This is a genomic window from Bradyrhizobium acaciae (genome assembly GCF_020889785.1).
In the GTDB taxonomy this organism is placed as follows: domain Bacteria; phylum Pseudomonadota; class Alphaproteobacteria; order Rhizobiales; family Xanthobacteraceae; genus Bradyrhizobium; species Bradyrhizobium acaciae.
In genome coordinates this window covers 1-57,671 of record NZ_JACMYK010000029.1, presented here as the reverse complement: position 1 = coordinate 57,671, position 57,671 = coordinate 1, and the positions used below count along the sequence as shown (strand labels likewise).

The 57,671-nt window shown below is 64.2% G+C and carries 48 protein-coding genes (1 of these 48 running past the window's edge); 28 read left to right on the top strand and 20 right to left on the bottom strand.

The annotated features are described in order from the left end of the window. Positions 1-1,974, bottom strand: the 5' portion of a protein-coding gene (locus H8A92_RS14770; protein WP_229196494.1) for an MASE1 domain-containing protein. It extends 630 nt beyond the left edge of the window; the window shows 1,974 of its 2,604 coding nt (coding positions 1-1,974); it begins with the start codon at positions 1,972-1,974; the stop codon falls past the left edge of the window. A 418-nt stretch (positions 1,975-2,392) separates the two neighbouring features. Here H8A92_RS14770 and H8A92_RS14765 point away from each other — a divergent pair, with 418 nt between their 5' ends. The 6 genes from H8A92_RS14765 (at position 2,393) to H8A92_RS14740 (ending at position 8,410) form a co-directional block, all read left to right on the top strand. Next, on the top strand, positions 2,393-2,542 hold the full coding sequence (locus tag H8A92_RS14765; RefSeq protein ID WP_229182934.1) for a hypothetical protein: 150 nt from the start codon (positions 2,393-2,395) through the stop codon (positions 2,540-2,542). A gap of 700 nt (positions 2,543-3,242) precedes the next feature. After that, a complete protein-coding gene (locus tag H8A92_RS14760) occupies positions 3,243-4,193 on the top strand; it encodes a PDR/VanB family oxidoreductase (RefSeq protein WP_229196493.1) in 951 nt (316 codons plus the stop codon). 18 nt (positions 4,194-4,211) lie between these two features. After that, positions 4,212-5,564, top strand: a complete 1,353-nt coding sequence (locus H8A92_RS14755) for an aromatic ring-hydroxylating dioxygenase subunit alpha (RefSeq protein ID WP_229196492.1) — start codon at positions 4,212-4,214, stop codon at positions 5,562-5,564. Continuing rightward, positions 5,561-6,037 (top strand): aromatic-ring-hydroxylating dioxygenase subunit beta, encoded by a 477-nt coding sequence (locus H8A92_RS14750; RefSeq protein WP_229196491.1) that lies wholly within the window; start codon positions 5,561-5,563, stop codon positions 6,035-6,037. The genes H8A92_RS14755 and H8A92_RS14750 overlap by 4 nt, the downstream gene beginning before the upstream one ends. A 7-nt stretch (positions 6,038-6,044) precedes the next feature. Beyond that, positions 6,045-7,661 (top strand): ATP-dependent acyl-CoA ligase, encoded by a 1,617-nt coding sequence (locus H8A92_RS14745; protein ID WP_229196490.1) that lies wholly within the window; start codon positions 6,045-6,047, stop codon positions 7,659-7,661. A 20-nt stretch (positions 7,662-7,681) separates the two neighbouring features. After that, complete coding sequence (locus tag H8A92_RS14740) at positions 7,682-8,410, top strand: SDR family NAD(P)-dependent oxidoreductase (protein ID WP_229196489.1); 729 nt, start codon at positions 7,682-7,684, stop codon at positions 8,408-8,410. A gap of 12 nt (positions 8,411-8,422) precedes the next feature. Here H8A92_RS14740 and H8A92_RS14735 read toward each other — a convergent pair whose 3' ends face one another. The 4 genes from H8A92_RS14735 to H8A92_RS14720 are packed head-to-tail and all read right to left on the bottom strand — an operon-like array spanning position 8,423 to position 13,134. Further along, positions 8,423-8,905, bottom strand: a complete 483-nt coding sequence (locus H8A92_RS14735) for a MarR family winged helix-turn-helix transcriptional regulator (RefSeq protein ID WP_163155009.1) — start codon at positions 8,903-8,905, stop codon at positions 8,423-8,425. Next, the gene (locus H8A92_RS14730; protein ID WP_163155011.1) at positions 8,905-9,402 is read right to left on the bottom strand and encodes a MarR family winged helix-turn-helix transcriptional regulator; all 498 of its coding nucleotides are present in this window, start codon (positions 9,400-9,402) and stop codon (positions 8,905-8,907) included. Before H8A92_RS14730 ends, H8A92_RS14735 begins: the two co-directional genes overlap by 1 nt. Then, positions 9,399-10,964, bottom strand: a complete 1,566-nt coding sequence (locus tag H8A92_RS14725) for an indolepyruvate oxidoreductase subunit beta family protein (RefSeq protein WP_229196488.1) — start codon at positions 10,962-10,964, stop codon at positions 9,399-9,401. The genes H8A92_RS14730 and H8A92_RS14725 overlap by 4 nt, the downstream gene beginning before the upstream one ends. Before the next feature lie 10 nt (positions 10,965-10,974). Then, the gene (locus tag H8A92_RS14720) at positions 10,975-13,134 is read right to left on the bottom strand and encodes a thiamine pyrophosphate-dependent enzyme (RefSeq protein ID WP_229196487.1); all 2,160 of its coding nucleotides are present in this window, start codon (positions 13,132-13,134) and stop codon (positions 10,975-10,977) included. A 92-nt stretch (positions 13,135-13,226) separates the two neighbouring features. On the opposite strand from H8A92_RS14720, the gene H8A92_RS14715 reads away from it, so the two are divergent. The 5 genes from H8A92_RS14715 (at position 13,227) to H8A92_RS14695 (ending at position 17,679) form a co-directional block, all read left to right on the top strand. Further along, positions 13,227-14,246, top strand: coding sequence for a carbon-nitrogen hydrolase family protein (locus H8A92_RS14715; protein WP_229196486.1), 1,020 nt, complete (start codon positions 13,227-13,229; stop codon positions 14,244-14,246). Between the two features lie 229 nt (positions 14,247-14,475). Next, entirely contained in the window at positions 14,476-15,582 is a 1,107-nt protein-coding gene (locus H8A92_RS14710) for a cupin domain-containing protein (protein WP_229196485.1), read from the top strand. Between the two features lie 44 nt (positions 15,583-15,626). Further along, positions 15,627-16,535 (top strand): fumarylacetoacetate hydrolase family protein, encoded by a 909-nt coding sequence (locus tag H8A92_RS14705; protein WP_229196484.1) that lies wholly within the window; start codon positions 15,627-15,629, stop codon positions 16,533-16,535. Then, positions 16,535-16,966 carry an acyl-CoA thioesterase gene (locus H8A92_RS14700; protein WP_163155023.1) on the top strand — a complete coding sequence of 144 codons (432 nt, stop codon included), beginning with the start codon at positions 16,535-16,537 and terminating at the stop codon, positions 16,964-16,966. The genes H8A92_RS14705 and H8A92_RS14700 overlap by 1 nt, the downstream gene beginning before the upstream one ends. Then, positions 16,963-17,679: a hypothetical protein gene (locus H8A92_RS14695; RefSeq protein ID WP_229196483.1), complete on the top strand. Its 717-nt coding sequence runs from the start codon at positions 16,963-16,965 to the stop codon at positions 17,677-17,679. Before H8A92_RS14700 ends, H8A92_RS14695 begins: the two co-directional genes overlap by 4 nt. Positions 17,680-17,870: 191 nt before the next feature. On the opposite strand, the gene H8A92_RS14690 is transcribed toward H8A92_RS14695, so the two are convergent. The 4 genes from H8A92_RS14690 to H8A92_RS14675 are packed head-to-tail and all read right to left on the bottom strand — an operon-like array spanning position 17,871 to position 22,584. Then, on the bottom strand, positions 17,871-18,584 hold the full coding sequence (locus H8A92_RS14690; protein WP_229196482.1) for an ABC transporter ATP-binding protein: 714 nt from the start codon (positions 18,582-18,584) through the stop codon (positions 17,871-17,873). Continuing rightward, complete coding sequence (locus tag H8A92_RS14685; protein ID WP_229196481.1) at positions 18,581-20,350, bottom strand: branched-chain amino acid ABC transporter ATP-binding protein/permease; 1,770 nt, start codon at positions 20,348-20,350, stop codon at positions 18,581-18,583. Before H8A92_RS14685 ends, H8A92_RS14690 begins: the two co-directional genes overlap by 4 nt. After that, positions 20,347-21,390, bottom strand: coding sequence for a branched-chain amino acid ABC transporter permease (locus H8A92_RS14680; protein ID WP_229196480.1), 1,044 nt, complete (start codon positions 21,388-21,390; stop codon positions 20,347-20,349). The genes H8A92_RS14685 and H8A92_RS14680 overlap by 4 nt, the downstream gene beginning before the upstream one ends. A 42-nt stretch (positions 21,391-21,432) precedes the next feature. Beyond that, positions 21,433-22,584 carry an ABC transporter substrate-binding protein gene (locus H8A92_RS14675; protein ID WP_229196479.1) on the bottom strand — a complete coding sequence of 384 codons (1,152 nt, stop codon included), beginning with the start codon at positions 22,582-22,584 and terminating at the stop codon, positions 21,433-21,435. Positions 22,585-23,208: 624 nt separating this feature from the next. On the opposite strand from H8A92_RS14675, the gene H8A92_RS14670 reads away from it, so the two are divergent. The 6 genes from H8A92_RS14670 to H8A92_RS40655 all read left to right on the top strand — a co-directional run bounded on the left by H8A92_RS14670 (position 23,209) and on the right by H8A92_RS40655 (position 29,069). Continuing rightward, positions 23,209-23,988 carry an aspartate/glutamate racemase family protein gene (locus H8A92_RS14670; protein WP_229196478.1) on the top strand — a complete coding sequence of 260 codons (780 nt, stop codon included), beginning with the start codon at positions 23,209-23,211 and terminating at the stop codon, positions 23,986-23,988. 130 nt (positions 23,989-24,118) lie between these two features. Next, the gene (locus tag H8A92_RS14665) at positions 24,119-25,297 is read left to right on the top strand and encodes a thiolase family protein (protein WP_229196477.1); all 1,179 of its coding nucleotides are present in this window, start codon (positions 24,119-24,121) and stop codon (positions 25,295-25,297) included. After that, entirely contained in the window at positions 25,294-26,535 is a 1,242-nt protein-coding gene (locus H8A92_RS14660; RefSeq protein ID WP_229196476.1) for an SDR family NAD(P)-dependent oxidoreductase, read from the top strand. The genes H8A92_RS14665 and H8A92_RS14660 overlap by 4 nt, the downstream gene beginning before the upstream one ends. Before the next feature lie 34 nt (positions 26,536-26,569). Beyond that, entirely contained in the window at positions 26,570-27,352 is a 783-nt protein-coding gene (locus H8A92_RS14655; RefSeq protein WP_229196475.1) for a cyclase family protein, read from the top strand. A 57-nt stretch (positions 27,353-27,409) separates the two neighbouring features. Beyond that, positions 27,410-28,567, top strand: a complete 1,158-nt coding sequence (locus H8A92_RS14650; RefSeq protein WP_229196474.1) for an ABC transporter substrate-binding protein — start codon at positions 27,410-27,412, stop codon at positions 28,565-28,567. A 67-nt stretch (positions 28,568-28,634) separates the two neighbouring features. Beyond that, positions 28,635-29,069, top strand: coding sequence for an AMP-binding enzyme (locus H8A92_RS40655; protein ID WP_229196473.1), 435 nt, complete (start codon positions 28,635-28,637; stop codon positions 29,067-29,069). A gap of 12 nt (positions 29,070-29,081) precedes the next feature. On the opposite strand, the gene H8A92_RS14640 is transcribed toward H8A92_RS40655, so the two are convergent. Next, positions 29,082-29,588, bottom strand: coding sequence for a MarR family winged helix-turn-helix transcriptional regulator (locus H8A92_RS14640; RefSeq protein ID WP_229196472.1), 507 nt, complete (start codon positions 29,586-29,588; stop codon positions 29,082-29,084). 488 nt (positions 29,589-30,076) lie between these two features. On the opposite strand from H8A92_RS14640, the gene H8A92_RS14635 reads away from it, so the two are divergent. The 3 genes from H8A92_RS14635 to H8A92_RS14625 all read left to right on the top strand — a co-directional run bounded on the left by H8A92_RS14635 (position 30,077) and on the right by H8A92_RS14625 (position 34,337). Continuing rightward, positions 30,077-31,648: a polysaccharide biosynthesis/export family protein gene (locus H8A92_RS14635; protein ID WP_229196471.1), complete on the top strand. Its 1,572-nt coding sequence runs from the start codon at positions 30,077-30,079 to the stop codon at positions 31,646-31,648. A gap of 155 nt (positions 31,649-31,803) precedes the next feature. Further along, entirely contained in the window at positions 31,804-33,072 is a 1,269-nt protein-coding gene (locus tag H8A92_RS14630) for a GNAT family N-acetyltransferase (protein WP_229196470.1), read from the top strand. Positions 33,073-33,131: 59 nt separating this feature from the next. After that, the gene (locus H8A92_RS14625; protein ID WP_229196469.1) at positions 33,132-34,337 is read left to right on the top strand and encodes a carboxylate--amine ligase; all 1,206 of its coding nucleotides are present in this window, start codon (positions 33,132-33,134) and stop codon (positions 34,335-34,337) included. A 39-nt stretch (positions 34,338-34,376) separates the two neighbouring features. Here the strand turns inward: H8A92_RS14625 and H8A92_RS14620 are convergent, their stop codons facing one another. The 9 genes from H8A92_RS14620 to H8A92_RS14580 form a co-directional block, all read right to left on the bottom strand. Further along, positions 34,377-35,711: a polysaccharide biosynthesis protein gene (locus H8A92_RS14620; RefSeq protein WP_229196468.1), complete on the bottom strand. Its 1,335-nt coding sequence runs from the start codon at positions 35,709-35,711 to the stop codon at positions 34,377-34,379. After that, positions 35,702-36,970: a glycosyltransferase family 4 protein gene (locus H8A92_RS14615; RefSeq protein ID WP_229196467.1), complete on the bottom strand. Its 1,269-nt coding sequence runs from the start codon at positions 36,968-36,970 to the stop codon at positions 35,702-35,704. Before H8A92_RS14615 ends, H8A92_RS14620 begins: the two co-directional genes overlap by 10 nt. Before the next feature lie 24 nt (positions 36,971-36,994). Next, the gene (locus H8A92_RS14610) at positions 36,995-37,696 is read right to left on the bottom strand and encodes a DUF1616 domain-containing protein (protein ID WP_229196466.1); all 702 of its coding nucleotides are present in this window, start codon (positions 37,694-37,696) and stop codon (positions 36,995-36,997) included. 43 nt (positions 37,697-37,739) lie between these two features. Then, a complete protein-coding gene (locus tag H8A92_RS14605; RefSeq protein WP_229196465.1) occupies positions 37,740-38,588 on the bottom strand; it encodes a hypothetical protein in 849 nt (282 codons plus the stop codon). Beyond that, positions 38,585-39,709 (bottom strand): hypothetical protein, encoded by a 1,125-nt coding sequence (locus tag H8A92_RS14600; RefSeq protein WP_229196464.1) that lies wholly within the window; start codon positions 39,707-39,709, stop codon positions 38,585-38,587. The genes H8A92_RS14605 and H8A92_RS14600 overlap by 4 nt, the downstream gene beginning before the upstream one ends. Beyond that, complete coding sequence (locus tag H8A92_RS14595; protein ID WP_229196463.1) at positions 39,706-40,860, bottom strand: glycosyltransferase family 4 protein; 1,155 nt, start codon at positions 40,858-40,860, stop codon at positions 39,706-39,708. Before H8A92_RS14595 ends, H8A92_RS14600 begins: the two co-directional genes overlap by 4 nt. 47 nt (positions 40,861-40,907) lie before the next feature. After that, positions 40,908-41,651, bottom strand: coding sequence for a glycosyltransferase family 2 protein (locus H8A92_RS14590; RefSeq protein WP_229196462.1), 744 nt, complete (start codon positions 41,649-41,651; stop codon positions 40,908-40,910). 44 nt (positions 41,652-41,695) lie between these two features. Further along, complete coding sequence (locus H8A92_RS14585; protein ID WP_229196461.1) at positions 41,696-42,931, bottom strand: SidA/IucD/PvdA family monooxygenase; 1,236 nt, start codon at positions 42,929-42,931, stop codon at positions 41,696-41,698. Between the two features lie 261 nt (positions 42,932-43,192). Continuing rightward, positions 43,193-44,608: a glucosamine inositolphosphorylceramide transferase family protein gene (locus tag H8A92_RS14580; protein ID WP_229196460.1), complete on the bottom strand. Its 1,416-nt coding sequence runs from the start codon at positions 44,606-44,608 to the stop codon at positions 43,193-43,195. Between the two features lie 486 nt (positions 44,609-45,094). Between H8A92_RS14580 and H8A92_RS14575 the strand changes: the two genes are divergently transcribed. Further along, entirely contained in the window at positions 45,095-45,622 is a 528-nt protein-coding gene (locus H8A92_RS14575; RefSeq protein ID WP_229196459.1) for a GNAT family N-acetyltransferase, read from the top strand. Next, on the top strand, positions 45,619-46,095 hold the full coding sequence (locus H8A92_RS14570; protein ID WP_229196458.1) for a GNAT family N-acetyltransferase: 477 nt from the start codon (positions 45,619-45,621) through the stop codon (positions 46,093-46,095). Before H8A92_RS14575 ends, H8A92_RS14570 begins: the two co-directional genes overlap by 4 nt. A 51-nt stretch (positions 46,096-46,146) precedes the next feature. Here H8A92_RS14570 and H8A92_RS14565 read toward each other — a convergent pair whose 3' ends face one another. Then, positions 46,147-47,358, bottom strand: a complete 1,212-nt coding sequence (locus H8A92_RS14565; protein WP_229196457.1) for an FAD-dependent oxidoreductase — start codon at positions 47,356-47,358, stop codon at positions 46,147-46,149. 171 nt (positions 47,359-47,529) lie between these two features. Here H8A92_RS14565 and H8A92_RS14560 point away from each other — a divergent pair, with 171 nt between their 5' ends. The 6 genes from H8A92_RS14560 (at position 47,530) to H8A92_RS14535 (ending at position 57,643) form a co-directional block, all read left to right on the top strand. Further along, positions 47,530-48,786: a glycoside hydrolase 5 family protein gene (locus H8A92_RS14560; protein WP_233285453.1), complete on the top strand. Its 1,257-nt coding sequence runs from the start codon at positions 47,530-47,532 to the stop codon at positions 48,784-48,786. Then, positions 48,783-49,787, top strand: a complete 1,005-nt coding sequence (locus H8A92_RS14555; RefSeq protein ID WP_229196455.1) for a glycosyltransferase family 2 protein — start codon at positions 48,783-48,785, stop codon at positions 49,785-49,787. Before H8A92_RS14560 ends, H8A92_RS14555 begins: the two co-directional genes overlap by 4 nt. A 53-nt stretch (positions 49,788-49,840) precedes the next feature. Beyond that, positions 49,841-50,851, top strand: coding sequence for a UDP-glucose 4-epimerase GalE (gene galE, locus H8A92_RS14550; protein WP_229196499.1), 1,011 nt, complete (start codon positions 49,841-49,843; stop codon positions 50,849-50,851). Positions 50,852-51,257: 406 nt separating this feature from the next. Beyond that, positions 51,258-53,399 (top strand): family 16 glycosylhydrolase, encoded by a 2,142-nt coding sequence (locus H8A92_RS14545; protein WP_229196454.1) that lies wholly within the window; start codon positions 51,258-51,260, stop codon positions 53,397-53,399. Between the two features lie 157 nt (positions 53,400-53,556). Beyond that, positions 53,557-56,229 carry a type I secretion system permease/ATPase gene (locus H8A92_RS14540; protein WP_229196453.1) on the top strand — a complete coding sequence of 891 codons (2,673 nt, stop codon included), beginning with the start codon at positions 53,557-53,559 and terminating at the stop codon, positions 56,227-56,229. Further along, the gene (locus tag H8A92_RS14535; RefSeq protein ID WP_229196452.1) at positions 56,216-57,643 is read left to right on the top strand and encodes an HlyD family type I secretion periplasmic adaptor subunit; all 1,428 of its coding nucleotides are present in this window, start codon (positions 56,216-56,218) and stop codon (positions 57,641-57,643) included. The genes H8A92_RS14540 and H8A92_RS14535 overlap by 14 nt, the downstream gene beginning before the upstream one ends. Positions 57,644-57,671: the final 28 nt, after the last annotated feature.

The window sequence follows — 57,671 nt, the reverse complement described above, 5'->3', positions numbered from 1 at the left end:
GAACATCTTGGACAGAAGATGTGGCGGAATACCCGTGCCGGTATCGCCAAGCGCTATCGCAAAGAAGGCCTGTGCACGGCGATCGCCGCCGGTTTCCTGATTCGCGGTCACCGCATGGACGGACAAGGTGAACGTGCCGCCGCTCGGCATCGCATCGCGCGCATTGACGGCGATGTTGACGATCGCAAGTTCCAGCTCGGCGAGGTCCACCTTGACCGACGCGACACCCTCACCGACGTTCTCGTTGTACACGATGTTCCCGCGCAGTGAGCTCTCGATCATGGTCCGCATGTTCTTGATGGACGCATTCAGATCGACGACCGTCGGGCTGAGATGCTGATGACGAGAGAAGGTCAGCAATTGGCGTGTGAGGCTCTCGCCGCGTTTAGCCGCGGTCTGGATGGCTTCGATTGCCTTGGGCAATTTTGGATCGAGCAGGCGCGTGAAGATCTGGGCACTGCCTCCGATGATCATCAACAGATTGTTGAAGTCGTGTGCAATGCCGCCTGTCAGCTTGCCGATTGCCTCCATTTTCTGCGACATCGCGAGCTGTTCGCGCGCCTGAACCAGCTTCTCCTCCGCGTCGCGTCGCTCGGTTGCGTCCCGCAGAATACTGATGAAGCCGATCAGATTTCCTGCGTCGTCATGGCTCGATGAGACCGAGCCCGTGATGAAGAACGGCGTACCGTTCTTTCTGATGCGCCAACCCTCGACGTCGTACCTGCCTCTTTCGATTGCAGTCTCCAGCGCGTGTGCTGGTGAACCCGCGCGTCGCTCATCCGGCCGGTACAATATTCCAAAATGCTTGCCGATGATTTCTTCCGAGGTGTAGCCGATGATTTTTTGAGCGGTACTATTCCAGCTCGTAACGTGTCCTTCTCGATCAAGCGCAAAAATTGCATAATCGACGACGCCTTCGATAAGGGTCTGGAAGTGCCGCCTGATACTGTCGAGCGCCAAGGATTTCCGTTCAAGTTGACCGTTCAGTTGGTCCTGAACAGAAAGTAGATGGACTTCCGTGCTCTGGTGCGTCGCAATTGCCGCTGCCAGGGCAAGAGGAGGTGCCGATACGATGATCGAAAGCACGAACAAGGATAACAGTGCGCCATTCGGATCCAGTTTCGGAAATGGATCATTCCCCACCGAGAAGCCCCACACGGCCATTCCGACAAAAATGAACGCAGCCGTCGACACTGTGCATCGATCGCCGCGCAGGCCGGCCCAGATCAAGGGTAGTAGAACCAGAAAGCCCAGAAGGCTCCGATGCGGCAGCAACACGTCGAGGTCAGTGCTGACGAGGTCGGTACCGATGAGCGGGCTGTATGCAACGATCCCGATGATCGCAGCGAGAGCGGGGACAGCGATCGATTCCAGCAGCTTCCATGTGGAAGGAATGCGTAAGGGCATCGCCGCCCAGAGCACGATGAGCGGAGCGATCACCAGCGCCGCGGCAGCGTCCGCAAGCCACCAGGTCACCCCGGCGACGATGGACTCGGCAATGCTCGATTCGTTGGCGAGCGCGAAGCCGGCCAGGGCGATGGTTGAACTGATGATCGTGGTCGGCGCAAAGGAAATGACCGCAAATTTTGCGACGCCGGAAGGCGTGGCAAACGTCTCGCGACTGTTCGACCAGCGGTCGATCAGCTGTGTCCCGGCAAATGCAGCAAGGAGGCTGCCGATCCCGGCGGCGCCAAACTCCAGGAACGATCGGTCGGCCATGAGGTAGGGAGAGACGGCTCCCACCAGGATCGCCGGCCAGATCCGGTAACCGCGCAGCAGGACCAGCGCGAGCGCAAGCCCGGTTGGCGGCCATAGCGTCGTCCCGGTCGGATTTATCGCCGGAAGCAATCGCGCGGATTCAGCAAGGCCGCCACAAATCGCGGCAACTATCAAGATTTCGGCCGAGTAGGTCGCAATGCTCCGAGCGTCGCCAAGAGCGAAAATCCCGGCCTTGTCGAACCTTGCCCTTTCCATCCCAAGCCTTTGCAGTGGGCATCTCAAGAATACGGTGGCGACCTGTCCCCTGATCCAGTGTCACCAAAAGCGGCGAATCGCATTGTCATGACGTCGATGGTTCCCGCCAAGCACTCAACGCAGTTTTGACCAAAGCATGGCCGCACGATGGTGAGGAGAGGGGACCAGGCAAACTTCGGAACGAGAGGCTATCGGGCAGGACCATTGACCTAATAGCAGGGCGCACCAAGACCCGAAACGGGGCACGGCAGCATCCGGATACAAATTGGGTACGATCCCGCTGCGTGTCGATGGGGCACCAGCCGTCATTTTTCCTGTTGGCGCAGGAGGGAGCGCGCTGCAATGGCGAGCGACATCCGTATTGAACTCGGCCGAAGGTAGCGGCGACCAAACTGTCGGTAGACTGGAGGACCACGACATGCCCGACTGGATTCTCGCGCCGATTTGTGTGGCCGCACTGGGCGGCTTTATCTGGTTCGCGTTTCGACAGGGGTTCAAGGTCAAGCCCGACAAGGACAATCGCGACCATCCGACTTTACCCCTTGGGCCGGACGGGTCTTGGCGCTAACGGCGGTGCCGGACGACAGGCGCTGCCGGCGCCACGCCGCGTGGCCCATGGTCGTGGTGAGATCGTCATGGTGAACTCGTGATGGAGCCGAGGGTGCCCCAAGGAGGGGCCTCGATGGCGTCCTTTGCGGTCGGTGGTGCTACACCCTTTGGGGTATGCCAATCGTCACGTGAACTTTCTGCCTCGACGTGTAGACGTAATTGCTACCGGGATTTTGCATTTCCTTCCTGGGGCTAGAGCCGACGCCGTCCGCGTGCATTTCAAGCGGGCGGTGTTGTGCTGATGTGAACCACCGCCCCGTCGCAGCGTCCCGCTCCCGCGTGCGGAGGCGGCCCATGAAGCGAATACCCACGAGCGAAGCGATCATCACCGTCGTCCTGTTGGTGATGTTCGCGCTCGTGATCTGGTTTGGCGCCATGCCCTGAGTCGCCATGCCCTGAGCCCCGGGGCGCCCGGCGCCGGCCGACCGGTGATCAAACGAGCTCGCGCGGCGCGCTGGACACGCTGCATTTCGTATCCCGTTCGGCCTCACAATCATGCAGGTCACGCGCCATGGTGGCGGTCGCAGGCCACCGACCTTTCGGCATCGACCGGTCCCATGAGCCTTGACGCACCCGCTTCCTGCCGCCACGTCGGCGATTGACAGGGAATTATTACATGTATAAAAATATGCAAATTCATATAATATGAGATGCCCGAAATGGACGCGCATCCGCTTAAGCTCAAGGTGCAGTCGGTCGTTGCGGAGACGTCGGTCGTTCGCAGCGTCGTGTTCGACGTGGAGGGCGGCGCCGTGCCACAATGGCAAGCGGGCGCGCATATTCGCGTGCTGCTGCCGAACGGGGGAGACCGGCCGTACTCCCTGATGGCGTTGCCGGACCTGCCCGACGGCACGGTGGCGTTGGGGGTGCTGCGCGAGGAGGCGTCGACCGGTGGCTCGCAGTTCATCCACGCGCTTCAGGTCGGCGACGTCGTGAGGGCGACCACGCCGGTCAACAATTTCGGTCTTCATGAGGGCACAGCGCCCGCGCTGCTGTTTGCCGGCGGCATCGGCGTCACGCCGATCCTGTCGATGGCCGCGGAGCTGAAGGCGCAGGGAATTCCCTATCGCCTGCACTATGCCGGGCGAATGCCGGGGCTGCTGGGATTCCTGCCGCAGTTGCAGGCGATCTGTTCGGAGGGCCTCGCGGTTCACTACGACAGCGATGAGTCTCGCCTCGATATCGCGGCAGCGCTCTCTGATGCGCCTGCGGATGCGCACGTCTATGTCTGCGGCCCGGCCGGCATGATCGACGCGGTGAAATCAGCGGCGCTCGCCAAGGGCATTCCGGCAGAGCGCATCCATTTCGAGCTGTTCAAGGCGGAGCAGCCCAGTTCCCCCAACCAGCCGTTCGAGGTCGAGCTCAAGTCGACCGGGCAGGTCATCACGGTCGCGACCGATCAGAGCATCATTCAGGCGCTGGAAGCGGCGGGCCTCGACGTGCTCTACGATTGCCAGCGCGGCGATTGCGGCATCTGCCAGTGCGGGGTGATCGCAGGCCTGCCCGATCATCGTGACGTCATTCTCAGCGACGACGAGAAGGCATCCAACAAGGTCATGCAGATCTGCGTGTCGCGTGCGAAGTCGGAACGGCTGGTGTTGGATCTCTGAGAGGAGGCAAGAGGCGCCATGGCGAAATACGGAAAGAATCCCCGTGCGATCGCGGGGCTCGTGCGCGACGCCGAAGTGCATCGCGACGTCTATGTCGATCCCGAGGTTTTCGAGCTCGAGATGGAGCATCTGTTTCCCAACAGCTGGATTTATGTCGGCCATGCCAGCCAGCTGTCGAAGCCAGGCGATTTCATCACCGCCAATATCGGCCGGCAGCCGGTCATGGCGAGCCGCCATAGCGACGGCTCGATCCACGTCTTCTACAACCGCTGTCCGCACAAGGGCGTCAAGATCGCCTCCGAGCCGTGCGGCAACACCGGAAAGTTCTTCCGCTGTCCCTATCATGCCTGGTCGTTCAAGACCGACGGCTCGCTGCTCGCGATCCCGCTGAAGAAGGGCTACGAGGGCACCGGATTTACGGACACGCAGGCGAGCGACGGGCTGTCGAAGATCAAGAATGTCGTCATCTACCGCGATTTCATCTTCGCGCGGCTGAGCGAGAACGGTGTCGCCTTCGAGGATTATTTCGGTGAAAGCCTCTCGACCATCGACAACATGGCCGACCGCTCGCCGGAGGGGAAGCTCGCCGTCGAGGCCGTGCCGATCCGCTACATGCACACCTGCAATTGGAAGATGCTGGTCGAGAACCAGACCGACACCTGCCATCCCATGGTCGCGCATGAGAGCTCGGCCGGCACCGCCATCAAGGTCTGGCAGCGCGAGCAGGGCAATTCCACCGAGACGCCGATGGCAGTGCAACTCTATGGGCCGTTCATGAGCCCGTACGAGTTCTACGAACAGAGCGGCATCCGGATCTGGCCCAACGGCCATGGCCATACCGGCGTCGCCAACTCCATCCATTCGAACTATTCGGACGTCGAGGGCTATCTCGGCCAGATGGTTGCCGCCTATGGCGAGAAACGGGCGCACGAGATCCTGGGAGAGGTCCGGCACAACACCGTCTATTTCCCGAACATCATGGTCAAGGGCGCGGTGCAGATCCTGCGCAATTTCATCCCGATCGCCGTCGACCGGACGCTGGTGGAGAGCTGGGTCTATCGCCTGGTCGGCGCGCCCGACAAGCTCTACGAGCGGGCGCTGATGTACAACCGCTTCATCAACGCACCGACCTCGATCGTCGGGCACGACGATCTCGAAATGTATGAACGGGCCCAGGAAGGGTTGAAGACCAACGGCAATCAGTGGGTCAATCTGCGCCGGCTCTACGAGAGCGGCGAGGAGGCGGACGTCACCGCCGTCATCAACGGCACGTCGGAGCGCCAGATGCGGAACCAGTTTCATGCCTGGGCCAAATTCATGACCATGGACATGAAGCAGGACGTGGACCAGCCCGTCGAGGCCGCCGAATGATCAGCGAAAACACCATCACCGATTTCATCTATCGGGAAGCCGAGCTGCTCGACACGATGCAGTGGCAGGCCTGGCTCGACCTGTTTCATCCGGAGGCGCGCTACTGGATGCCGCTGGAATGGCAACAGCAGGATCCGGTGCTGCAGCCGTCACTGATGTATGAAGACCTGTTGCTGATGAAGGTGCGCGTCGAGCGCCTGACCGGCGAACGCACCTTCAGCCAGAAGCCGAAGAGCCGCTGCCATCATCTGCTGCAGGCGCCGCGGATCGTTGCCTGCGATCCGGCGGCCGGCGTCTTCAAGGCGCGGACGTCCTACATCTACACCGAGACCCGCGGCGACACGCTGGAGCGCTTTTCGGGATGGGCGTCGCACGATCTCGTCCAGGTCGGCGACGACCTCAAGATCATGCTCAAGCGCATCGATCTCGTGAACTTCGACGCCCCCTTCGGCAATATCCAGCTCTTCATGTGAGTGCGCCTTGACCGTTGCGACCACTGTCCATGCCCGCTTCCGCGACATCGCCCTTAGCCGGGGGGGCGCCGGCTTTCTCAACGTGCTGCCCGAGACGGCCGAGATCTACGGCATCGCGGCCGGCGAGATCTCGTATCGTGCCATGCTCGAGCGGGTGGAGTGCTGGCGCACGGCGTTTGCCGGACGCGGCTATGGCGAAGGCCATCGGGTCGGGCTCCTGCTCGAGAACAGGCCGCGCTTCGTCGAGCTGTGGTTCGCGCTGAATGCGCTCGGCGTCTCCGTGGTGCCGATCAACCCCGATCTGCGGGTCAGCGAGCTCGAATACATCATCGCGCATTCCGAGATGAATGCGGCGTTCGTGCTCGCCAAACGCCGCGACGAGGTCGAGACCGCGGCGCGCCAGGCCGGCCGGCTGATTCCGGTGGTGACCGAGGGCGACGACGTTCCGGCCCCGCTCGGCGGCGCGCGGCCGGCGAACGCGGGCGACGGGGCGACTGAGTGCGCGCTGCTCTATACGTCGGGGACGACGGGCCAGCCCAAGGGCTGCGTGCTCACCAACACCTATTTCCTGCATTCCGGAGACTGGTATCGCGACGTCGGCGGCTTGATCGATCTCAAGAACGAAGGCGAGCGCATGATCACGCCGCTGCCGCTATTTCACATGAACGCAATGGCGGTGTCGCTGATGGCGATGCTGTCGGTCGGCGGCAGCCTGACCATGCTCGATCGCTTCCATCCGCGCAGCTGGTGGCAATCGGTGCGCGACAGCCGCGCGACCTGCCTGCATTATCTCGGCGTGATGCCCTCGATGCTGATGAGCGCGCCGCCGTCGGACGACGATCGCGCGCACAATGTGAAGTTCGGCTTCGGCGCCGGCGTCGACAAGCTGCTGCACGCTCCGTTCGAGGCGCGCTTCGGCTTTCCGCTGCTCGAGGCCTGGGCGATGACCGAGACCGGGAGCGGCGGCGTGATCGCCGCCAATGTCGAGCCGCGCAAGGTCGGCACCAGCTGTTTCGGCCGTCCGGCGCCCGAGGTCGAGGTTCGGATCGTCGACGACGGCGGCAACGATGCATTGGTGGGGACGCCGGGCGAGCTGCTGGTGCGGCGGGCGGGGGCCGATCCCCGCTACGGCTTCTTCAGGGAGTACCTGAAGAATCCGGAAGCCACCGCCGAGGCCTGGAAGGACGGCTGGCTCCATACCGGGGACATCGTATCGCGCGATGGCGATGGCGACCTGCATTTCGTCGATCGCAAGAAGAACGTGATCCGCCGCTCCGGCGAGAACATCGCCGCGGTCGAGGTCGAATCCGTGCTCAACCGCCATCCTGCGATCCGGCAGGCCGCGGTGGCGGCAACACCGGATCAGGTACGCGGCGACGAGGTCGCGGCCGTGATCATCGCGGAGCAGCCGGGGGCGGATCGTGCGCTCGCCGAGGATATCGTGCGCTGGAGCCTGGAGCAGATGGCCTACTACAAGGCGCCGGGCTGGATCTGTTTCGTCGAGAAACTCCCGCTGACCGCGACCGAGAAGATCCAGCGCGCCGGACTGAAGGAGTTCGTCGCGAAGCTGATGCGCGAGGGCGCATTCTTCGATTGTCGCGACCTCAAGCGGCGGCAGGAGTGACAATTGGCATGGAGCCGATCATGAGCCAAGCCCGCACCACACTCATCACCGGCGGCAATTCCGGGATCGGCGAGGCGCTGGCGAAGAAGCTCGTTGGCGAAGGACAGCGGGTGGTCTCGGTCGGGCTGGAGAAGCCCGTGTGGACCCACGACCTGCTCACCGCGTATCGCGCGGACCTGACAAGCATGGCGGAGACACGGGCAATCGCCGAGGAGATCTGCCGCGATCATGCCATCGATAGCCTCGTGCACAATGCCGGCATCATCCTGCCGAACCTCTTGGCCGACGCGAAGCCGGAAGACATCCTGACACTGGCGCAGCTGCACCTGGGCGCCCCCATGCTGCTGACCCAGGCGGCGATGGAAGGGATGCGGTCGCGGCGGTTCGGGCGGATCGTGTTCGTGAGCTCGCGCGCCGCGATGGGCGCGGCCACGCGCTCGGCCTATTCCGCGACCAAGGCCGGCGTGCACGGCATGGCGCGGACATGGGCGCTGGAGCTGGCGTCGAGCGGGATCACGGTGAACGTGGTCGCGCCGGGTCCGATCCTGACCGACAATTTCTGGGGCATCGTCCCGAAGGGCTCCGAGCAGCAGGAGCGGATGGCACGCAACGTTCCGGTCGGGCGGCTCGGTACCCGCGAGGACGTGGCGCACGCGATCAGCTTCTTCCTCGACGAGCGCTCGGACTTCGTGACCGGCCAGGTGCTCTATGTCTGCGGCGGCACCAGCCTTGCCGGCCTCAGTCCCTGATCCCGGATCAGATCAGATCTGGTTCTGGCGGATGTTCTCGACCATCCTGGCCAGCACACGGGCGCAGACCTCGATCTCGTCGGGATCGATACCCACGGTCAGCCGGTCGTAGTTCGCCTCCATGATCGGCCAGATCTTGCGCAGCAGCGCCTCGCCGTCCGGCGTCAATCCGACGACGCGGCGACGCTGGTCCTCCTCCGCGATCTCGCGCTTGACGAGGCCCGCCGTCACCATCGACTCCACCATGCGGCTCGCGGTCGACTGCTCGGTAACGGCCAGAACGGCGATCTCGTTGACGGTCAGGGTCTTGTAGATGAACAGCACCGACAGCGTCCGGAATACGACGTTGTTGATGTTGTGCTCGCTGAGATCGCGGTTCTGATCCAGGTTCCAGCGATTGGCGAGCCGGTTGAACAGATAGGGAATGTAGCTTTGCAACTGGTCCCGCGTCCGCGGTGGACCGGATTTCCATCTGCTCCTGGATTCTTTGGCCATTACTTCTTGCGACCCTGCTGCTTGCTTTCGCTGCCGAGTTTCGAGGAGAGGGACCGCAGCACCGAAAGCGCCGTCTCCAGCTCCCGGGCGGGGATGCTTTCGAGCCGTTCGCTCAAGTGCTTCTTATGCACGTCGGCGGCCTTCCTGAACAGGGCCTCGCCCTTTGGCGTCAGCCGGACGATGAACGAGCGGCGGTCCTCGCTCGACATCTCCTTGCTGATGAGATCATCAGCCAGCAGGCGCTGCACCAGGCCCGAGACGTTGCCGCCGGACACTTTCAGGTTCTGCGACAACTGCCCGAGCGCGAGGCCGTCCCGGTAGCGATCGAGCTGCGCCAGCACGTCGAACTTGGCCAGCGACAGTCCGAACTCCGAGCTCAGCATGGAATTCAGCGACGCGAACAGCTCGCCATGCAGCGACAGCAGCTGCAGCCAAAGCCGGGTCTCGATCTGCCCGAAGACGGGAGCAATGTTCTCCTTGAGCGCCGATGACGTCATGCGAAGCTCTTGATGGTCTGGATCACGCCGTCGAGCTCCTTGCCGGCGCTGTCCTTCAGCGCGGCTTCCCGCAGGCGGCGCGCCCAGTCGGCGGCATCGTCGCGCGGCGCGACCAGCTTGATCGCGGCCAGCGTCTTGTCGAATTTCGACAGGCCGCGGCTGTGCGTATCGGAATAGCCTTTGACGAGGCGCCGGCATTGCAGGATCTCGACGCCCAACTGATAGTTCGTTCGGACTGCCTCCGTCGCGGACTTGACCCATTCGTCCCGGTGCGCGGTCTCGATGGCATGGCGCAGAGAGCGGCGGCGTAGGCCCCGCAGTCCGCCGACGACATAGAGCGCGAGGAACCAGGGCAGCGCGTAGGTCCGCACCCTTCGTCCTTTGTTGACGCGACGGTCGAGCCAGCCGAGCAGGCCGGGCTTGGCGCCGAGCCAGCGGGCAAATCCCGCCGGCAGCATGCCCATGACCTCCTCCATGCGCGGATGCATGAACTCGGTGGTCTGGAGCACCTGGCCCTCGGACAAGTCGAGCTCGCCTTCGATCCGCGCGCGGCGGCCGGATCGGGTCTTGAGGTCGGCAACGCGGATGACGTCGTCATAGGTCATGGCGTTGGCGAGATATTTTGCGGCGGCCTCGGTGAAGGCAAAATTCCGCTCGGCGCCGCCGGCGCTGCGATCGGCGGCGTGGAGCCTGCCGAGGATGTCGAGATATTCGCCGCCATAGGCGACGTCCTGGAAATCGACCACTTTCTTCAGCCCGGCGCGGCCGATGGCTTGGACGGCCTCGGGCAATTCCTGCGTCAGCCGGGCGGCGAGGCCGGCAAGGCGGGGATCCAGAGCCGCCGGAGCGGGGGGCGTCTTGGCAGTCTCCGATTGCGCGGGGGCCGTCGGCTCCGGAGATTTCGACTGCACCCGGTCAAACGCGGCTTCGAACGCGCGAATGCTGGCCTGCGCGCCCTTGTCGCCGGCGCGGATGACGTCGAGATAGCTGTCGCGGCTGAAGCTCAGCACGCCGGCGCCCGCGAGAGCGCCGAACATCGCGGCCGAGATCACGCTGCCGTTGGCGATCGCGAGCGCGTTCATGTCGAAGATGATCTCGGTCTTGGCGGCGATCCCGATGGCGCCGGTCACAGCGCCCTTGTCGGCGATGCCGTTGCCCGGCGCGATCTTCTCGCCGATGGCAAAGGTCCGGTGGTTGGATGCGATCAGCGTGGTGCGGTCCGGCGTCACCAGGCCGCGCAGGATCGAGCGCCCGGCTTCCATGAACTCCGCTGCCATCACCACGTCGACATCGCCGGGCGTCGGCATCAGCGACAGGATCGGCTTGCGGCCGTCGAGCGGCGGCATCGCCTCGATATAGTAGATCGTGGCGCCGGTGCGCTGGGCGACGCCGGGCACCGAGGTCGATTGCGCGACCCAGCCGTGGTTCTCGGCGAGCTGGACGATCCAGTCGGTCAGGACGCCGCCGCCCTGGCCACCCATCGCGACGATCGCGATCGAGATCGGCCGCTCGGTCGCGTCACCCGCGGCGGGGAGGGCGAGCTTCACCGTTTCGTCTCTCATGCCAAAGCTCTCATGCCAAAGCCTCGAGCGCCGGACGCCGGCGATCGCGCCGCCGCTGCAGCCAGCCGATCACGGCCATCGCAACCTTTGATTTGAACTTGTCCCAGCCGGTCGGATTGTGAATGACGTCGGCGCGATAGAACGAGGGGCACAGCACCGCCGCTTCCGCGACTTCGCCGCAATTGCCGCAGCCGACGCAGGAATTGTCGATGGCCGCAACGGGATCGTCGCGCAGGGGGTCGTCGAGCTGCTTGACCGAAAGCGACGGGCAGCCGGAGAGGCGGATGCAGGCGTGGTCGCCGGTGCAGACATCCTCGTCGACGCCAAAACGTTCCTTGACGGTGCGAACGCCGTCCTTGATCGCCTTGCTGATCTGCGGCTTCACGCGGCGCTGCTTGTTCAGCATGCATTCGGAGGAGGCGACGATGACCTTCGGGCCCTGCTCCTTGGTGGTCAAAGCCTCCTTCAGCGTGTCGCGCATCCGGCCGACATCGTAGGTGCGGTCGATCTGCCGGACCCATTGCCCGCCGATGCCCTTCACGGCCTGCACGATCGAGTTGTTGGTGTTGCGCCGCTTGCTTACCGCGCGCGACGACAGGATGTCCTGACCGCCGGTGGCCGAGGTGTAGTAATTGTCGACGATGACGAAGACGCCGTCATGCTTGTTGAAGACGGCGTTGCCGATGCCGCTGGTCAGCCCGTTGTGCCAGAAGCCGCCGTCACCCATCACGGCGATCGAGCGCTTGTCGGCCTTGACGTTGAAGGCCGAGGTCGAGGCCGGGCCGAGGCCAAAGCCCATCGTCGTGGCGCCGATGTTGAACGGCGGCAGGATCGAGAACAAATGACAGCCGATGTCGGCGGAGACGTGGTGCTCGCCGAGCTCGCTCTCGACCAGCTTCATCGCGGCGAAGATCGGCCGCTCCGGGCAGCCGGTGCAAAGCCCGGGCGGACGCGCCGGCACGACCTGCTTCAGCTTCTCGACCTCGGGGTGGCTCAGCACGGCGGTTGCGTCCGGCGCCGGCGGCCGGTTGCCGAGCTGCCGCGGATCGGTCTTTTCGAGGAATTCGCGCACGCCGCCGAGCAGCACCTGCGCGGTGTAGTCGCCACCCATCGGCAGCACGTCCTTGCCGTGGACCCGCGCCTGGATATCCCGGCGGCGCAGCACCGTGTTGATCGCCTGTTCCAGATATTCCGGCTGGCCTTCCTCGACGATGAGGACCGCGTCCTTGTCGAGACAGAACTCCGCGACCTCGGTGTCGATCACGGGGTAGGTGACGTTCATGACGTAGAGCGGGATCTGGGTGTTGCCGTAGGCATCCGACAGCCCGAGATATTGCAGCGCGCGGATGACGTTGTTGTACATCCCGCCCTGCATGATGATGCCGACCTTGCCCTGCTTCGGCCCCATCCATTCATTCAGCCGGTTGTCCCGGACGAAGTTGATGGCCGCGGGCATCCGCGTCCTGATCTTCTCCTGCTCATGCTCGTAGGCCGCCGGCGGCAGCACGATGCGGCCGACGTCGCGCTTCGGATTGTTCAGGGCGTCCTTGATGGTGTGGGCCGGCTTGAGATTGTCCTTGCAGGCAAAGCTTCCGTGCATGTGGCAGGCACGGACCCGCACCTCCAGCATCACAGGCGTGTTCGAGACCTCCGAGAGCTCAAAACCCTTCTCGATCAGATTGACGATGCATTCATGGTCGGGGCGCGGATCGAGCAGCCAGATCTGCGATTTCATCGCAAAGGCGTGGGTGCGTTCCTGCATGATCGAGGAGCCTTCGCCGTAATCCTCGCCGACGATGATCATGGTGCCGCCGGTGACGCCACCGGAGGCGAGATTGGCCAGCGCGTCGGAGGCGACATTGGTGCCGACGGTCGACTTCCACGCGACCGCGCCACGCAGGGGATACATCACGGAGGCCGACAGCATTGCTGCTGCCGCCGCTTCATTGGCGGAGCTCTGGAACACGACGCCGAGATCGTCGAGCACGTCCTTGGCGTCAGCCAGCACGTCCATCAAATGCGAGATCGGCGAACCCTGATAGCCGCCGACATAGGCGACGCCGGATTGCAGCAGGGCCTTGGTGATGGCGAGGATGCCTTCGCCGCGGAAAGTGTCGCCGTCGCCGAGCCGGAGATCCTCGACCTCGCGAGCAAAAGACCGTTCAGCCATTGCACCCTCCAGAAATATGCTATAGCATACGTTTACATGTAAAGTAAGTCAACGCTGCGCCACGAGTATGAGCCGGCGACAGGGTAGGGCCAATGCTGAAGCTGCCGCGCTTTAGAGCCGCCGCCGTCCAGGCTTCTCCCGTCTATCTCAATGCGAGCGCGACCGCCGACAAGGCCGCCTCACTGGTGCATGAAGCCGCGGCGAACGGCGCGCGACTGGTCGCATTCCCTGAAGTGTTCGTGCCCGGCTATCCCTATTGGAACTGGATCACCGATCCCGTCACCGGAAGCGTCTGGTTCGAGAAGCTCGTCAAATCTTCGGTTCTGGTGCCCGGTCCCGAGATCGACATCGTCCGCAAGGCCGCGCGCGATAGCGGGTGCTACGTCGTGCTCGGCGTCAACGAGCGCAGCCCGGTGTCGCTCGGCGCGCTCTACAACACGCTGGTCTTCATCGGCCCGGACGGAACGCTGCTCGGCAAGCACCGCAAGCTGGTGCCGACCTGGGCCGAGAAGCTGACCTGGACCGGCGGTGACGGCTCGAGCCTGCGCGTCTACGAGACCGAGATCGGGCGCCTCGGCGGGCTCGCCTGCGGCGAGAACACCAACACGCTGGCGCGCTTTGCATTGTTGGGGCAGGGCGAGCTGGTTCACGTTGCGAGCTACATCTCGCTGCCCGTCGCGCCGCCGGACTACGACATGGCGGAGGCGATCAAGCTGCGCGCCATTGCCCATTCCTTCGAAGGAAAGATCTTCACGATCGTTTCCTGCTCGACCGTGTCGGAGGAGATCATTGCGGCGATGCAGACCGTCGTTCCCGATGCGCGGGCGCGCTTGCAGCGCAAGTCGAGCGCATTCTCCGGGGTGATCGGGCCGGACGGCCGTCTCGTCGGCGAGCCGCTGATCGACGATGAAGGCATCGTCTATGCCGACATCGACCTCGAGCGCTGCATCCAGCCGAAGCAGATGCATGACATCGTCGGGCATTATAACCGGTTCGACATCTTCGATCTGCGGGTCAATCGCCGTCCGCAGGCGCCGCTCGACCTTGCAGACGGCGAACGTCTGGCCGCGGAGCAAGCGAGCTTCGTCTCAGTCCCAGGCAGGACGGAATGATGGACGTGGATCCAACGACCGCTCCTCGCCGTCGTCCTGGCGAAAGCCAGGACCCATTACCCCGAATGGTCATCGTCGGGCGATCCGGGGCCACGACCCCTCTCGCAGTGAATGTGGTGGTTATGGGTCCTGGCTTTCGCCAGGACGACAGCGGTGAGTGTGGCGGCAGGACTGCATGAGACAGGACGTCATGAACCAGGACGACACGAAGTAAGACTTGGAGGACAGGATGAGCGAAAACGTCATCGGCCGGGCCAATGTCGAGGATACTCCGGAGCTCAAGGCCTATTACAAGGATCTCGAGCAATTCGAGGCCGGCGCGCTGTGGACGGTCGCCAACAAGATCGAGCCGTGGCAGCCGCAGTCGGCGTCAATCCCCGTGCTCTGGCGCTACAGCGATCTGCGGGAGCACGTGCTGCGCTCGGTGGAGCTGGTCTCGCCGGAGAAGGCGGGACGGCGGGTGATCTACCTCAACAATCCCGGTCGCCGCGACGTGTCGGCCGCGGTCGGCTGGCTCTATTCAGGCTTGCAGGTGATGCACCCGGGCGAAGTGGCCTCCGCCCACGCGCACTCGGCCTCGGCCCTGCGCTTCATCATGGAAGGGGCGGGCGCCTACACCATCGTCGATGGTCACAAGATGACGCTCGGCGCGCGGGATTTCGTGCTGACGCCGAACGGCACCTGGCACGAGCATGGCGTCGAGGCCAACGGCTCGGTCTGCATCTGGCAGGACGGGCTCGATATTCCGCTGGTCAATGCGCTGGAGGCCAATTTCTTCGTCGTGCACCCGAATATCCAGCAGGAGGAGTCGGGCTATCCCGTCGACGACATGACCAAGACCTGGGACAATCCCGGCCTTCGGCCGGCGGGCTCGCGATGGTCGAACGGCTATTCGCCGATGTTCAAATATGAGTGGGAGCCGACTTACGAGTCGCTCGGGAAATACGCCGCCGCGACCGACGGATCGCCCTTTGACGGCATCCTCATGAACTACGTCAATCCGATCACCGGCGGGCATGTGATGCAGACGATCGGCGCCAGCATGCAGATGCTGCGGCCGGGCGAGAAGACCAGGTCGCACCGGCACACCGGAAGCTTCGTCTATCAGGTTGCCAAGGGGCGCGGCTATTCCGTGATCGGTGGCAAGCGGTTCGAGTGGCAGGAGCGCGACATCTTCTGCGTTCCGTCCTGGGCCTGGCATGAGCACGGCAACGCCTCCGAAAGCGAGGACGCCTGCCTGTTCTGCTTCAATGATCTCCCCGTCATCGAAGGGCTCGGCCTCTACCGGGAAGAGGCTTACGGCGACAATGCCGGCCATCAGCCGGTCGCGGCCTGACATTTCCCCACAGCTTTCAACCCGAACAACCGGATCGAGCTTTCATGCGTCTTGTCACCTACACTTTGGGCCCGAGCGGTGCCCGCCTTGGACTTGTCGTCGACGGATTGGTTGTCGATGTCGAGCGGCTCGGTGCGTCACGCGGTCTGGTCTGGCCGGCCGACATGCTGTCGTTCATCGATCATGGTGTCACGCTGCTGCCGGCGTTGAAAGATTGCCTCGACGGTGCCAGCGGGCGCCTGCCGGCCGGCGCTGCCGTTCCGATCGAGGACGTCAGGCTGCAGGCACCGATCCCGCGCCCGCGCAAGAACATCTTCGGCATCGGGCTGAACTATCGCGCGCATGTGGCGGAGTCCGCCAAGAGCCTGGACACCGACAAGGATCTGCCGAAGCAGCCGGTCGTATTCTCGAAGCCGCCGACCGCGGTGATCGGCCCGGGCGCGGCGATCCAGCACAATGCCGGCGTGACCCAGCAGCTCGACTGGGAGGTCGAGCTCGCCGTCATCGTCGGCAAGACCGCGACCCGCATCCCGGCCACGAAGGCGATGGATCACGTCTTCGGCTATTCTGTCATGATCGATATTTCCGCGCGCGACAATCGCCGCGCCGGACAGTGGATCTTCTCCAAGGGCATGGACACCTACGCGCCGTTCGGTCCCTGCATCGTGACTGCAGACGAGATTCCCGATCCGCATGATCTCCGGCTCTGGCTGACCAAGAACGGCGTCATGAAGCAGGACTCCAACACCCGATACATGATCTTCGATATTCCAACCCTGATCGCCGACATTTCGTCGGGCATGACGCTCGAACCGGGCGACATCATCGCGACCGGAACGCCCGAAGGCGTCGGCGCCGGCATGAGCCCGCAGGAATGGCTGTGGCCCGGCGACGTGGTCGAGGCCGGCGTCGATGGCGTCGGCGTCATCCGGCACCCCGTCGTTGCGATCTGATGACGTCGTTCTCGTTCGATCGCGAGCTGAGGTTCGGCGACTGCGATCCGTCGGGCATCGCCTATTTCCCGTCCTACCTGAACATCCTCAATGGTGTGGTCGAGGAATTCTGGGCCACGATCGGGTTTTCCTGGCCGGAGCTCATCACTGTCCGCAAGATCGGGACGCCGACGGTGCATCTGGCCTGCGACTTCTCACGGCCGTCGAAGTTCGGCGACCGCCTGACGTTCGGCCTGCACATCGTCAAGATCGGCCGCGCGTCGCTTCATCTGGCGCACGTCGTCACCGGCGCAGATGGCCTGCGCTGGCGCGCGCGCCAGATCCTTGCCGCGACGTCGCTGGTCGATCATCACGCGATACCCTGGCCCGACGACGTCCGCGCGGCGCTGATGTCGCATCTGCAAGCCGGCGAGGAGATGACGGCATCATGATCTCGCTGTTCATGACGTTCTCCGATCCGACAGGCGAACGGCGTGTTGACCCGGACGATGTTGCGGCTGCTTCTGCCGTGGTAGGGTCGGTCCCGGGGATGGCCGAGGGCCTGCTGTTTACGCCGCTGGAGCAATCGGTCGATCATCCCTACAAGGCCGACGGGGCCGGGCCGGTGTTTGCGCTGCAACTGCGTTTTCCGGACTTGTTTGCATGCGAAGCCGCGATGGATCGCGGCAGCGTGCTCGCGGGTCTTGCCGCAGGTCGCGGACTGCCGAGCCTCGCCGGATTGGACGTGACGCATCAGGCGATGGTGACGCGCGTCTTTCCGGTCGACGACGCCACGCATGCGAACGGCACGGTGACGCCGTGCAGCTACCTCGTGCATTATCCCGGGCCGGCCGACGACATGAATGGCTGGAATTTGCATTATCTGGAGCACCATCCGTCGATCATGCGGACCTTCCCCGGCATCCGCCAGATCGAGATCTACACGCGCATCGATTGGGTTGACCGGCTGCCGTCGCGGCGGGTCGAGTACATGCAGCGCAATAGGCTGATGTTCGACAGCCCGCAAGCCCTTGCGCGCGCGCTGGGCTCCGACGTCATCAAGCGGATGCGCGAGGACTTCGTCCGGTTTCCGCCGTTCGGGGGCGGCAACAAGCATTTTCCGATGCTGACGAGGATCGTTCCGGCAAGGGGGATGGGTGAGTGAGAGGGCGAGGGCGGAACGCCGCGATGATGGCATCGTGCCACTGATTTGCCCGACGGCGCAAGCGATTTCTGAAAAGCAGTAGATGTTGCGCCGGGCCGCCAAGCCGCTGATTTTGCGGTGGCCGGCTACTGTGCATGGGGTTGTTTTCGACTTTTTTGCTGCGCGGCTCGCCGGGACCGACCTGAACCGTCTCAGTGTCCGCCGAGATAGGCCGTGATCAGCCTGGGATCGTGGATCAGATCTTTGGCCGGGCCGGACTGCACGATCTCGCCGGTCTCCAGCACGTAGCCATAGTCGGCCGTCTCGAGCGCGGCACGGGCGTTCTGCTCGACCAGCAGGATCGACACGCCGAGGTCGCGCAACGACGCGATGGTGCGGAAGATCTCACGCACGATCAGCGGCGCGAGGCCGAGGCTGGGCTCGTCGAGCATCAGAAGCGCAGGCTTTGCCATCAGCGCGCGTCCCAGCGCGAGCATCTGGCGCTCGCCGCCGGAGAGGGTGCCGGCAGCCTGGCGTTGCCGCTCCTTCAGGCGGGGAAAGCGATCATAGACCTCGTCCAGCGTCTTCTGGACGCCCGAGCGGTCACGCAGGCTGTAGGAGCCGAGCAGGAGGTTGTCGGCGACCGACATGTCGGAGAACAGCTCACGCTTCTCCGGAACGAGGCATAGCCTGCGCTCGACGCGATCCTCGACCGACATTTTCCGGATGTCGCTGCCCCGGAACACCATGCTGCCGCGCGATGCGAGCAGCCCGATGGCGGCCATCAGCAGCGTGGTCTTGCCGGCGCCGTTCGGGCCGATGACGGTGACGATCTGTCCCTCGTCGACCGACAGCGAGACGTTGCGAACGGCTTCGACGTTGTCGTAGCAGACAGTGACGTCGGTCATGGACAACATGTGGCTCACGCGACGCCTCCGAGATAGGCCTCTTGAACCCGCTCATCGCTGCGGATCGCGCTCGGCACGCCCTCGCAGAGCTTGGAGCCGAAATCGAGCACCACGATGCGGTCGACCAGCGACATCACGAACTCCATGTCGTGCTCGACGATCAGGATGGTCAGGTGGTCCGCCCGCAGCGAGCGGAGCAGTTCCGCCAGCCGCAGCTTTTCCTGGCGGCGCAGGCCGGCAGCGGGCTCGTCCAGCACGAGGAGCGCGGGATCGGCGGCGAGCGCGCGTGCGATCTCCAGGATGCGCTGGTTGCCGAGCGGAAGGTTGCCGGCGAGCTCAAACGGCTTGTCGCCGAGCCCGACGCGCTCGAGCTGCATCAGCGCCTCGTGCCGGGCGCTGGCCTCCTCGCGCTGATTGAGACGAAAGGCGCCGGCGAACAGGCCGGTGCGGGTTCGGCTATAGGTGCCGAGCATGACGTTCTCCAGCAGGCTCATGCGCGGCCGCAGCTTGACATGCTGGAAGGTTCTGGCGACGCCGGCCTTGGCGATGCGGGATTGCGGATCGCGCGTGATCGGGCGCCCCGCAAAGACGATCTCGCCCTTGCTGACGCGCAGCGCGCCGGTCAGGCAGTTGAACATCGTGCTCTTGCCGGCGCCGTTCGGACCGATCACGGCAAGGATTTCGCCTGACCTCACCTCGAAGCTGACATTGTTGACCGCGACGAGGCCGCCGAACCGGCGCTCGGCGCCATCGACCTTCAACAGCAGCTCGCCCGGTGTCGGCTGCGCACGGCGCGGCAGCGGCGGCGCCGGCTGCGGCCGCTCGCGCCTGATCTTGGGCAGATAGCGCGCGATGGAGGGGACGATGCCCTGCCGCGCCCATTGCAGGAACAGGATGAACAGCGCGGAGAAGGCGACGATCTCGAGCTGGCCGGAGGCGCCCTTGGCGATCAGCGGCAGATAATCCTGCACGCTGTTCTTGAGCAGGGTCACGATGGCGGCGCCGACGACCCCGCCGAGCAGGCTGCCCGCACCGCCGACCATCGTCATCATCAGATATTCGATGCCCATGCTGGCATCGAACGGACCCGGGCTGATGAAGCGGCTCATATGCGCGTAAAGCCATCCGGAGAGCGCGGCCAGGAAGGCCGCGATCACGAATGTCGCGAGCTTGATCCGGAAGGCGTTGATCCCGAGGCTCTCGACCAGCGTGTTGCCGCCGCGCAGCACCCGCATGGCGCGGCCGAGCCGCGAGTCCATGAGGTTGTAGCCGAGCAGGAGTACCAGGGCGACGATGCCCCAGATCAGATAATAGATCTGGGCGCTGGAGACGAGCGCGAACGAGCCGACGCTGATCGGCGGGATCGACGAGATGCCGTTGAAGCGGCCGAGCCCCTCGACATTGCCGAACAGGAAGCCGATCGCAAGGCCCCACGCGACGGTCGAGAGCGAGAGGAAATGGCCCTGAAGCCGCAAGGTGACGACGCCGAGAATCGCCGCGACGCCACAGGTCAGAGCCACCCCGAACAGCAGGCCGAGCCAGGGCGATTGCCCGTTCAGGGCGGAGACCCATGCCGTCGCATAGGCCGCGATGCCGACGAACGCGGCCTGTCCGAACGACACGATGCCGCCGACGCCGGTGAGGAGCGCAAGGCCGATGGCGACGAGCGAATAGATGCCGATATAGTTCATCAGCGTGACGCTGAACGGGCTGAGGACGAGCGGCGCGAGCGCGAGGCAGGCGAGCACCGCTGCCGCAGCGAGCTGAACGTGAAGGCGCGTCATTCCTCGATCTCCTCCTCGGAATGCAGCGTGGCGAGGGATCGCCAGATCAGGATCGGGATCAGCAGCGAGAACACGATGACGTCTTTCAGCGCGCTGCTCTGGAACGATGCGAAGCTTTCGAGGATGCCGACCCCGACCGCGCCGATCGCGGCGCCGGGATAGCTGGTCATGCCGCCGACGATGGCGCCGACGAACGCCTTGAGACCGATCAGGAACCCGGAATCGTAGAACACGGTATTGACCGGCGCGATCAGGATGCCCGACACGCCGGCCATCAGCGAGCCCAAGAGATAGGCGATGGTGCCGGCACGCTCCGGCCGGATGCCCATCAGGCGCGAGCCGGTCCGGTTCACTGCCGTGGCGCGGAGCGATTTGCCGATCAGCGTGAAGTCGAAGAACAGATAGAGCAGGCCGCTGAAGACCAGCGCGGCGAGTACGATCAGCATGGTCTGGCCCGAGACCAGCACGCCGGCGAACTCCGTCGAGAACGACGTCAGCGGTTCGGTTCGGACCCCCTCGGGGCCGAAGAACAGCAGGCCGAGGCCGACCAGCGCGAAATGCAGCGCCACCGAAACCGTCAGCAGCAGCAGCACCGTGCCGTCGGCGATCGGGCGGAACACGATCCGGTCAAGCAGCGGAGCGATCGGCGTGATCAGCATCAGCGCCAGCACGAGCCGGACCGCAAGCGGCGGGTCCATCCGCATGGCGAGCCAGGCAATGCCGACCACTGCCAGGGGAATGGCAAGATAGAACAGCAGTGCGCGCGGCAGCAGGCGGACCTCGCCGTTGCGAATGAGCGAAATGACCTCGATCAGGGTCGCAAGGCACGCCAGCGCCACGACCAGCGCGCCTGTCCCCGGAAAGCGCTTGGCATCGAGGGCCGCAAGCGTCAGCGCGGTGAAGGCGGCGATGTCGCCGAACGGAATGAAGATGACCCGTGTCACCGTGAAGATGAGGACGGTTCCGATCGCCACCAGCGCGTAGACCGCGCCGGTGGCTATTCCGTCGATCGCAAGGATGGCTGCGATGTCGCTCGTCATGGAGACGCCGTTCCCCCGTTCTGATCGCCTGCCGTGATCCGCTTATGGTGCGTACTTCCAGGCGCCGCCGGTGAGGCGGACCACGACCAGCGAGCGCTCGTCGACCCCGGTCACCGCACCGGGCTTGAAGTTGTAGACGGCATGCACGCCGGGCAGTTCCTTGGTGCTGAGGATGGCGTCGCGGAGCGCGGTGCGGAATTCCGCCGTGCCGGGCTTCGCGGACTTCAGCGCCCGCTCCGCGGCGTTGGCAAAGATCAGCCAGGCATCGAAGGAGTAGGCGGAGAAACCGTCGGTGGTCGGAATGTTGTGGGTCTTCTGGTAGACCGCGCGGAAATCGAGCGCGATCTTCTTGGCGAAGTGGTCGTCCGGGAGCTGCTCGGCCACGATCACCGGACCGGCGGAGACCTGAATGCCCTCGGCGGACTTGCCGCCGACGGTGACGAAGTCCGGATTGACCAGGGCCACGGTGCCGTAGGTATTGCCCTTGAAGCCGCGCTCGGTGAGCGTGATGAGCGGCAGCGCGCCTTGCGTACCGGAGCCGCCGATCAGCACCGCGTCGGGACGTGTGGCCATCACTTTAAGGATCTGCGCGGTTACCGAGGTGTCGGTGCGGGCATAGCGCTCGTTGGTCTGGACCTTGATGTCGTCAGCGGACTCGGCGGCCTTGGCTCCGTTGTAAACGAGGTCGCCCCACGCGTCGGAGAAGCCGATATAGCCGATGTTCTTCATGCCGTCGCGTTTCATCCGATCGGCGACGATCTTGACCAGCAGCGACGCCGGCTGCGGCACCGACACGACCCATTGCTCCGGCGAATCCGGGAGTTTGCCGAGTGGCGAGATCGCGATCATCGGCACCTTCAATTCGCTGGCGACGGCCGCCATGGCGATGGTCGAAGGGGTCGTCGCAGTGCCGATCAGGAGGTCGACCTTTTCTTCCTCGACCAGCTTGCGCGCGTTGCGCGTCGCGGCCGACGGATCGGAGCCGTCGTCGAGCTGGATCAGGCGGATGGTCTCGCCGTTGATCGTCTTCTTGTACTCATAGGCGGCATTGATGCCGCGCCCATAGGGAATGCCGATCGACGCGCCGTTGCCGCTCAGCGAGGTGACGAAGCCGATCGTGATGTCGGCCTGCGCAGCCGGTGCCGCGAAGATGCCGGCGACAAGTGCGAGTAAGCCCAGAGTCCTCTGCCGCATTTGCGTTGTCCTCCATTGATGCTGGGTACGAATGTCTGGAAGCCGGGTAGGGAGCCCGTACTGCGAACCAACCGACTGAAATTATTGCTGCAGCGCCAGACGCCGGCGCGGCGAGAAGAAAGTTCGCTCGGCCGGGCGTCAGCGGCCATGGCGAGGCGTGCCGCTCGAACAGCAGGCGGGGCGGCGGAAATTTACAGATGTCTGTCGAAGCGGAAGCAGGCGAATGTCGCAGAAGCGAAGCGCGACCGGCGATGCTGCTGCCGCCCATCCAGGCCCGACGCTAGTCCACGCGATTGAGTCTCTCAAAATCGGTGCCCTGCAACATCATCGTCATGTTGACCGGCAGTGGCCGGCGGATGATTATTTAAAGCCTAAAGTATTCTCCGTGGCGCCGTCAACACGTGTCGCAGGACTGTCAGAAAAAAATGTTGTTGCATACAATTCCGTCAGGCTGCGCCAATTCCGTCACCTCTAGCTCCACAAAATGAGCCTCATCGCCGCGATAGCGAAGGCCCTCCGGCCGGCCCCGCCGCGCGCATTTGACGCGTCAATTAGTTTATGGTTGAAATATATGCGTCGGCAGCCGACGGCCGATGCTCCTGTCACGGTTTGTGGGGAAGGGCGATGCGCATCTTCTGGCAGAGTTTCGTCGATGCGAGCGTGAACGCGCCCTATATGGCGCGGCTGTCGGAGTACCTCAACAACATCGCCGCGGCCGGCACCACGGTTCACGTCGAGGGCATTTCGCCGCCGGACCGGGAGTTCGGCCGGCTCGCCGAATTGCGCTGCGCCGTTCAGGCGATCGACAACGGCATCGCGGCCGAAGAGAGCGGCTTCGATGCCTTCGTGATGGGCCACTTCCAGGACCCGGGGCTCTATGAGCTGCGCTCGGCGCTCGACATTCCCGTGATCGGAACCGGCGAGGCGACGTTGCTTGCGGCGTCGCAGCTCGGCCGGCGCCTTGGCCTTGTGACGCTCGATACCGTCTTCGAGGTCTGGCACTACGAGCAGGCCGAACGGTACGGCCTCGGCGATCGCGTCGTCCACGTCACCGGCCTCGGTTGCAAGCCGGAGGATTTCGCAAGTGCGTTCGCCGGCGATGAAGCGGCCCATGCCAGGATGATCGAGGATTTCATGAGCAGCGCGCTGCCGCTAGTGGAGCGCGGCGCCGACGTGGTGATCCCGGCCGGCGTGCTGCCGGGCCTATTGATCGGGCGGGAGCACGGCCTGAAGGTCGGGCACGCGCCGGTCGTGAACTGCGCCGCGGTGGCGTTGAAGAGCGCCGAGATGTGGGTGCAGCTCAGGCGGCTCAATGGCACCGAGCCGAGCCGAGGGCCGAGCTTCAAGCGTGCCAGTGCCCTCGCCCGTGACGATTTCCGGGCGATGCTCGCGCGCAAGCGTTAGCGTCCGAACAGCCGACCAGCTCTGGAGAGCCAGACGTGATGAGACCCGAGAAGGTGCCCCTGTTCGAAAGCGACCCGTGGCACTATCGATGTGACGGTGATCTGAGGCGGGCAAGCAAGGCAGGCGGCTGGTGACAAATTCGCTGCGCACACCGTATGACGGCATCGTGATGGCGGCTCCCGTCACAATCCCCTATGCGCGTTATTCCATCGAAAGCGCGCAATGGTGGATTGGCCGCGCGCTGAGTGCGCTGGTCGCGCGAGCCGGCATCAGGGTCTCCGACATCGACGGTCTCTGCGTTTCCAGCTTCACCATGGGGAACGACAGCGGGATCGGACTGACGCAGCATTTCGGGCTGTGCGTCAGATGGCTCGATACCATTCCGCTCGGCGGCGCCAGCGCCATCGCGGCTTTGCGGAAGGCGGCGCGCGCGGTGCAGGCACACGATGCCGACATCGTGGCCTGCGTGGCCGGCGATACCAACCACGTCGATTCCTTCCGCCAGACGCTCGAGAGCTTCTCGCGCTTCAACCAGGACGCGGTCTATCCCTATGGCGCGGGCGGCGCTAATGCGAGCTTTGCGCTGATCGCGCGCAACTATATGCGGACCTTCGGCGTCACGCGCGAGGACGTCGGCAAGATCGCGGTCGCCCAGCGCGCCAATGCGTTGCGCAACCCGCATGCCCTGATGAAGACGCCGCTGACGATCGAGCAGTATCTGGCAGCCCGCCCGATATCCGATCCCATTCATCTGTTCGACTGCGTCATGCCATGCGCCGGTGCCGAGGCCTTCCTGGTGATGCGGGACGAAACCGCGGCATCGCTCGGATTGCCGGCGGCGCGATTGCTGTCGACGATCGAGCGGCACAACGCCTTCGCGGACGATCCGATGCAGGTGCGCGGCGGCTGGGCGATGGATGTCGGCGAGCTCTACGCGATGGCCGGTGTGAAGCCCGACGATCTCGATATCGTCCAGACCTACGATGATTATCCTGTTATCACGATGATGCAGTTCGAGGATCTCGGCTTCTGCAACAAGGGCGAGGGCGCGGCCTTCGTTCGTCAGCACGACCTGACGATTGACGGCGACTTCCCGCACAACACCTCGGGCGGTCAGCTCTCTGCGGGCCAGGCCGGCGCCGCCGGCGCCTATCTCGGGCTGGTCGAAGGATTGCGGCAGGTGCTGGGTGAAGCCGGCCCCACGCAGGTGAAGAATGCAAAACTCGGTTTGGCCGCGGGCTTCGGTATGATCAATTATGACCGCGGCCTGGCCTCCGGCGCCGCGATCTTTGCAGGGCCTGCGCGATGATCGATCCGGTTCAGCCACCCCGGCGCAAGAATCCGCTGCTGCGGACGCGGCTTCCGGCATCGCCGCCGCGGCCACGCAGCCGGACATCGCACGGGTTCACGCGCGCGGCTGCCGAAGGGCGCTTCGTGCTGCAGCGCTGCGAGGCCTGCGGCGCCTTCGCCTATCCGGCGCGCGAGGCATGTCCCGCCTGCCTGTCGGCCGGTCTTTCCTTCGTCGATGCGCCGCGTCGCGGCGTGCTGCTGGCCGAAACCACGGCACGCGTACCAAGCGACGTTTATTTCCGCGAGCGGGCGCCCTGGCGCATTGGTCTCGTCAAGATGGACTGTGGTCCGACCATGGTGGCGCATCTGCATGCCGACTGCGTCGAGGGCGCGCCGATCGTGATGTCGTTTCAGCTCGACAAGAGCGGTCAGGCGGTGGCCTTCGCCCGACCCGAGGAGGAGACTCCCAACATGGCAGATGACAGGCAGTGGCGGGAGATGACGGCCGATCCGAAATTCCGTCGTGTGCTCGTGACCAACGGCCGCAGCGTGATCGGCCAGGAGGCGGTCGCGGCGCTGAAGGCCGCGGGCGCGAAGACGGTGTTCGTCGGCGTTGCCGAACCGTGGCGGCCGTTCGCCGGCGAGCAGCTGCTGCGCGGCCAGCAGGGGATCGAAGTCGTTACGCTCGACGTGTCAGACGAAAAGTCGGCGGCCGATCTCGCGGCCGACATCGGCGGCAAGGTCGATATCCTCGTTAACACGACCGAGTATGTGCGGCCCGGCGGCCTGCTCGACCGCAGGGGCACGAGCATCGCGCGCGACGAGATCGACCAGGCCTATCTCGGCTTCATCAATCTTGCGCAGGCCTTCGGTCCCGCCATGCGCATGCGGGGCGCGGATGGTGTCAGCAGCAGCGCTGCCTGGGTCAATATCCTGTCGGTCCATGCGCTGGCGAACTGGCCGGCGTTCGGCGCCTACTCGGCGTCGCAAGCTGCCTGCCTGTCACTGTCGCATTGTCTTCGTGCCGAGCTCAGGCCGGGCGGCGTCAAGGTGATGAACCTGTTCACCGGGCCGGTCGATACCGAGTGGTTCCAGACCGTGCCGCCGCCCAAGGTCGCGCCACGCGCAGTTGCGCAGGCCATCGTGTCCGCGCTGCGGGGCGGGCTCGAGGAGATCTATGTCGGGGACGTTGCCGAGGAAATCAGGCAGCGTCTTGCAGCCAATCCGAAAGCGCTCGAGCGCGAGCTCGACAAATAAGATCAGGATTTCAACCAAGCGGGAGGATGTGACGATGCAAAGCAAGAATCTCCTGGAGCTGGCCGGTGCGATCTCGTCCGGCGCGGTGCGCGTCGTCGATCTGACCTTCACGCTCAGCCCGGATTTTCCGGTCATCGTGCTGCCGCCGGAGTTTGGCCAGGCAGCTCCCGTTCGGATTCAGGAGATCTCGCGGTATGACGGGCGCGGTCCCGCCTGGTACTGGAACAACGTGACGTTCGGCGAGCATACCGGTACGCATTTCGATGCGCCGATTCACTGGTTCACCGGCAAGGACCTGCCGAACAATTCCGTCGACTCCATGCCTGCCAAGGACATGATCGCGCCGGCATGCGTCATCGACTGCTCGGCGGGAGCGGCGCAGGATCCGGACTTCCTGCTCACGGTCCCGCTGGTCGAAGCCTGGGAGGCGAAGCACGGACGGATTCCCGAACGGAATTGGGTTCTGCTGCGCACCGACTGGTCGAAGAAGGGTTGGCGCGACTACTCCAATCTCAGGGATGACGGCGCGCATACGCCGGGCCCGAATCCGGCCGTGATGAAATGGCTGGTTGAGGAGCGCGGCATCATCGGATTCGGCACCGAGACGATCGGCACCGACGCGGGCCAGGCCGGCCATTTCGAGCCGCCTTATCCGGCGCATCACTTCCTGCACGGCGCAGGCCGCTATGGCCTTCAATGTCTCTGCAACCTCGATCAGCTTCCCGCCACCGGTGCGGTGATCGTGGCTTCGCCCTTGAAGATCCAGAACGGTTCCGGCAGCCCGCTGCGCGTCATCGCGCTGGTTTCGGCGAACTGAAGCGAGCGGCTGGCGCTTGCCCGACAGAAGAAACGCAAATCAAGAAGGACAAGTGCCATGATCTCGATGAAGACCCTGCTGGCCTCGGCCGCGCTGCTGGTCGCCGTTCCGCAGGCCGGGCAGGCGGACATCCTGGTCGGTTTCGTCACCGGCCTCAGCGGCCCGGTGTCGTCGATCGGGATTCCAAACGCAAAGGGGATCGCGGCCGGCGAGGCCTATATCGGCGAAGTCGGCGGCGAGAAGCTCCGCGTAATCCAGCTCGATGACGCTTCCGATCCGACCGCGTCGGCGCGCAACGCGCGCAAGCTCGTCGAGCAGGAGAAGGTCGACATTCTGATCGGCACGTCTGGCGCGCCGCAGACGCTGGCGATGGCGACCGCCGCGATCGAGATGAAGATTCCGATGATCGCGGTGTCACCGATCGCGCCGGTGCCGCCGGGCGAAGGCGGGCCGTGGGTCGTGCAGACGCCGCAACCGACGCCGCTTCTCGTTCAAGGCATCGTCGATCACATGAAGGCGCGGGGGTTGAAGACCGTCGCGTTCATCGGCTTCTCGGATGCCTTCGGCGACCTCATGTACGATTCGCTGTCGCAGAGCGCCAAGGCCGCCGACATCAAGGTCATCGCCAACGAGCGATACGCCCGATCGGATTCGTCGGTGACCGCCCAGGTGCTGCGGGCGTTGGCGGCCCGTCCCGACGCCATCATGCTCGGCGGCACGGGAACGCCGGGCGCGCTGCCGGTGCTCGCGTTGTCCGAGCGTGGCTACAAGGGGCCGTTCTACGGCAACCACGGACTGATCAGCGCCGATTTCCTGCGGCTTGCCGGCAAGGCCGCCAACGGAATCATCTGCCCGACCGGGCCGGTGACCGTGGCCGAGCAGCTTCCGGCAAGCAATCCGGTCCAGAAGGTTGCGCTGGATTTCCGCGCGGCGTTCGAAAAGGCGAATGGCGAGCCGCCGACCGACTCGTTCTCGTCCTATTCCTTCGATGGCTGGCTGGTGCTGGTGGATGCGGCCAAGCGCGCGTTGGCGACCGGAGTCAAGCCCGGCTCGCCGGAGTTTCGCACCGCGCTTCGCCAGGCGCTGTTCTCCACCAAGGAGCTGGCCGGAACGCAGGGCGTCTACACCTACACGCCGGCGGATCGGCACGGCGTCGATGATCGCTCGCGTATCCTGGTTCAGATCGAGGATGGAAAGTACAAGCTGCTGCCCTGACTGAGCGGCAGGACGGTGTCGGAGAGCGACGTGCAGGCAGACGCCGGCAAGACGACGGAGCAGGGCGGTGCGACGCCGGCCCGGACGCGCGCGGTCGATTTGTTTCCGCCGCTCGAACCGTCCGGAATTCCTTCAGGTCTGTCTGGGCTGCGCGTGGCTCGGCGCGATCGTGGTGCCGATCAACACCGCGCTGCGCGGCTTGCAGCTGTCGCATATTTTTCGCAACGCGGCTTGCGCGATCTATCCGTTGCCGTCCGAATTGGGCGAGGACGAGGTCGCTGCCGCAATCCTGCTCGAGCTCGGCCAATCGTTGCAGGGCGTCGATATCGTCAGGCATTGCGAAGGGCGGATCGCCTATTTTGCGATTCCCCGCTATGTGCGCATCGTCAGCCAGATGCCGTTGACGGAGAACGGCAAGATCAGGAAGGGCGCGCTGCGCGACGCGGGCATGACCGCGGATACCTGGGATCGGGAGGCGGCCGGCGTTCGGGTGTGGCGCTAGAGCCATCTCCGTTCACGGCTTTTGCATCGCGTCCTTGACGGCGCCCTTGAGTGCGTCGAGCTCGCCGGTCAAGGCGTCGAGCCGGTCAGCCGGGAATCCCGCCAGCAGCTCGGCCAGCCATGAGCCGTGGCTCTTGGCCATGCGCCTGAAGGCTTTTCGGCCTTCGACGGTCATGCAGACGATCTGCACGCGCCGGTCCAGGTTCGAAGGCGTGCGGGTGATGAAACCGTCCTCGACCAGACGATCGACGATCGGTGTGAGGTTTCCGGCGGAGACCATCAGGCGCTTCGGCAGTTCTCCCAGCACCAATCCGCTCGGTTCGCGGTCGAGCTGGGCCAGCACGTCGAAGCGCGGCATCGTGAAATCGAATTCCTCGCGGAACCGGCGCCGCAGCTCACCCTCGATCAGCGTAGCGCAGGCAAGCAGCCGAAGCCAAAGCCGTGTCTGAGCCCTGTACTCGGCCTCCTGATCAACCCCGCTCCTGGGTGAAACCGGTGAGGACTCCTTCGCGAGTGCCAAATCAAATCTCCTGGGCATCCGGGCCTGTTGAAGGCGACGGCCCTGATGTCACCGCAAGATAGTTCGTACCAAAAGTAAATTCAAGGCTCGTTCAGGCCGCACCGAACCGGCGCACCGGCGCAGGGAATTTGCTGCACCGAAATGCGACCGCTGCGGTTTGCCGACGGACGCCCTGACCACCTCCTGGTGGGGGGATATGTTCTATACTTAAAATAAAATGTGAGAGTCCCGACCACCCATCGACTTCACTCAAAAGGGGTGCCCACAATGGGATAGTTGTGCGTCCTGCCCCCAGGGGTCACGATAGCGCAGTCTTGCTTGTCGCAGTGCTGCTTTTGGCACCACGGTCGCGTTCGGCGACGTGGCAGCCATCATCGAACGCGAAAGTCGCGTCTATGGTTGTCCAACACAAGTCCGAGCCCGCTCGGCCCATGCCACCCCAGTCTCGAAGGGTGCGGGCCGTCCTCGCTGTCGCCATCCTTGCTGTCGTGGGTGTGGCAACGGCCAAGAACTGGGGAGCGGTCGAGATACTCTCGCATGCGATGGCGCAGAAAGCGTTTGCGACGTTCGGCGCCCGGTACGACAACCCGGTTCGGGCCACAGCGCAAGTCGCCGTGGGAGCGACGTCGGAGCCGCCAAGCAGTCCGGCGGTCACCGCGGCCGCACCGAGCGACACGGCGCCTCCCACGATCGCTGAACGCTCCAAGATGGTCAGCCCGACGCGAGACGCATCGGCCGGGGACCTATGCGGCATTGGCGACAAACTCACGATTGCCTTCTACGAACGCGTCGACGTCGAGGAGGACAAATGGGGGCGTTCGTCGAGCTCGGCCCTGCGCGGTCTCGTCCAGCGTCCGGAACTGAGTGGTCCGTACACCGTCCAGGACGACGGCACGATCTCGGTGCCCCTGCTCGGCGCCGTTCGGGTTGCCGACCGATCGACGCTGCAGGTTCGCGCCGAACTGGCTGCAACCTTCGATCACCTGCTTGGCCGCAAGGGCGTGGTCAACATCCTGTCGGTCGAGCACTCACCCATCTACGTGCTCGGGCCTGTCAAGAATCCCGGCTCGTACAAATTTACATCCGGCATGACAGTGCTGCACGCAATGGCGCTGGCGGGCGGGCTCGACCGGGGCACATCGGAGCCGTGGCAGAAGATCGAGGCGGTACGTGAAATCCTCAAGCGGAGCGCGTCCGCTGACGCGATGCTGAAGCTGTTGGCGCGCGCAGCGGTGCTGAAGGCCGAGCGCGACGGCGCCGAGCCCAAGATTCCGCTCCGGCTGATCGAACTCATGGGTGCGACCGAGGCCGCCAATCTTGTCCGCGAACAGGGAGATCGGCGCAAGACCATCGCCACCGCGCGCGCAAACCGCGAGCGCGCGCTGCAGACCGCGCTGGAAGCGGCCAAGCAGGATGTCACCGTGTATGGCCGCATGGAATCGCTCGACGACCTCGTCAAGCTACGCCAGGAGCGGGTCAACAGCATGCGTGCGCTGGCGGACCGCAATGTCATCAGCGCAACGGTATTGAATCAGGTTCAGAGCGAGTTGACCGATGCCGAGCAGCGTCGGCGAGATGCGCTCAATCAGTACGCGACGGCCAAGCAGCGCCTTGCGACGCTCGAGGCCGAGGGATTTCGAATCCAGGCCGACATCAGGAACGACCTGGAGGTGGAGATCGAGGCTATCGAACGCCAGCTTTTGGACAATGAGCGCGACTTCAACATGAGTGAAGGGGTGCTCAGCACGTTGCCTGCGACCCGTGCACAGTTCGCCAAGGAGGCGAGCCGGATCACCTATCAGGTGGTGCGGCAGACGCCGGCAGGGCCGGTCGGTATCGAGTCGCTCGGGATGACCGTGTTGCAGCCGGGCGATCTCGTGAACATCGTTGTGAACGACGGCGACGCGAAGACACAGGCAAATTCGACCCAGGTCAATTCGAACCAGGTCAATTCGCCCGTCCCACCGGCGTCACCCACCGATCGACAGTCAGTTGGGCGAGCGACTAGCCGACAGGAGCTTGGCCGGGCGGTTGCGGATCAGGCGACCGGTCCAAATTGACACCCGCGCGACAGCATCCGGCCCGGCGTGCCGGCAGAAATTCTCTCCAGACATCCCAGGGAGTTACCCCGACCTGGGCATGGCCTCTGCAGCGCGCAGGGAACATGCTCCGGGATCGTCGCCGTAGCCGTTAGGGTTTTCAGGAAGTTCGACAGATGGCAGCACGTCACGATGTGTCCGTTATCGAGCCGGATTCCGATCGCGCGGCTTCGGACGAGCAGACCTGGCGCCATGATGCGCCCATCGACGTTCGCATCGAGCCCTTGCAGGATGTTGCAGGACTTGAGACTTCCTGGAAGGAGCTCGAGGAGCGGGCGACGCGTTCGTTCTATCTGTCCTGGCTCTGGATCGGCACCTGGCTCAAGCATCTGCCGCGCGGTGCGCAACCACATGTGCTGGTCGCCCGGATATCCGGGAGAACCGTCGGATTGGCGATCGTTTGCCAGCGCACGGTGTGGAGCTTCGGACCGCAGGGGCGGGCGCGTTGGCTGCTCAACGAGACCGGAGACGCTCGCTTCGACCGCCTGTTCATCGAGTATAACGGCATCCTGGCCGAACGCGCCTTGGTGGCTCCCGTTACGGCAGCATGCCTCGACGCCCTTGCGCACAGCCTGAGCGTTTCCGACGAGCTCGTGCTTTCCGGAATTGATCTGAACTTTGAGACGGTCGCTTCTCGCGCGGCTGGCGGGGCCGGCCTCTTGACCGAAGTGAGGGCGGCAGACGTTGCGCGGTGGGTCGACTTCACCAAGATACGTGAGAAGAGCGGGGATTACCGAGCCTCATTGGGCCGCAGCACACGTCAGGCCGTCAACCGCGCGATCAGGCTGTATGCCGAACGCGGCCCGGTTCAATTTCGAGTCATGGAGACGACGGCGGAGGCGCTTGCCGCGTTCGACGTGCTGGCGGGCTTTCATCAATCGCGGTGGGGTTCCAAGGGATCCTTTGCCAACCCCGGCTTCCGTCCGTTTCATGAAGACCTGATTGCTCGCGGGGTCCCCGTCGGCGCCATCCGTATCTCCCGAACGCTGGCTGGAGAGCAGACCATCGGCGTGTTGTACAATTTCGTGCACGACGGTCATGTCCTGAACTACCAAAGCGGTTTTCTCTACGAGCCGGATGGCCGGCTGAAGCCCGGTCTGGTCAGTCATGTGCTGTCGATCGAGGACAGCATGCTACGCGGCGAGTACGGTTATGATTTCCTGGCGGGGTTCGCCCGGCACAAGTCCCAGCTTGCCAATGCCGAGCACGCGATGACGTGGAGCGTCATCGGCCGGGACACGCTGGAGCGCCGCATCGAGGCGCGGATTCGGCGCGCCAAGCAGGCACTGGGACAGCTACTGCGCAAGCAAATGAACGGGCGAACGGCGGCCCTTCCGACCGGACATGACGATGGCCGTTCACCGCAAGCCGTTCAGGGGCCATGAACGGCTTCGCGAGACGTCACGTGTCCCGGTTGTCGGAAGGGAATCCAGGACAGGAGGCCGTGACGGTGGATGCAGCTCCGACAGCGGTCGTCCTGGGCGGCGGTACCAACGGCCTGTCGGTCGTGCGCAGCCTGGCTCAGGCTGGGATTCGTCCGATCGTGGTCGTGGACACGCCGTACGATATTGCGTCGATGTCGCGATATGCGCGACGCGCGGTCGTCTCAGGCTTCGAAGGACGGGGATTCGTGAGCGAGCTGCTGCGGCTGCGGGCAGGGATGCCTCACGGGGGCGTGCTGTTCTTTGCGGACGACCGTCCGCTTCTCGCTGTGTCGCAATATCGTGACTCCGTTGCTCCGTGGTTCAGCTTCGAGCTTCCATCGCACGAGCTGCTCGTCGACTTGACCTTGAAGGATCGATTTTTTCGGCTGGCACGGCAGGGCGGCTTTCCGGTCCCAGCAACCCATCTGGTGAAAAGCCGCAGCGAGCTGAACGTTCTGCAAGGGCTTCGCCTGCCTTTGTGCGTGAAGCCCAACAGCCGTTCTCCCGCCTATGATGGTTCATTTAAAAAGGCCTATCGTGTCGAGACCCTGGCCGAAGCTCGATTGCTCTGTGAGCGCGTGTTGGATGCCGTGGGGGAGGTGATTGTTCAGGAGTGGATCGAGGGAACCAACGATTCGATCTTCTTTTGCCTGTGTTACCTGGGGCCGGGCGCTTCGGTGTGCTTTACGGGGCGCAAAGGCCGCTCATTTCCGCCGCAGACCGGCTGGACCGCGAGCTGCTGGGCTGCGCCGGAAGTCGCCGGGGAGCTGGAGGATCTGACGATCCGCTTCTTCCGATCGGTGGGGCTGACGAACGGCTTTGCCAGCATGGAATACAAGCGCGATGGGCGTGACGGGAGCTTTCGGTTTGTCGAACCTACCGTCGGCCGAACGGATCTGCAGGTGGAGCTGTCAGCGCTTTGCGGCATCAATCTCTGCCACGTCGGCTATTGCGACGCTGCCGGGCAAGCACGCCCGAAGCTGAGCCTCGACCCGACCCATGTCTGGCGTGATGAATTCAGGGATTTTCTCGCGGCTCGAATGCTCGGCACCAAATGCGCCTATCCACCGAAGCACCGGATTCACAACGCCTACTGGCGCTGGGATGATCCTGGTCCGGCTATGCTGGAGGTCGCGCAAACCGCGGGGAACGCACTCCATCGTGTGGCCACACGCGTTCTCAAGACCACGGAAAGCTCGTCGTCCCGGAGCCGACTCGCAGACTGATTTGCGCAGGACTGGACGTCGACGCCTGCTGCAATTTCATCAGGTCTGGAACGGCGATGACGTCGTGCCCTGGAGCACGGGATCGGTGCCGGCAACCAGCTTCGTGGCCGACGTCAGCCAGAGGGCGGCGCAGGCACCCTCGATGCTGACGGCAAGCGTCCAGCCCAGCACGAGACCCTGAAGTCCACCGAGCTTGGCGCCCAGGATGGCAGAGCCGAGCTCGAGCAGCCCGCCGAGCGCAAACCAGGGAGCGGCCTTGAGCATCCTGTCGGTCAGGCGCGCGAGCGTGCAGGCATGGAATTTCAGCGTCGATCCAAGCAGGCTGAAACCGAGCAAGCGCAGGCTCGAACCGGCGATCTCGGGATAGGTCGGATTGAAGACGGCCAGGATCTGCTGCGAATAGGTGAAGATGAAAACGGCGCACGCCAGCGAGAACAGCAGTGACACCGTCAGCGACAGCAGGATGTCGTGCCGGGATTGGTTCGGGCTTGCCCTGACGACCGGGAACAGGACCATCGCCATGGCTGCCGGAATCAAGGATGCGACGGAGACCAGCATCCATACCGCCACAAACGCGGCATTGGTGGTCGGTGACAGCAGCACCAGCACCAGATAGGGCATGATGAGGGCCGGCGTCAGCAACGAGACGTCGAGTGCGTAATGGTCGACGACCCGGCGGCGGTGCATGTGGAGCAGTTTGAAATCGGGGGCGCCGACGAGGCGGCGGGCGCCGCCCCGAGTCAAGAGATTGACGCCGATCCAGGACGCCAGCAATCCGGCCACCCAGGTCCAGAGAAGCGCGGTAGCCGAGGTGAAGCCAAGCGCGGCCACCGCCGCAAGCAGCATCAATTTGAAGATGGCGAACAGGATCAGGCGGATCGTCTTGCTGCTGCTTCGCAGGATGCCGACGAACGCCTGATCGCCCATGATGGTGAGATTGCTCAGGCCGCAGCCGATGACGAAGGCCAGGCCTATCGACCAACCATCGATCGATCCGGTCGAACCCATGACGAGCGTCTGCCCGACGAGAAACAGCAAGGCCAGGCCAGCCGTCATTGCCGTGCCGACGGTAGCTGCGGCCGTGACCAGCCCGGGCTCCCTGCCGGGATGTCGAACGAGCTCGCCCGTGAGCAAGGTCCCGAGCCCGCCCTCGCCGAGCAGGGTGACGAGGCTCATCATGGCCAGGAGACCCGAAGCAATGCCCATCACGTCAGGCGGAAGCAGCCGGGCTGCGAGCCACCAATAGGCAAAACCGAGGCCGGCCGTGGCCACCGTTCCGGTCGCCAGCGCGCCGGAGTTCAAGACGAGGGCGGCGCTCTTCTGCAGGGCTTCGCGCAGCCGCGAGATGGCTCTTCGGGCGACGTCTATCGGCACGATGGCTCTCCCGAATCCCGGTATGCGGCCATCGTCACTTCAGCGGGTGCAGCGCGCAGTACATCCCGGTAGACCTGCTCGATGCGCGACACGACCGCGTTGGCCTTCAGGCGTCCCACCCTGGCCAGGCTTGTCGCCTCGAGGCGGGCCAGCAAGGCGCGGTCGTCCAGCAACGCCTGCATCGCCCCGGCCAATGCCGGCGCATCGCCGGGGGGGACCAGAAGCCCGGTCTCGCCGTGATCGACCAGATCGGGCATGCCGCCGATCCCGGTTGCGACCATGGCCTTGCCGCACGCCATCGCTTCCATGATGACGGTCGCACAGGCCTCGGGGCCGGTCGATGGCAGCACACCGAACAGGCACCGCCGCCAAGCGTGCATGATGGCGGAATGTGGCCATGCACTGAAGCTGCGAACGTTTGGCGGGAACGCGGTTGGCGTATCGGCGAGCCGGCGTCCGATCAGGACCAGCGGCGGCGGCCTGCTCAGTCCGGCATAGGCCTCGACCAGGACGTCGATGCCCTTGAGACGCATCATGTCGCCGACGAACAGAATGAAGTCGCCGTCAGGCAGCTCGCGCAGACAGGCGTCTTCCGGACCGGGCACCTCGACATCGTCGGGCACGAAGTTGGGAATGACCTCGTACGGCGCGCGGCCATCGGTGAGCCCGGTGTGATCGGCTACGGCGTGGCTCACCGCGATGAAGCGGTCCACGATGCGTCGGGCAGCGAAGCTCGACGCCCAGTTGCCGAGGGTGGTCACGGTCGCCTTCGCTACGCCGTAATGCCGGGTCGCGCACGGCAGGCATTTTGCCGGCGTTGCACCGCTGCACAACTCGGTCCCGAGATGCATGAGGTTTTTCTTGGCGCAAACCAGGCCGTAATCGTGCAGCGTGAGCACGAAGCGGGCGCCGCTCAGGGCTCTGAGCGGCAGCAGGGATGCATAGATCCAGTTGTGGGCGTGGACGACGTCAGGTCGCTCCCGGTCGATCAGCCGCTTCAAGGCGAGCGCGAGTTCGGGATCCGGGAAGGGCGGCGCGTGCCGGCGCTCGGGATCGGCATGGAGTCCCGACAGGCGCTGCAGCGTGCCGCGCAACCGATGGACGCGGACCGCTCCGTCCAACTCGGTTTCCGGTGATCCCGGGCGCATCAATGTCCCGACGCTCACGTCGTGGCCGCGCTGCGCCAGTGCCGCGCCGAGATTGCGGACATGGCGTTCCTCGCCCCCGATCACCGGGGGATAGAACTGCGACAGCAGCAAGATACGCATGACCGAGCCTCCGCCTCAGGTACCCGGCACCAGCGCCGAGACCCTGCGATAGAGCTTGTTGTCGGCCGGCCGGTAGAGCCGGGCCTCGGCCTTCTGCTGATCGGCCAGGATCGGCACGGGGACCTTCCGCACCCACGTGTCGCCTGGTGCAATCGTCAGTGAGCGGAACACCGCGAACGGCTTCCCGTCGAGGGTGATTTCCAGGTCGTATTGGTGAGCCTCGGCTTCTGCGCTGCGAACGCCGACGACGAGTTGGCCCGGATCGCCTTTGCCGGGCGGCAACATCCAGAACTCGGTGTATCTGAACTGCCGTTCGACGGCCTGATCGTGGATCGCTAGCGCATAGGCGCCCGTCGCCACGAGCATCGCCAACGCGACCGCGGCTGCTTGCCAGGGACGGATTCGCAGCGGACCCAGCGAGGCCCGCGGGGGGGAGACGTCGCTGCCGCTGGCGGGTAGCAGCATGGCACCGGTTGCCACCGCCAGGTACCAGAACGCCCAGCCAAGCGGCGTCAGCGCGCCGACGGCGTTCAGGACGAAGCCTCCGGCGATGGTGACGGCGAGACTGGCACCAATCGAATAGGCAAGCTGTTCCAACCGCGACGTGGTTCTGACGCCGATCGCGCGCAGCGCCGCATGTCCCGAAATCAGGAGCGCCATCGGCACGCCCAGGACGGCGCGCAGCAGCATGTTGTCACTGACCGCAACCGCGGCCACGGTGGCTCCTGCCCACAAGCAGGCGCCGAGCAAGTCCCGTTTGTCAGGGCTCGCCATGCAGTCCTCTGATGTCGTAGATGATGAGATAGCCGTTGTCGTAGGTGCGCGTGACATCTTTGACGTCATTGAACTTCAGCAGCTCGGCAGCGGAGAGCCGCGTTCCCTGCTGCGGTTCCCACGGCTCGAAGTAGAAGCCGAGCACCGGCGGCGCGGTCGTCAGCCGGAGATCCACCAGCAGGAAATCAAGGTCGCTCCTGGCGAGCGCGTAGAAATCATCGGATCCGAGCTTGTCACGCCTGAATGCGCGGGCTGCATAAACGCCTCGGTTGATCTTGGTTCTGACGTCCTGCCGGCCGTAGCCGGCAAGCAACAGACGGTTGACCCGATCGCCAGTGAAGCGGTTGCCGGGCCCGAGCCATTCCCTGGTCCAGAGCGAGGTTTCAATTCCCATGCGCTCGATGGATTGCGCGTCCGACGCCACCTTGTAAGTTCCACGGATCGGTTCGAGTGAAGCCGCGGTGAGCCCGCCCATCACGATGACCGCGAGCGCCGCCAACGGCGCGGTCCGCTGCCATCCGCGTGACGCGCGGCCCTGCCAGAAATGGATGAAGCTCACCGCGACGACCAGTCCGACGCCGATGAAGACGAATGTTCCCATCCGGTTGCCGATTTGCCAGCCATTGACGGTCAGCCGGAATGCGACCGAGATCGGGAATCCGCAGGCAAGCAACGTGAGCAGCACGACGCGACTGTCACGCCAGCGCCGCTTGAGAATGCCGTGAATTGGACGCCAGCCTGAATGCAGATAGGGCGGCGCTGTTGTGGCCAGCGATCGAAAGAAACCCGTTGCCAGCCCGATGGCAAGCAACAGGATGGCGAGCAACGTCGTCAATCGGATGCCGAGGGGCTGGCTCGCGCGCCGAGATTCTCCGATGGCGGGATAGCGGTGCCGAAGATCTTGCCCAGCAGTGTCTTGAAGCCGGTTTCGACCACGGGGCCGATGTAACCCGTGAAGGAATTTCCGCTGGCGATCACCCATAGCAGGGGCAGAAGGATCGCGAGCACCGCGGTGACGCCCATGGCGATCCTTGCCTCGAGCCGCAGCGAGATGTCACGTCGCAACGCCTCCAGGGTGGCCAGCATTCCGAGGTAGATGGCGGCGAAGGCCGCCGTGAGGTGATGGGTGACCGCAAGGCTCGCCAACAGCAGTGCGATCAGCCCGAGCGCGCCGAGCCTCGGTCGTCCGACGAGATCCTTCGATGCCGCCTCCACCGCGAAGATCAGCATGCACAGCACGAAGCCGAGGCTCTCGTAGGAGAACGCCGACTCGAACACCACGAAGGTCGAGCAGCCCATGTAGGTCAGGCAGGCGATCGCCGTGATGCGCGCAGACCCGGTGATGCTTTCATAGAACAGAAACAGGGCCGCGATGAGCGTGCCTTTCAGCACTGCCAACAGCAGCGTAGCCGCGGCAAACAACGGCAAGCCGGTCAACTTGCTGATTGCCGTGGTCACGATCTCGAGGGCGGGATACGCTGCCGCGATCGGCAGCAACGGGTTGGGCAGGAACAGCCGGTGGCCGGTCGCGAGGTCTTCCGCCGCGGCCCAGTGCAGGAATTCGTCGTGGTGGGCGAAACCTGTCGGCGAGTAAACGGTCTTGAAGTAGAACAAGGCTTCGGTCAGCAGGAGCAGGAGAAACAGACGCTCGCTCCGGGCCACGTTCGGCCAGGCGATGCGAAGGCTGGTCGGAACGACCAACAGCACGGCACCGGACCAGAACAGCAGCGGCGCCACCGCATCGCCGCGTCGCCCGGCTCCCTGTCCGGCCACAATCAGGAGCAGGGCCATGGCGACCACCAGGCTCAGCGCCGCGATCCATCCCGCGTCGGCAGGCTCGGTCGTGGCGTCGGCGCCGTTGCCGCGCAGGTCAGGGCCGATCACGTCAAGGAGGAACTGCATCCAGCTCCGCGCCGGCGTGATCGCGATTTCGGCGCTGAGATGAGCCCGCGTCATCCGACCCGCGCCCTCGTCGCGGACCGCAGGCCCAGTGCACCGTCGTGCGCACGATCGACCGTTGACCGGCTACCCAACACATCGCGATAGACGTCACTCAGCGCGTCTGCGCAGGCGTCCCAATCCGGCAACGCCAAATCGGGGATCGCGCGCGGGGTCTCGAGTTCCTCGGCAATGGCAGCGGCTATCTCGCTCGGGTCGGCGTCGGCCGGAAGTGCGCGGCACAGGCCGTTGGTCGCGAGCTCGCGCAGTCCGGACGTATCGCTGACAAGGACGGGCCGGCGCAGCGATAGCGCTTCCATCACCGCCACGGGATGAGCCTCGTATTCACTCAGCAGCACGAACAGGCCGGCGCTCGCCAGCAGGTCGGCCATTCTCTGCCGTTCGGATCCGGGGATGCCCGCAATGGTGACCCGATCGTCAAGGCCAAGCGTGCTGGCGAGACGGCGCAGTTCCTCTTCGTAGGGGCCCGTGCCGACGATGCGCAGGCGCACATCCGGCATCTTGCGGCTCAACTCCGGCAACGCCGCAATCAGCCGGTGATGGCCCTTGTAGCGCTCCAGTCTGCCGCTCGAGACGATCAATCCGGGATCGACCCGGACGCCGGCGCTGGCAGCCGGCATCGCGGCGCCATTCGGGACCACCACAAACCGTTCGCGCGGGATACCCATTCGGGCGCTGAAAAAGCCGGCCTCGAATTCGGAGACCCCGATCAGTCGCGCGGCTTTCGCCACCAGCGGGCGGAGCAGTGCACGCTGGGTGCTGCGCACGGCGTTCCGCAAACGCGAGGAATGTCCGCCACTATGGAAAGTCAGGACGAACGGCATCCTGCTGCGGACGGCCGCGAGCAGTCCGATCGGACTCACAAAGGTGTTGTAACCTTGAAAGTGGATCAGATCCCACGCGCCGCGGCGGATCGCGGTATAGACTTGCGGTGCCACATAGAGATCCAATTCCTTCGGCCACGCCGGCACGCGCCGCACGCACATGCCACGGACGTTCTCCTCAACCGGCAGGTTTCCCGAGGAATCGGTCGTGAGCACGTCGACCGAGTAACCGCGCGCCACCAGGCGGGGGCCGACCTCCTGGATGTGGGTTTCGATACCGCCGACGAAGGGGTAGCAGCGAGCGGCGACCATCAGGATACGCATTCGGCTTACCCATCGTCATCGTGGACGTGCGTTCCGCCCCCCGCCGCCTATGGATAACCATAGGCAACGAGCGAGACCGGAGAATGCACCTTCTCGCGCAGGATCGTCTTGAGAACCCGCCAGCCATCCGGGATGGCGCGCAAATTGCTCAAGCCGCTGATGCGTGGAGCTTCGAAGCTCGCGACCTCAACGATGTTCAGCTCGTTCTTCAGGGCCCGCACATTGATGAGGGTCTCGATTTCGAAGCCGTCGCAGTCGCAATTGAGGGTGGGGACGTGCTTGGTCCAGAACGCCATGTATCCGTAGCACAGATCGGAGAACGAGCCGCCGTAGAGCATTCGCACCAACAGGGTGAGCCCCCAATTGCCCAGCATCCGGAACGTCGACATGTCGTCGGTCCCTGCGCCCTGCAGAAAGCGCGAGCCTTTGACCAGATCCGCGCCGGCGATCAGCGCGCCGACAAAGACGATCGCTTCCTCCGGCACCATCGAGCCATCGGCGTCGATCATCACGATGATATCGCCGGTCGCGGCCCGGAATCCGGCCTGCAGCGCGGCGCCCTTGCCGCGGCGCGGCTCCATCACGACCTTGATGTCCTCGCGCAGACCGCGCGCCACCGCAACCGTGTCATCCGTCGAACGTCCGTCCACGATGATGACTTCGTGCGCCCAGGTCGGGATACGCGGCAGAAGCCAGGGCAGGTTCTTGGCCTCATTGAGTGTCGGGACCACGAAGCTCACGCGCGGCATCATCAGCGACCGCCCCAACGCGAGATTGATCTTATCGGGCACCGAGATGGCGCTGACAGGGGAAAGGCTGTTTGGAATAGGAGCGTTCATGGCAACACCGTGCGATCAAAAGGCCGGACCTGGAGCGCAGGTCGCGAGCGGACAAGAATGCTTGACAAATATTGGGCAAGAGCCCGCGCAGGATGATGGGTCCCGTAGACAAACCGGCAGACCGGGCCGAAGCTGTTTGCTGCGGCGGGACCGATAAAATGCAACCCCGGTACTGACGTCTCGTAATGCGATGAAAGCTGCGGCGCCCCTTTGACCAGGCGGATGTCGCGAAGCAGCGTTTGACTCAGGAAACCCAGCCGGCTTGCATCGACCCTGTAGCCGGTCGCGAAGATCACATGATCGGTCTGCAACGATTGCCGCGCTCCACCGGTGGAGACCAGATCGAGCAGCACGCGGCCATTGCGAATCCCGATGCCTTGGAGGGAGGTCCCGAGCGATGTGGGTACCTTTCCTATGACGCGGTCCTTCACGAAGGCGCCACCCAGGGGGCCCAGTGCACTGGGATTGGCGAGCCGGATACGGCGTTCCTCCGCCAACAGCTGGATGAGCTGAGGATACTTCGCGCAGGCCGTCAGGGCCCAGCCCGGGCCGATGCCGCTCAATGGCGCGACCATACGCTGGATGAACGAGCGGTTGCGGGGCCGGTTGGCAAAACGAAGTTGCGGTGCGCGCGCAACCAGCGAAACCGGGATTCCCCGTTCATGGAGCAGTGCCGCCAGGTCCGTCGCCGACGATCCGGATCCGATCACGGTCACGTTCTTGCCGTCCAATGGTTCGAGCGAGCCGTAGTCGCCGCTGTGCGAGCACAGCTCGGCGGGTAAACGTGCGACGTCCCGAGGCAGGTGCCTGAAGGGCTGCAGGCCGACGGCCACCACGACCCGCCGCGCGTTGACTGTCTCGCCGTCGTCGAAGGTCGCACGAAGATCGCCGCCGACGGCCTCCAACGCGGTGAGAACCTTGTTCTCCACGGCCGGCACGTACCGCATCCGGAAGGCTTCGCCGTATTCGATGAACCGCTCGAGCGTCAGCGGTGTCAGCGTGTCATGATAGGGCAGGGCGCGTTCGGTGCAGAACGACTTGACCGTGAATTCCGATGCGGGATCGGAGAGACATGACGCCCAGGGGTAGGATTTCAGCAGCATGCCGCGGGGCATGTTGTGCTTCCAGGGGCCCATGGGCTCGCCAAAGACCCGGTGCTCCACACCGCGTGCACGCAAGTGCGCGGCCAGCGACAAGCCGTAGGGGCCGGCTCCTATGACGGCCACATCCACGGATGTGCTCGATCGGCCCATAAGCGCACCTCCCGCACAAAAAAGGTAGACGAAATGAAAAAGACATCGGGAGATTGAAATGCGGAACTCTCTCCTTGCGACCCTCTTCCAGGCAGCCTGAGTTGGCAAGGATCGCTGATGCAGCTGCGTGTTGGAAGCGCGATAGATGGTTAGCTCTTTGTAGTTATCCTCTTGCAGCTCAATGGAAATGGCCCTGCGTAACCAACGTTGCCAGCAATGATTTCCAACCTCGCGCGCTTCTCACACGAAGCCGGCCGGCATCGAAGACGACCAGGCGGGTTGCCGCTGCACGGTCGCCGAAACCTCGGATGACAACGGCTCATAGGACGCCATGACATCTCCCAGTCGCCCGACGCGACCGAACATGTCGATCACCTCGAGGCCGGATCTGCGGTTGTAGGTATGGCACCCGAAGCCTGCCGCCCGGACGACACCGACCGGGGTTTGGGCAAATTCCGACAGCCCGAGCGCGTCGATCCGGCACAGCGTGACCGCATCGCCATAACCGCGCGAGCAATTCTGGACCGGGCGGAGTATTTGCCCGCCGTGCTCGATGAAGGCGCCAGCCGGACGGCTGAGCGAGGCGTCGATCAGGATGGGGTTTGCGGCATGATGTAGCCAGGGTCCGGTCAAGCTCTCCGCGCGGTAGACGTCGAGGACGTCCCATGACGTGGACCCCCACCGTTTGGGGCTGACGAAGAACCAGCAACCGCCGTCGCGAAACAGCGGCGTGCAGTCGTAGGCCTCGACGCGATCGATGAGGCACGCTTCCCGGACCCATCGGTCGGGGAATTCGACGGCGCGATAGAGGCTGACATTCCGTGCTGCCCCGGATTCCGGGATCATCCAGATCTGTCCGTCCCGTTCGAACACGAACGGGTAGGAGAGATGGTGCGGCTCCTCCAGCACGATCCGCGGTTCGCTCGCCGTTCCGTCGCGGCTTACCCTTGCGACTGCGATGCAGCCTCGCTTTTTCCTGTAGGAAAACTGCTCGACAAAGATGAAATCCTGCCCCCGGTGGCTGAATGGAAACGGGTCGGCGAGATAACTGTCGGCATCCGCGGCGAGCACCTTGAAGACGGCTTGGCCCGTGTCGAGCAGGCTTCTCCCTTCGTCGCGGCGCCACCCGACGCCCCACATCTTTCCGCCTCTTGCGACGATATTCAGCAGGCTAACGGCTTTCGACGCCACCCTTCCACTCGCCCATATGAGGGCTGAGGAGGGCGGCCCCGGCGGCTCGGTCATCCGCGGGCGAGGCGTATCGGATGCAGCCGGCGGCCGTTCCTCGCGCAACGCCTTGAGGATCAGCAGGACGGCGCATGAGAGGGTGCCATCAAGGGTCACAGCAAGCACGTCGCGGTCTGCGCTGGCGGGACGCGCCGTCCACGGGCCCCGAGGGCAAGTTGTATCGTGCAGCTCGACCAGCAGATCCTCATTATTCGCCAGCGCCGCCAACACTCCGACTTCGCCCGGGATGCCGTTGAAGAACGGCGTCAGCACCCGCCGTGCGGGGATGACGGCTTCTTCGCCGCTGAGATTGATCACGATATCCGGCGCGGTGGTCGAAGGCGCCAGCGCGCGAAGGGCTGCCGGGATGGAATCCGTAGCGCCATCGCCGCGAGCGCGAAAGACGAGCCGCTCCAGCTCGATCAGCAAGCGGCAAGTCGGCGACAGCGGATGGCGGCCGGATCCGTAGCTGCACGAGATCTCATTGGCGGGATCTTCGGCAAGCGCTTCCGCCAGCCATAGATGCCAGCGCAGCAGCCGCGATGGATCAAGATGCAGGCAAACACGCATTCACGCCTCGGGCCCGGTTCAGTCTTCGCCTGCCGGGACCTCGGACTCACCGATACGGGAAGCCAGCACCTTGTGCTGTCTGCGGCACGAGGCCGCGCCACGGCGACCGGCCGTAAAACTATGCCTAAACCGCGCCCGGATGTGCGGTGCCAGACGGGGTAACCCATCGGTGACGTTGCGCTCAGCCGGCCGGGAGCGTCATTTGGACGCATGAATGTGGGCTGGTCACCGACCAAGAATGGGTCGATTTCTGCGTACAGCTGCGCACCGAGTGCCGAACTCTGCGGGCCGTGGGACGATCTCATCACGCGCGTCGATGGCAACGCATTCATGCATCCTGCGGCGTTGCTGGCGGCCGCCGAACCCGGGTTCGCCAAGATCCACGTCCTGATTGCCTGGGACGAGGAGGTGAAGCCTCGCTGTCCAGTCGGTTTTTGGGCGCTGTGCGAAAGGCGCATCTTGCCGACGGCGCCCGCATTCCTGGAAGCGATCCCCTACAATTACGCGTTCACCTCGAATGCCGTGGTCGACAGCGCTCGCGCCGACGAGGTTGCGGCGGCGTTCTTCGACGTGATCAGGCACGACCCCCATTTGCCCAAGATCGTCAAATTGCGATCCTTCGAAGCTGACCCGGTCGTCTATCCGGCGATGCTCCGGCAGCTCGAGGGCCAGGGCCGATACCGGGAGCTTGTTCGCGTCGAACGCCCGTTTGCGGATTCATGCTCAGGGATCAAGAAATCGGGATCGACCCGCAAGAAACTGCGCCAGGATTGGAACCGGCTCTCCGCGACTGGAAAGGTGGAGATCGTGAATCGTCGGCGCCCGCCGAGACGGAAGCTGCGTTCGAGATATTTCTCGCGCTCGAGGCGGTGAGCTGGAAGGGCAAGGAGGGCACTGCGCTGCTCTGCGACGCCGGTGATGCGCGGTTTGCGCGCCAGCTGATCCGAAACCTGGCCGCGCACGACATGGCCTCAGTCGCCCTGCTGCGCGTCGACGACGTTGCGATTGCGGCGCAGGTCCTGATCTACAGCGGCCATCAGGCTTATACGTGGAAGACCGCATTCGATGCGTCCTTCGCGGGCTTTTCACCGGGAGCTCTGTTGATCAGCAAGATGACGGAAGAACTGCTCGAATCTGGTCAGGTCGGCACAATCGACTCATGCTCGTCGGCGGATGGAATCATGTCGCAGTTGTGGACCGGCCGACGAACCATGGTCGATACGCTGATCGATGTTCGCACGCGCAACCCGTTGGCTTTCGCGATGGAAGTAGCTGAGCACCAAGGCTATCGGCAATTTCACAATGTGCGCAGCCGAATTTGGCACGCGATCCAACATTCTCGGTAAGCGCAAAGCGGCGTCACCAGCCCTCGGCCATCGTGCGCCCGGCGACAGGGTCTATGTGCGATCCCGCAGGCGCTGCGTCCATCCTTCAGGCGCGAACTGATTTCCATCGGGGATGACGCCGATCTTGCAAGCGGCGGCGATTGCAGCGCCGACGAAGAAGCGCAGCCTGCGCTGGATGCTCCAGCCGATGCCTTGCTCGATGGACATCGAGCGCAGCCGGTAGGCCCACGATTTGGAGGTTTCGTCATATGCGCGCTTGACCGGATCATCATAGAACTGATCGATCTTGTCCGCGGCCATGCCGGGACTGGCGAGCCAATTCGGGATATGGACGTTGCACAGCCGCTCGACGTCGGTGAAGACCTTGCCGGCGCCGGTGCCGGCTGCGGGGCAGGAGCTTGCGAACGCGTCACCGACCATGACGACACCCGCCTGGCGATGGCCCTGGCTGACATAGAGGTCGGCAGGGCGGATCTTGACCGGCCCAACCACCTCGACGTCTCCGGTGATGCGACGCAAATTCGGCATCAAGGCGAACAGCGCGCGCTCGGGACTGTGGCGCATCTCCCGCAGCCAAGGATCGTCCATGGTCCGATAGACCATCAGGTTCGCCCGCATCGACGTTCCAATCGGAAAAAGCGTGAGATAGGCCATCCGGTCGCTGGCGCGTTCCGGATAGTACGTCAGGGCCGCGAAGTCGAATGCCCTGCCCGGGCGGGGTTTGATGTCGAAGGCGACGGTAATCGAATGGCACGGGCTCGTGATCGTGCGCTCGATTCCGAGCTGGTCCTTCAGTGCGACGCTCAATCCGTTGGCGAGAACGACGAGGCGCGCCGAGATGATGCTGCCATTCGACAGCGAGATCTGCTGACGGTCGTCGCCGGTCGTGATGCGAACGGCCTTCGCAACGACGTTCGACACATCAGGTGGAATCGCGCTGCGCATCACGTTGACGAGGTCGTCGTACAGGATGCCGTATTGTCCACCCGGGCGCTTATCGATCACGCGTCCGAAGCGGGCGATCCAGGCCTTGCCGTCACGGATCGCGCCGTCGAAGGTCGTCGCCGCAAGGGCAACGCTGGCCAGCCCGGTCTTCTGCAGGATTGCGACTTGCCCGCGATCGAGTTTTTCGCAGCGCAGATCGGGCGGGTATACCGGATGAGGGTCGACCACTGCGGTGGGGATGCCCGCGCGCCCCAATATCGCTGCTGTGGTCGAGCCGGCGAGGCCTGCGCCGATCACCACCACGTCGGTGTCCATCATGGCGCATCACCCATACTGCTGCATCTCAACATGCCGTGTTCGATCCGGAGCCGGTCAATAGCCCTGGCCTGGTCGACACTGTAACGAAACTGACCTGTCGGAGCACGACGCCGAAGGGAGTAATCCTTCGGGGAAGTTGCCTTCGCCGGTGCGCGATAGTCACGTGGCGGGATGAATTCTGTCTGGAAACGGGCGAACGGACTGCGCAACATCGGACTGCGTGTGTTGTTGTACGCTTTGCTTGCTGCACCGGCAGTGGTGAGCGCAACGGACGGTCCAGCAGCGGACGGACCACCTCCGATTCCCTTCATCAAGGCTCAGGGAACGCGATTTACGGTTGACGGCAAACCGTTCTTCGTGACCGGCGTGAACAACCACTATCTCACCTTCGGATCGCAGGGCGAGGTCACCCGCGTGCTCGACGACGCGGTGGCGATGGGTGCCAATGTGGTTCGCACCTTCCTTCAGCCCGTCATCGGATCGCTCGACGGGAGCATGGTGACGATCTGGCAGTGGCGGCTCCAGGCCGACGCGAGCGATCTCGGTGTCAAGGGGACCTATCTCATCTATTGGGACGATCACGAAGGCGGGATGGCCTTCAATGACGGCGCCAACGGGATGCAGAAGGTCGACTTCCTGATCGCCGAAGCCGGCAAGCGACACCTGAAGCTCATCATCGGCTTCCTGGACTTCTGGGCCTACACGGGCGGCGCTCAGCAGATGCGGGCCTGGTATGGCAGCGAGGACAAGTCCGGGTTTTTCTTCCGTGATCGACGCACGCGGCGCGATTACATGAATTGGGCTCGCCACGTCGTGCAGCGGGTCAATTCGTTGACCGGGATTGCCTACCGCGACGACCCGACCATCATGGCCTGGGAGTTGATGAACGAAGGCAATGCGAGCCCGGAGAGCTTGCGATTGGCCTGGACCGCCGAGATGTCCGCCTACGTCAAGTTCCTCGATCCCAATCATCTCGTCAGTTCGGGCCATGCCAATGTTGCCGACAAATTGTCGGACCTGGCGATCTCGACACTCGATTTCGGCACCTGGCACGGTTACCCGCTCTACTACAATCAGACAGTCCAGCAATTCGGCGACAACATCACCGAGTTCTGCCAGCTCGCGGCTCGCGCCGACAAGCCCGTCCTCCTCGAGGAGTTCGGCTATGCCCGTTCCAACAAAGACGCGGCCGGCGCCTACGACATGTGGCTCGACAAGCTTGGGCGCGATCCCAATTGCGCCGGCTGGATGGTCTGGCGCCTGGTGTCGCGTCAGGACAACGGGCGTTTTCCTGTCGACGAGCACGACCAGTTTGATATCCGCAACGACGGAAGCGCGATCTGGAACGTCTTCAAGGCGGCAACAGCGCGAGCGAAGCAGTCCCGTGAAGCGAGCCAGGCTTCGGATATCGGGCGGAGGTCGCCATGATCGACGCATCCGTGGTGATTTGCGCGCATACGCTCGACCGCTGGGGCGAGTTGCAGCGCGCGGTCGGATCTGTCCGCGCCCAGACCCGCGCCCCCGAAGAAATCATCGTGGTGGTGGATAACAACGAAGCCTTGCGAGCGCGTGCCGCGCGCGAGATCAGCGGCGTCACCGTTCTCGCAAATGCCGGGCAACCCGGCCTGTCGGGTGGACGTATGACGGGGGCAGGGCACGCCACGACGTCGGTCATCGCTTTCCTGGATGACGATGCCGCAGCCGACCCGTGCTGGCTTGAGGAACTGCTGGAGGCCTATCGGGATCCGGCGGTCCTGGGGGCGGGGGGACCGGTGCTGCCACTGTGGCAAGCACCGCCGCCTTCCTGGTTTCCTGCCGAATTCGCCTGGGTCGTCGGCTGCACCTATGCCGGCATGGATGTGCAGGACGGACGCATCCGCAACCCGATCGGCGCCAACATGTCGGTGCGCGCCGACGTGTTGCGCGAGGTCGGCGGTTTCACATCGGATCTCGGACGCCGCAAGCTCGGATTTTCCGTTAGCGGTCGCGCCAGGTTCGGCGGCAAGGCCGAGAGCTGCGAAGAAACCGAGCTGTGCATTCGGGCCTCGCGCCTGTATCCCGGCGGTTACTGGGCATATCGCGCGCGGGCGCGAGTGCACCATGTCGTGCCGGCCAAGCGGGCCACGTGGACGTACTTCGTCCAGCGCTGCCTGATCGAGGGTACCGCCAAGGCGGTGCTGAGGAATCTGGCGGGGTCTGGCGACGGGCTCAAAACCGAGCGACGCTACGTTCGCGAAGTCTTGCCGCGCGCCGTGGCGAGCGAACTCCGCGCGGCGGTTCGCGGCAAATTCAACGCCGCTCGGCGGGCCGGCGCGATCGTCGTCGGATTCAGCCTTACCGCGTTCGCCTACACCACGACACGTCTCGGCGGAATGGCCGAAGCACTGTCTCAGCAGCTGTCGTCGCGCGCCCAGATCCGGAGATCCTAGCCCGGCGTGTGGCGGCGGCATGGAATGCCTGTTGGATTGATACGGTGACTGACATGATCTTGCTGACCGGAGGCGCCGGCTATATCGGGACCCACGTCTGCATCGCGCTGCTGGAGGCGGGGTTCGACGTTGTCGTGGTCGACAACCTCTGCAACAGCAACCGGGCCTCGCTCGATCGTGTTGAATCGATATGCGGGCGGCCGCTGGTGTTTCGCTGCATCGACATCCGGGATGAGGAAGCCGTCTACGAGATGCTTCGTGCCTACGGCGTGACCGCAGTTGTTCACCTCGCCGGGCTGAAGGCCGTGGGCGATTCCAACGTGCATCCCATGACCTATTACGACAACAATGTCGTGGGAACGATGCGGCTGCTGTCGGCAATGAAGAGGGCGAAGGTCAAGACGCTTGTCTTCAGCTCGTCCGCCACCGTCTATGGTATGCCTGCCTACCTGCCGCTCGACGAAAGGCATCCGTTGGCGCCGACCAACCCCTATGGTCGCACCAAGCTGTTCATCGAGGAAATGCTCAGGGATCTTCATCGCTCCGAGGACGATTGGCGCATCGGCATCCTGCGCTATTTCAATCCCGCTGGTGCGCATGAGAGCGGCCTTATCGGAGAAGACCCGATCGGCATTCCCAACAATCTGGTGCCGCTCGTCGCGCAAGTGGCGATTGGAAAGCGCGCCAAGCTGCGGATCTGGGGAGACGACTACGACACGCCGGACGGCACCGGTATCCGGGATTTCATTCATGTCGTCGACCTGGCAGCCGGCCATCTCAGCGTCTTGCGCCACCTCGAGCAGCCCGGGGTGTTCACGGTCAATCTGGGAACGGGAAGCGGCAGCAGCGTTCTGGAGGTCGTTCGTACCTTCGAGGCCGCGAGCGGCAGGTCAATTCCGTATGAGATCGGAGAGCGCCGGACCGGCGATGTTGCGATCTGTTGTGCCGATCCGACATTTGCGAAGCAGACGCTGGACTGGGCGTCGGCCCGCTCGCTGGCACAGATGTGCGCCGATCATTGGCATTGGCAGCTGAAGAATCCCGACGGATACCGCCACGCATAACCCGGTGGTCGCCGCACGCGTCCTTACGCCCTGCCGGGCAGGCAGCAACTGCAATCGCCGCTTCAGAGACACCGTCGCGGCGCCATCGAGAATTAAATCCCAATCAAGAAGCCTCAGCGAAAAAGTATTGTGTGAATAAGGCGAGCTGCACCTCAAACGCCCGTGTGAAGCTCATTTTGAAACCATTTTTCGCCATACTTGATCTTTAGCCAACCGATCTGCAGTCGAGGGGGCGTACCTCGAAATCTCCACTGCGTTGGAATGTGCCCGCGCCATCACGCGCGGCGGGCATGCGGTATGTCGCGCGATTCGCGGCAGTGGAATGGTCGCGCAATTCGCGACAGTGGAATGGTCGCGCAATTCGCGACAGTGGAATTCTTCGTTCACTCACTGGAAGGAACATGGAATGGCCCTGGCCGCGCCAGCAGGTTTTACGTCGAGCAATCTCGTGTTTCAGGAGAGCTTCTCCGGCACCACGCTCGACAATTATTGGCATAACTACATCACGAGCCGCGCCGCCAACGGTTGGGCGTGGAATAGCAATGGATCGGGCGGAAGCGGGCCGGGCGGCGCATACGACGCGGACTACGACATGCCGAGCCAGGTGTCCGTGAACAACGGGATCCTGGATCTCACGGCCATTCGGCAGCCGGTCAACGGCATGAATCAGGGCACGGCACAGACGTTTCCGATCACGTCCGGCGCCGTCAGCAGCTATGGCAAGCTCGAATTCGATGGCGGCTACCTGCAGATCAGCATGAAGGCGCCGAGCGGCGATGGTGCATGGCCAGGACTCTGGCTGATGCCCGGCGCGGGCTCGAGCAGCGGCGACAATTTCGAGATCGATATCCAGGAGGGCGGATATACCGGCAACGGGCCGGCAAACCAGGCCTTCACCTGGCATCTTCACACGCCCTCGGGGACGGTCGGCGGGACGGTCAACACCGGGATCGACCTCACCGCCGGCTTCCACACCTACGGCATCAATTGGGTGCCCGGCAAATCGATCACCTGGTATCTCGACGGCAAGCAAATCGCGACGGTGACCAGCGCGCAGGTCCCGATTCCGAACGAGCCGATGCAACTCATCATGAGCAATCAGGTCGCGAACTCGAACGCGGCCGGCTGGCACACGGCGCTCGATAGTTCGACCCCCCAGTCGATGGCGATGCAGATCGCCGAGGTTCAGCTCTATCAAGCGGCCGGCAACGGCGACACCGTCACTGGCGCCAACGTCACTGCGTCGACGACCCCGGTTACGCCGCCGGTCCAAACGATCACGCCGGCGGTGACCCAGGTTGCGGCTTCGCCGGGGACCGGGACCGAGCACGTCGGCAATACCGTCACGTTCACGCTCGGCTTCAACGAGGTCGTCAACGTCGCTGGCACCCCGACGCTGTCGCTCAATGACGGAAGCTCCGCGACTTATGTCGGCGGCTCGGGGACCAGCACGCTGACCTTCCAAACGACTGTCGCGTCGACCAATACGGCGACGTCGGCCCTTGCCATTACCGGGGTCAGCCTTGCGAACGGTGCGAGCATCAGCGACACCGGCGGTGTCGCCGCGAATCTTGCCGGTGCGGCGAAGACGTTCGCCGGTCTTCAGATCGATCCGACGAGCCCGACGACACCAACGCCGCCGACCACGCCAACGATCCAGCCGGCGGTGACCCAGGTTGCGGCTTCGCCGGGGACCGGGACCGAGCACGCCGGCGACGCCGTCATATTCACGCTCGGCTTCAACGAAGTCGTGAATGTGGCGGGCACGCCGACGTTGTCGCTCAATGACGGAAGCACCGCGACCTATATCGGCGGCTCGGGGAGCAACACGCTCACCTTCCGGACGACCGTCGCGTCGAGCGATACGGCGACGTCGGCCCTTGCGATCACCGGCGTCAACCTCCCGGGTGCGAGCATCAGCGACGCGAGCGGTGTCGCCGCGAATCTTGCCGCCGCGGTGAAGACGTTCGCCGGCCTCCAGATCGATCCGCTGGGCGGCTTAACGTCGGGAAGTGCAACGCCACCTGTCGCGCCGGTGCTGGCGATCACGGATACATCGCTGTCGGTGACCGGAAGAGGCGGGACCGTCGACCTGGGCGTCAAGGTGACGACCGCAGATACGAACGACGTTGTGACCGTGAACATCACGGGACTTCCGAAATACGAGACCATCACCGACAACCTCGATGACCGCACGTACAAGGGAAACAACATCACGCTGACTGCCGCGCAGGTCGACAGCGGATTGACGTTGCAGTCGAACTACCGGGGCACCGGCCATCCGGTTGCGACGCTCGCGATCACGGCCACTGCAAGTAACCCGGCGACCGGAGCAGTCGCGACGTCGGCGTCGCAAAGCATCACGGTGACCGACCCGCCGCCGGCGACCACCACCCACACGGCCTCGTCGGCAGATCGGAGCTTCGCTTTGCTGAACCAGTACCTGGCCGGTAACCACGGCAAGGGTGATCAGGGGCAGGCCGCCGCGACGGATGCGTCCGGAGGGCGCTGGAGTGAACAGGCGTTTCTGGCCAAGCCGCATCATTGATGCGGCGGCTCACCCGGCAATGTTTCCGCGCCGTCGATTTGCGGCGCGGAAACCAGGTTCGACCGCAGCCGGGCACGATACCGTCTCGTTCTTTGTGAATGCATGAAAGGGAATTGTTGAAGCCGGTCGCGTGACCGCCGAACGATTGAGTTGATTGATGGCGATCCAGAATGGAAATGCCGATGCCGCAGACCTCGGGCTCCGGGCCCTGGCTCTGTTCCTGCGGCTTCACGGTGTGAACGCCGATTCCGACAAGATCCGTGATCTTTGCGGGAGCAGGGCGATTGGAATCCGCGCGATGCTTCGTTGCGCCCGCGAACTGGGTCTCAAGGCCGGCTCGTGGACGACGGATTGGACGCGGCTTGCGAACATCCGGTTGCCCGGAATCGCTGCCCTGCAGGATGGCGGGTTCCTGCTGCTCGGGAAGATTGATGGCAACGAAGCGCTTGTGCTGCATCCATCGTCTTCGCAGCCGAAGCGCATCACGCGCGCCGAATTCGAGGCCATCTGGGATGGTCGGCTGATCTCGGCCGAAACGCGGCACGTCGCGCGCCGGGCGCTGCATCGGCTCACTGGTCTGGGCGTGCGCGCGCGCAGGACGATACGGCGTCTGCGCGAAAACCTGATGCAGGGCGTCCGCGCGCGTTTGACGTTTGCGCGTTCGTCCGGTCGAGGCAACGACGCCGCCGAGGCGAGCGCGACCGAACGGGGCGGCGGCGATGACTCCGGGGTGATGGCGCTGGCAATCCTGCTGCGTTGTCATGGAGTCGCGGCCGAACCGGATCAAATTCGTCACCGGACCGGCACGGCCCGGCTTGGCGTGACCGACATCATCCGTTGCGCCAGGAATTTCGGGCTCAGGGCCCGCTTGCAAAGAACCGACTGGAACAGGCTTGCGGTGACCCCGCTGCCGGGGATTGCCGTATTGCGCGACGGCGGATTCCTGGTTCTCGGCAAGATCGTCGACGGCAAGCTCCTGGTTCAGCGCCCATTGCAGCCGCAGCCCCAGATGATGGGCCAGGCCGAATTTGAGGCGATATGGGATGGCGACATCATCTTGATGACGCGGCGCGCCGCCTTGACGGATACCGCCCGGCGTTTCGATATCAGCTGGTTCTTCGGTGCGATCCACAAGTATCGTCGCCTGCTCGGCGAAGTGCTGGTCGCGTCGTTCTTCCTCCAGGTCTTTGCCGTCGTGTCGCCACTGTTCTTCCAGGTGGTCATCGACAAGGTCCTCGTGCATCGCGGCATGAGCACGCTCGACGTGCTGATCACGGGCCTTGTCGCGCTGACCATTCTCGAGGCCGTTCTCGGCGCGCTGCGCGTCCATCTGTTCGCGCACACGACCAACCGCATCGACGTGGAGCTCGGCGCCCGGCTGTTCCATCATCTGATGGCATTGCCAATCGCATATTTCCAGACACGCCGGGTGGGGGATTCAGTCGCGCGCGTCCGCGAGCTGGAGAATATCCGTCAGTTCCTGACGAGCTCGGCGCTCACGCTCGTGATCGATCTGGTGTTCACCGTCGTATTCCTCGCCGTCATGTTCTACTACTCGACGACGCTGACGCTCATCGTGCTGGCGTCTTTTCCATTTTACATCGGCATATCGGCTGGCGCGGCGCCACTGTTTCGCCGGCGCCTCGACGAGAAATTCGAGCGTGGGGCAGAGAACCAGGCATTTCTGGTCGAGAGCGTCACCGGCGTTGAAACGCTGAAGGCCATGGCGGTCGAGCCGCAAATGCAGCGCCGCTGGGAGGAGCAACTCGCCGCCTATGTGGCCGCGAGCTTCCGCGTGTTGAGCTTGAACAACGCGGCGAGCCAGTCGGTCCAGATGATCAACAAGCTGGTCACTGCCGCAACCCTGTATTTCGGCGCCCGGCTCGTGATCGATGGAGCGTTGACGGTCGGTGAACTCGTTGCATTCAACATGCTGGCGGCGCGCGTGAGCATGCCGGTGCTGCGGCTTGCGCAGATCTGGCAGGATTTCCACCAGGCCCGTCTGTCGATCGACCGTCTCGGCGACATCCTGAACACCATTCCCGAGCCGAGCTCCGCTCCGAGCCGGGCTGCGCTGCCGGCGATCCGCGGCCAGGTCACGTTCGAGCACGCGACGTTCCGCTATCGTATCGACGGTCCCGCGGTGCTGCACGACGTCTCGCTCAGCGTCGATCCCGGCCAGGTCGTCGGCATTGTGGGGTCCTCGGGTTCGGGCAAGAGCACGATTGCGAAGCTGATCCAGCGTCTCTACGTGCCGGAAAGCGGGCGCGTGCTCGTCGATGGCGTCGACCTTGCGATGGTCGATCTCGCCTGGCTTCGGCGTCAGATCGGCGTCGTGCTGCAGGAAAACGTGCTTTTCAATCGCTCAATTCGCGACAACATCGCGCTCGCCGATCCGGCGATGCCGATGGAAAGCGTCATCGCCGCGGCCTCGCTCGCCGGCGCTCACGACTTCATCCTGGAGCTGCCGGAGGGGTATGACACCGTCGTGGGTGAACGCGGCAGCAGTCTGTCCGGCGGACAGCGTCAACGGATCGCGATCGCCCGGGCGCTTGTCACCGATCCGCGCATCCTCATTCTCGACGAGGCGACGAGCGCCCTGGATTACGAAAGCGAGCGCGCGATCCAGCAGAACATGAAGCGGATCTCCGCCGGGCGGACCGTGTTCGTGATCGCGCATCGGCTTTCGACCGTGCGTCACGCAAACCGGATCATCTCGGTCGAGCATGGCCGGATCGTCGAGGACGGCAACCATGATGAGCTGATCCGCTCGAATGGACGCTACGCGAGACTGCACCACCTGCAGGCGGGTCTCCATGACGCTCGCTAGCCGCAACATCATCCCGTTTCCGAAGGCCGAGGTTCGCCGCCGTCAGCACGAGATCGCGTTCCTTCCGGCGGCCCTAGAGATTACCGAATCGCCGCCGTCACCGACCGGGCGCGCCATCGGGGCGAGCATTATCGTTGGATTTTGCGTCGCGCTGCTGTGGGCGTCGCTTGGCCATGTCGATATCGTCGCAACGGCGACCGGCAAGATCGTGCCGGGTGGGCGCACCAAGCTCATTCAGCCGTTCGAGACCGGTGTCGTACGCGCAATCCACGTGCGCGACGGACAGAGCGTCAAGGCCGGCGATGTCCTGATCGAGCTGGATCCCACGATGACCGGAGCCGATCAGGAGCGCTACCACAGCGATCTGTTGGCCGCCGAACTCGAGGTGGCCCGGCTTCGGGCGGCGCTTGCGAGCGATCCGCTCGCGGCATTCCAGCCACCGCCGGGCGCAACGGCGGCGGATATCGATCTGCATCGCCAGTTTCTGATCAGCCAGCGCGCGGAGCAGCAAGCCAAGCTTGCGGAGATCGAGCGCCAGCAAGGCCAGAAGGAAGCGGAACGGGCGACCATTTCCGCGACTGTCGCGAAGATCCAGGCCACCATACCGGTGCTCACGGAGCGGGTCGATATCCGGAAGACCCTTCTCGACAAGGCGCTCGGCTCCAAGGTCACCTATCTTGCCGAATATCAGGACCTGGTTGGCCTTCAGCAGGATCTCGTCTTGCAGCAGAGCCGGCTGCACGAAGCCGATGCCGCGATGGCATTGCTGAAGGAAACGAAGGAAAGGGCCGCGGCGGAATATCGACGTGCGACCTTCGACGCGCTCGCAAAGGCCGAGCAGAAGGCCGCGAGCACCGCGCAGGAGGTGGTGAAGGCGGACCAGCGCACCAAGCTCCAGCAATTGACCGCGCCGGTCGACGGCGTCGTGCAGCAACTCGCTGTTCATACCGTGGGGGGCGTCGTCGCGCAGGCACAAGCGCTTGCGGTGGTGGTTCCCAGCGAGAGCCATCTCGAGATCGAAGCCATGCTCTCCAATCGGGATATCGGATTCGTTCATCCCGGACAGAGGGCGGAGATCAAGGTCGATACCTTCAACTTCACCCGTTACGGGCTGCTCCACGGCGAGGTGCTCAGCGTGTCGTCGGATGCCATTACGCGCGACAGGCCGCAGGGAGGCTCGAACGATCGGGCGCAGGGCGGCGCGCAAGCCGGCAGCGAGCCGAGAGGCCAGGAACTGGAATATGCTGCGCGTGTTTCGCTCGACCGCACGCAAATGCAGGTGGAGGACAAGCTGCTCAAGCTTGGTCCCGGCATGGCGGTGACCGTTGAGATCAAGACGGGCACGCGCAGGATCATCAGCTATCTGCTCTCGCCGCTGGCCAGGCACCAGCAGGAGGCGTTGCGGGAACGCTAGAGCGGGATGGGTTTTGGTTGAATCGGCC

What these genes read in the sequence shown, in the direction of transcription:
- H8A92_RS14600 (WP_229196464.1), bottom strand. Translation starts at nt 39,709, where the DNA reads ATGACGCGGGCTCATCTCAGCGCCGAAATCGCGATCACGCCGGCGCGG.
- H8A92_RS14720 (WP_229196487.1), bottom strand. Translation starts at nt 13,134, where the DNA reads ATGGCTGAACGGTCTTTTGCTCGCGAGGTCGAGGATCTCCGGCTCGGC.
- H8A92_RS14740 (WP_229196489.1), top strand. Translation starts at nt 7,682, where the DNA reads ATGAGCCAAGCCCGCACCACACTCATCACCGGCGGCAATTCCGGGATC.
- H8A92_RS14735 (WP_163155009.1), bottom strand. Translation starts at nt 8,905, where the DNA reads ATGGCCAAAGAATCCAGGAGCAGATGGAAATCCGGTCCACCGCGGACG.
- H8A92_RS14680 (WP_229196480.1), bottom strand. Translation starts at nt 21,390, where the DNA reads ATGACGAGCGACATCGCAGCCATCCTTGCGATCGACGGAATAGCCACC.
- H8A92_RS14650 (WP_229196474.1), top strand. Translation starts at nt 27,410, where the DNA reads ATGATCTCGATGAAGACCCTGCTGGCCTCGGCCGCGCTGCTGGTCGCC.
- H8A92_RS14715 (WP_229196486.1), top strand. Translation starts at nt 13,227, where the DNA reads ATGCTGAAGCTGCCGCGCTTTAGAGCCGCCGCCGTCCAGGCTTCTCCC.
- H8A92_RS14760 (WP_229196493.1), top strand. Translation starts at nt 3,243, where the DNA reads ATGGACGCGCATCCGCTTAAGCTCAAGGTGCAGTCGGTCGTTGCGGAG.
- H8A92_RS14725 (WP_229196488.1), bottom strand. Translation starts at nt 10,964, where the DNA reads ATGAGAGACGAAACGGTGAAGCTCGCCCTCCCCGCCGCGGGTGACGCG.
- H8A92_RS14750 (WP_229196491.1), top strand. Translation starts at nt 5,561, where the DNA reads ATGATCAGCGAAAACACCATCACCGATTTCATCTATCGGGAAGCCGAG.
- H8A92_RS14560 (WP_233285453.1), top strand. Translation starts at nt 47,530, where the DNA reads ATGAATTCTGTCTGGAAACGGGCGAACGGACTGCGCAACATCGGACTG.
- H8A92_RS14535 (WP_229196452.1), top strand. Translation starts at nt 56,216, where the DNA reads ATGACGCTCGCTAGCCGCAACATCATCCCGTTTCCGAAGGCCGAGGTT.
- H8A92_RS14685 (WP_229196481.1), bottom strand. Translation starts at nt 20,350, where the DNA reads ATGACGCGCCTTCACGTTCAGCTCGCTGCGGCAGCGGTGCTCGCCTGC.
- H8A92_RS14705 (WP_229196484.1), top strand. Translation starts at nt 15,627, where the DNA reads ATGCGTCTTGTCACCTACACTTTGGGCCCGAGCGGTGCCCGCCTTGGA.
- H8A92_RS14670 (WP_229196478.1), top strand. Translation starts at nt 23,209, where the DNA reads ATGCGCATCTTCTGGCAGAGTTTCGTCGATGCGAGCGTGAACGCGCCC.
- H8A92_RS14700 (WP_163155023.1), top strand. Translation starts at nt 16,535, where the DNA reads ATGACGTCGTTCTCGTTCGATCGCGAGCTGAGGTTCGGCGACTGCGAT.
- H8A92_RS14595 (WP_229196463.1), bottom strand. Translation starts at nt 40,860, where the DNA reads ATGCGTATCCTGATGGTCGCCGCTCGCTGCTACCCCTTCGTCGGCGGT.
- H8A92_RS14695 (WP_229196483.1), top strand. Translation starts at nt 16,963, where the DNA reads ATGATCTCGCTGTTCATGACGTTCTCCGATCCGACAGGCGAACGGCGT.
- H8A92_RS14655 (WP_229196475.1), top strand. Translation starts at nt 26,570, where the DNA reads ATGCAAAGCAAGAATCTCCTGGAGCTGGCCGGTGCGATCTCGTCCGGC.
- H8A92_RS14555 (WP_229196455.1), top strand. Translation starts at nt 48,783, where the DNA reads ATGATCGACGCATCCGTGGTGATTTGCGCGCATACGCTCGACCGCTGG.
- H8A92_RS14660 (WP_229196476.1), top strand. Translation starts at nt 25,294, where the DNA reads ATGATCGATCCGGTTCAGCCACCCCGGCGCAAGAATCCGCTGCTGCGG.
- H8A92_RS14710 (WP_229196485.1), top strand. Translation starts at nt 14,476, where the DNA reads ATGAGCGAAAACGTCATCGGCCGGGCCAATGTCGAGGATACTCCGGAG.
- H8A92_RS14755 (WP_229196492.1), top strand. Translation starts at nt 4,212, where the DNA reads ATGGCGAAATACGGAAAGAATCCCCGTGCGATCGCGGGGCTCGTGCGC.
- H8A92_RS14540 (WP_229196453.1), top strand. Translation starts at nt 53,557, where the DNA reads ATGGCGATCCAGAATGGAAATGCCGATGCCGCAGACCTCGGGCTCCGG.
- H8A92_RS14630 (WP_229196470.1), top strand. Translation starts at nt 31,804, where the DNA reads ATGGCAGCACGTCACGATGTGTCCGTTATCGAGCCGGATTCCGATCGC.
- H8A92_RS14765 (WP_229182934.1), top strand. Translation starts at nt 2,393, where the DNA reads ATGCCCGACTGGATTCTCGCGCCGATTTGTGTGGCCGCACTGGGCGGC.
- H8A92_RS14545 (WP_229196454.1), top strand. Translation starts at nt 51,258, where the DNA reads ATGGCCCTGGCCGCGCCAGCAGGTTTTACGTCGAGCAATCTCGTGTTT.
- H8A92_RS14565 (WP_229196457.1), bottom strand. Translation starts at nt 47,358, where the DNA reads ATGATGGACACCGACGTGGTGGTGATCGGCGCAGGCCTCGCCGGCTCG.
- H8A92_RS14675 (WP_229196479.1), bottom strand. Translation starts at nt 22,584, where the DNA reads ATGCGGCAGAGGACTCTGGGCTTACTCGCACTTGTCGCCGGCATCTTC.
- H8A92_RS14730 (WP_163155011.1), bottom strand. Translation starts at nt 9,402, where the DNA reads ATGACGTCATCGGCGCTCAAGGAGAACATTGCTCCCGTCTTCGGGCAG.
- galE (WP_229196499.1), top strand. Translation starts at nt 49,841, where the DNA reads ATGATCTTGCTGACCGGAGGCGCCGGCTATATCGGGACCCACGTCTGC.